A 56165-nucleotide genomic window follows, 5' to 3' on the forward strand; every position below is an offset into this window, starting at 1 on the left:
GCGGGTGGCCGACGTCGTCTTGCGTGCGCCGGAGGAGGCCGTGCGTGTCGCGGAGGACGTCTTCTTGCGTGTGCCACCCGAAGCCGAACGACCCGCTCCGGAGGCGGACCGGCCTGCGGACTTCGCGGGCGCCTTGGCCGTGGACTTCGACGAGGACTTCGCCGCCGTCCTGCGGCGCGGGGCCGGCTTCTCCTCGGCGGGCTCCTCCTGGTCGTCGTCCCGCGCGTCCCGGTCGTCGTACTCCTCGTCGTCCTGTTCCTCGTCCCGGCCGTCGGCGCCGTCCGGGTCCCCGAGCGCGAGGGTGCGACGGTGGAGGGAGTCGGCGAGGCCGCCGGCCCGCTGGGTCAGGGCGTTGGTGGCGGCCGTCTTCGTGGCGCCCAGCACTTCCTTGCGCACCTGCTCGTTGAGTGTCCCGAGAACCGGCGAGTCGGCCAGCATCCTGCCGAGCTGCTTGGGGTCCAGATTCAGCTTCTTCCCGGCCAGGAACATTCCGAAGCCGATCGCCATCTTGGCCTTTTTCGTGCGGCCCAGAAAATATCCACCCACGAGGGCCGCAGCTATCTTCGCATTGCCTGTCATCTCTCGAACACCTCAATCTCCCGTCTCAGGAGTTGTTCTTCAGACGCTCCTGGTATGCCTCGCATATTTCGAGGCGGTCCAACAAGTCGTCCTCGCGCCGGTCGAATTCGTCCTCGTCAATGGCACCGCTCAGCAGTTCCTGCTCGAGTTCCGCCAGTTGCCCGCGCACGAGCTCGGGGTCGTAGTAGTCGCGCTCGGCCGCGAGCACGACCTGGTCGAGCACCCAGGCCGTGCCCCGCACGGGAGCGAGAGGCAGTGTGAGAATCTGCGAGATGAGACCCATGACAAGGGCTCCTCCCCTTCACGAGGGGCCCGCCGCTCAGACGAAGCTGTAGGGCGGCAGCGGACCGTTCAGCCGGAACTGGAATTCGTCGCCCCGGCGCTCGGCCTCGTCGTGCACCGCCTGCGAGAAGGCGGCCGCTTCCTCCCGCTTGACGAGGTAGGACACGTTCAGGAAGTGCTTGGCGGTCGGCTCGGCCTCGGCGGTGCGCTCCGCCGCGGGGACGAGGGCGGAGGCGATCTCGCGCCCCACCGCCTCCTGGCGGGACTGCACTTCCTTCGCGACGAGTTCGCCGAGGGCCATCATCTTGTCCTGAGCACCCGGATTGCGGCGTGTGTACTCGGTGAGCTCCCGCGCCTCCTCCGAGTCGTGGAGGATCTCCCTCAGCTGCCCTTCCTCGTCACGGGCCACCTTCAGGTTGTACTCCAGACGCCCGTCGAGTTCGGCGAGACGAGCCGTGTAGCGTTCCTTCTCCCGTTCGAGAGCGTCCAGGACCTGGCCGTCGTCCGGCCCCACGAGCCCGAACCGCATGGGCAGCGCGGCACCTTCTGCCATCAGCCGCTCCAGCACGCTCTGGTGGGCGACGAGATCGCGGCGCTTGGCGCGCAGGCCGGGTGGCGTGTCGCTGACAACGGCTCCCAGATCCCGCGTCTTCACGGTCCGCAGCTCCGACGGCGGGTCTCCGACACCGGAGAGGCCTTCCAGCCGCAGCGGATGGTCGGCCGCGGTGATGGCGTAGATATACGTGGCCATGAACTATTCCTCCCGTCGCTGACCGGTACGGCGGCTGCTGCCGGAAGCAGCGGTCTTGCGTGCCGGCCTCTTCGCCGTTTCCTTTTCCTTCTCGTCCGAGTCGTCGCGCCCGCTCTGGAAGGACTCGGTGAAGGCTTCCACCGCGCCCGTCAGGGCGCCTTTCGACTTCCCTTTGGCACCGCTCTCCACCGTGTCCCCGACGATGTCCGTCAGCTGGGCCGGGGCCTTACGGCCCGACTCCAGGTCCAGCCGGTTGCATGCCTCGGCGAACCGCAAGTACGTATCCACACTCGCGACCACCACACGGACGTCGATCTTGAGGATCTCGATTCCTACGAGCGAAACACGAACGAAGGCATCGATGACGAGCCCCCTGTCGAGAATGAGCTCCAGGACGTCGTAGAGATTTCCGGATCCGCCTCCACTGTTGGAGGCGTTGCTCTGCTGTACGAGACTCATGGTCGGTCTTCCTTCCAATGAGTGATGTCACGTGCGCCGTTCTTCTCCGGGGACCGATTCAGCGATCGACCTGTCCTCGTGAATACCGGCGAACCCTTTCGTAGCCCATGAGTTGGCCCTGACCGTCGAGAGTGACGCGATAGGAGGCCATGACGCTGGTGGTGTCAGGGATCTTCTCGATCTCGACAACCTCCACATCAGCCGTCCAGCCGTCCTCCGTCGCCTTCATCGCGGAGACGGAAGCGGGCTCGCACTGAAGCAACTCGGCGAGCTGGCCGGCTGCATTGCGTATCGCCGTGGAAAGGCCGACGCGCTCCGGGCCGCTGCTACCGCTTTTGTCGTTGGTACTTTCAGTCGTCGCCATGCGTCCGCCTGCCGTGTCTTCGGGACTGCCGTCGGAGTTCTCCGGTCAGCCATTTGTTCGGGGCTGAACTGCGCGTGCCCGTCGAGCCCGAACGTATGCATCCCGGAAACGCGCGTCACGGTCGGCGCAGGCGGGAACGGCCTGACAGCCCGACGGCACCGCTACGCCCGACACACCCGCAACATCCGCTGCATCGGACGGCCGGTCGCGTCGGACGGTCCGTTCACATCACATGGTTACGGTTATTCAGGATGTTCAGGTCATATCGGACGGCTGCGGTCAGGTGAACAGGGCCTCCGCGAGGGCGATGCCCGCGAAGGCGGCACCGAGGCCGGCCACGATCGAGGCGGTCACATTGGCCACGGCGAAGTACCTGGGCTCCGCTCTCGGCCAGGCGCAACGTCTCGTACGAGAACGTCGAGTACGTCGTCAGCGCCCCGCACAGCCCGACACCCAGCAGGAGTTGCAGGGAGTGCCCGGCTGCCCCGGCCGCCACGGCGCCGGTCAGCAGGCCGAGGCTCAGGGAGCCGACGACGTTGACGGTGAAGGTGCCCCAGGGGAAGACCGTGTCGTGCCGGGTCTGCACGGCCCGGTCGGTCAGATAGCGCAGCACGGCGCCCACCGCACCACCCGCGACCACCAGGAGGAGGTCACTCACGGCGCCGTCCCACCGGAGCCGGTGAAGCGGACGGCCCGCACGGGCTCCAACGTCACCGGACCCTTGATCCCCAGGTCCTCCAGCTCCGGGACAAAGGCGTGGATGCGCTCCTCGGTGTCCACGACGACGACCATGACCGGCAGGTCGTCGGCCAGGGACACCAGCCGGGTGGTGTGTACGGTGCGGCTCGAGCCGAAGCCCTCCACGCCGCGGAGGACGGAGGCACCGCTCAGCCCGGCGGCGTGAGCGCGGTGCACGATCTCGCTGTACAGCGGCCGGTGGTGCCAGCGGTCGGTGTCGGCCACCAGCGCGGTCAGCCGCAGCGCGGGGACGGTGGTCCAGCTCATCGCTCACTCCACTTCGCCAGGAAACGGCGCGCGACCCACGCGCCGGTGCTCACCGCGGACAGTGCGGCGGCAAGGGTTGCTGCCAGGTAGGTGAGGGCCAGGCCCGCGTGCCCGTCGCCGACCAGTCGCTCGATGTCCACGCTGTAGGTGGAGAACGTGGTGAAACCACCCAGCACGCCGGTGCCGAAGAACGGCCGCAGCAGCCGGTGTACCGGGAACACCTCGGTCACCGCGACCAGGAAGACCCCGATCACCAGGCATCCCACCGCGTTGACCGTCATGGTCGTCCAGGGGAACGCGCCCGCGTCCGTCGGCCATAGCCGGGCCGCCTCGAAGCGGGCGACGGCACCGAGTGCGCCGCCCACCGCGATAACGGCGAGCACGTCGAGGTGCGGACGCAACGGACCGTGGCGCCGGGCCGTGGCCCCGGGAACGGCGTCGGGTCCGGTCGGCTGCGCCACCCTCGGCAGGTCGGTCTCTTCCGGAGGCATACCCTCTCCTACACGTGGTTCCACTTCCGCGTAAGCGGAGGCGGCCTGTCACGAGTAGGGGCCGTCGGCAGTGGATGCCACGGTCCGGGTACGGCGGGCCCCACCGCCGCGCGGCACCATGGATACCGCAGGGCGTCCAGCATAGCGGGCCGCGCCATCCGGACGGGGCCGTGCCGGTTCGGCGCCGGGCCCCGTGTCGGGACGCCCATGGTCACGCGCTGGGGTTCGCGGTGTTCGGATCACTCTTTTCGGCCCACGACCGGCGCGGGGTACGGCAGATACCCGCGCAGGGCGTGGTCGATCGGGCCGGCAGCATCGGCGCCGGGGCCCGCGAGCCATTCCCGCCAGGGAGTCGTCGCTGCCCCGTCGGTCTCCTGGCTCACCCGCCCAGGTGTCCGTCGGCGTTCCCATGGCCGCGCGCGCAGCGCCCGGTGACGGGGCTCATCCGGCGCTGCCGAATTTCCAGGCTTCGACGTCACGGTAGTGGATCGGCCCCGGGCGGCGCCCGGTGTTGCTGCCGACCAGGTGCAGACGCTCCGCCTCCCAGGTACGGCCGGTGAACGCGGACAGTCCTGCGGCGGCCTGTACCACGCTGGAAGCGTCGCCGCGCCGGGAGCGGGCGAGCGTCAGGTGGGGGTTCAGCGGCCTGTCCATGAAGGTGACTCCGTGCTCCCGGACCAGCGCACGCACGTCCCCGGCGAGCGACCGCAGTCCGTCGAGGTCCCCGCCGATCCCGCTCCACAGCACGCGCTCGTCGAAGTGCCCGCCGCCACTCAGGGCCAGACGCAGAGGACGGCGCCGTGCCGCGAGTTCCGCCAGCGGCGGCCGCAGGAGCGAAACGGCTGACGTAGGCAGCTCCCCGAGGAACGCCAGGGTGAGGTGCCAGTCCTCGATGCGGTTCCACCGCATGCCCGGATAGGCGTCATAGGCAGGCCGCAGCGCCCGCGCCAACTCCTCCTTCGCGTCGTCGGGCGGAGCAAGGGCTATGAAGACGCGGACGGTCGCGGCCTGGATCTGCTCGTGCACAGAGGACTTCCTACACCACCGACGTCAACTGCTGCTGTGGCCCTCCAGGTCAGCGGTGGTTACCGGAACCGTCGCTGCGCCCTCCCGCTCCATGCCGTCGCCGACCCGCCGGCGCATCTCCCGCGCCGCGACTTGGTCGGGCGTTCGGAGCGGCCTGCGGCCTCTCGCCAGCTCGGGCAGGTCGGCATCGGGATCGAAAGCCGTGGTGGAGGCGGGCGATCGAGCGCGGCAGTCCGATCCCGGCTGCCTTCGTCAGGGGGCAGGACGTGACCATCCCTGCGACATACGGAGGTATTCCCGTGTCACCCACCAGTTGTTTCTCTTGTTTCTCATGGATCTCGAAGTGGTCCAGTCAGCCGTCAGGAATTCTCCGCTGCTGCGGCGTTCCAATCCTGAATCTGCTGCAGCCCACGCAGAACGATTTTCGGCTTCACCGGATCATTGCCGGCATTGTGCACCAGGACTGGCGTGTCACCCGCCGGCAGATAGTACGTATGCAGGCCATCGACCGTGAGGTTGTACGTGCGGGCGTGCTGGGTGAACGCGCGGTTGGCCGTGACGACGGTGTCGCCCTCGTCGGTGAGCAGGGTCATGCCCGAGGTTGCCCGGACTGTCGGTGTGGTGCGGTGTGCAGCGGCCTGTGAGCACCACGGCATACCGCTTGTGGCTTCCCGGCCCTTCGCGACCTTCTGACAGACCGGTGCCTCCCGGCGCCTTCGGGCGGCATGGGCGCCCAGGCGCAACATCTCTCGCATGTGTCGCTGTCGACGCCGAAACGTTTGCGGGAACCTACGTACGAAATGTCGCACGTCGTACCGATCAGGGCCGAGTCACACCACACTTGCTGCCGGAGTGGGGGTGGGCCGGCGCGAGCCGAACACTCACGCCGACGCCGAAGCCGTGGATCGGCGAGCAGATTTTCGGCGCCGTACTGCCGCGCCGCTGCCTTGCCCACGACTAGGGCGTGTTTCGAAAGTCCCGCCTGCCCGGGGGCGTCTGGCACGCACGCTCGCCGCGTTGTCGGGATCACCCCGATACACCCGGTATCGAGGCGACCCTCCGCCTTGAGATCGCACGCACCAGACGCCCCCGGGCCTGCCCTTCGGGCAGACGACGCTACTTTCGAAACACGCCCTAGGAGACCCGCCCACCGGCGCGACATCGTGGATCCGCTGATCGATGGCTGCCGTATGACCTGCCGGCTCACCGGCCGCGACGCGCAGGCCTGAGGGGACCCACCGCCCTTGGGGGCCAAGGCGCCGACATGCGGGCGACGCGTCCGTGAGCTCCTCGCCCAGATCGACGAACGGCAGGTCGCAGGCCGCGAGGAAGGGGCCCGCCGGCCAAGCAGATCACCCAGCTGACCGAGCAGCTCACGGCGCTCGCCAATCTGTCCACGAACAGTTCCTCCCCCTTTGGCCTTGGCAAGCTGTCAGGCGGACCGGAAACACTCCGGAACTGCGCGATACAGCTCGCCGGTCCGACGGTTGCACGGGGAAGAGGAGCTGAGTAAGAGGCGTCACGCTCGTCCTGGCCCCCGGCCCTACGACGTCCGCCGATGGCGGCGCCGAGGGTTCACCGTCCGACTCACCCGATCCCGAAAGTTTCGAACGAAGAACAAAAACTTTTGCTGCGGGAGTATTGACGATGCACCGTCAGCACCTCAATCATTCCTGTCTGAGAAACCGGCCGCAGTTCGATACTTCGAACCGCACCGGCCTTGAGATACCCGTGCCGCACGGTAGATCCACGCACAACTGCACTGCAGATCCGCGCACCAGAACACCCGTGCCACCCGTTTCGTTCCGGTGAGGTTCGCACCAGCGCATTTTGGCTCTTCACGCAGTCCGGCCCGCCCCGCCCGCCCGCACGTCTGCCGAATGGGAGCGGACGACGTAATCCCCTGCGTTTCAGTCCTTCCGTGATTTCCACCTTGGAGGTACAGCCATGGAGTCGTATGCCCTTCCCGGGCCCGCTATCCGCCGTAAGATCCGCAGCCTGCTGTTGGTGCTGGTCGTCGGCGTCCTCGGTGCGGTCGCCGCACTGGTCGCACCCCCGGCCGCACACGCCGCCGAGAGCACGCTCGGCGCCGCAGCGGCGCAGAGCGGCCGCTACTTCGGCACCGCCGTCGCCTCGGGCAGGTTGGGCGACTCGACATACACGACGATCGCGGGCCGTGAGTTCAACTTCGTGACGGCCGAGAACGAGATGAAGATCGACGCCACCGAACCGCAGCGGGGCCAGTTCAGCTTCACCGGCGCTGACCGCGTCTACAACTGGGCGGTGCAGAACGGCAAGCAGGTGCGCGGCCACACCCTGGCCTGGCACTCCCAGCAGCCCGGCTGGATGCAGAGTCTCAGCGGCAGCACACTGCGCCAGGCGATGATCGACCACATCAACGGCGTGATGGCCCACTACAAGGGCAAGATCGCCCAGTGGGACGTCGTGAACGAAGCCTTCGCCGACGGCAGTTCGGGAGCCCGGCGGGACTCCAACCTGCAACGCACCGGCAACGACTGGATCGAGGTCGCCTTCCGCGCCGCGCGCGCCGCCGACCCGGCGGCCAAGCTCTGCTACAACGACTACAACGTCGAGGACTGGACCTGGGCCAAGACCCAGGCCATGTACTCCATGGTCCGGGACTTCAAGCAGCGCGGCGTGCCGATCGACTGCGTCGGCTTCCAGTCGCACTTCAACAGCGGCAGCCCTTACAACAGCAACTTCCGCACCACCCTGCAGAACTTCGCCGCACTCGGCGTCGACGTGGCCATCACCGAGCTCGACATCCAGGGCGCCCCGGCCTCGACCTACGCCAACGTGACCAACGACTGCCTGGCCGTCCCGCGCTGCCTCGGCATCACCGTCTGGGGCGTGCGCGACACCGACTCCTGGCGATCGGAGCAGACGCCGCTGCTGTTCAACGGTGACGGCAGCAAGAAGCCCGCCTACACCGCCGTCCTCAACGCACTCAACGGCGGCTCCACCACGCCCCCTGCGGATTCCGGACAGATCAAGGGCGTCGCTTCGGGCCGCTGCCTGGACGCGCCCGGCACCAGCACCACCGACGGCACCCAGCTCCAGCTGTGGGACTGCCACAGCGGCACCAACCAGCAGTGGACTTACACCGACGCCGGCGAGCTCAGGGTCTACGGCAACAAGTGCCTGGACGCCGCCGGCACCGGCAACGGCTCCAAAGTCCAGATCTACAGCTGCTGGGGGGGCGACACCCAGAAATGGCGCCTCAACTCCGACGGATCCATCGTCGGCGTCCAGTCCGGCCTCTGCCTCGACGCCGTCGCAGGCGGCACCGCCAACGGAACCCTGATCCAGCTCTACTCCTGCTCGAACGGCAGCAACCAGCGCTGGACCCGTACCTGATGGGACCTGCCACAAACGAAAGGGCGAACCGATGACGGCCTACGGTGCCGCTTCTGCCGCCCCTCCAGGAAAACATCGTTGATGGTCCGGGGTCGCCGCCGTGGTGGCGGCGACCCTCGCGATCGGCATGCTCGCCGCGGTGAATCCGGCGCCCGCCGAGGCGGCGACGGTGGACAACGGATACAACCAGCAGTTCCGCTCCGCCGACCCCGACGCGGGCGACGCCCGGCTGATCAACCGAGCCCGGGCCACTGGGGCCACCTCTTGGTAGGACGCCTCCGGGCGCTCGTCAGAACCGCCTGCACCGGGCTCGTTCCCCGCACGGCGGGGCCCCGCGGCCCTGTGAAGGTCTGCATGCCAAGAAGGCCGCGGCAACCGCAGGACAGGGGGCCGGTCAGGAAGGAAGCGGGCGGGGCCGCGGCACCGCCGACCGTCCCCCTCGGGAGGGCCCGTCGACAGCCGCCCACAGACGGTCCCTCTCCTCGCCCGGCACGTCACCCACCCTCCGGGCGAGCTGCTCGAAATCTCTCCTGCCCTCCGTCAGCGCTCGCCCGCAAGGTCGACTTCTTCGCGGTGCACCGGTGCCGCATCCGTCACCTTCGGACGACGCCACGGACGTGCCACGGGCGCCGACACCGCACGCCACCAAGGGTCCGCGGGGAGCTCCCCTGCCGGTTCGAAGGGCTCACCCGGCCGGGGAAACGCCACCGCCTGCCCCGCCTCCTCGGCGGCGTCCATCATCCACTCACCGGGCTCGGCCCACGGGTGCGGAGCGAGGTTGAAGGTGCCCCAGTGGATCGGCAGCAGAGCACCGGACGGCCGACCGCCCTGGAGGTCGAGATGTGCTCGCACACCCTCCGCGGGCGTCATGTGGATGTCGGGCCAGTACTCCGAGTAGGCACCGACCTGGATCATCGTCGCGTCGAACGGGCCGTGCTCCGCTCCGATCTTCTGGAAACCGGAGAAGTAGCCTGTGTCCCCGCTGTGGTAGACGCGGTGCTCCGGGCCGGCCACGGCCCACGACGCCCAGAGCGTGTGCTGCTGGTTGCGCAGTCCCCGGCCGCAGAAGTGGCGCGCAGGGGTGGCGGTCAGGCTGAGGCCCGCGACGTGCGCGGTCTCGTTCCAGTCGAGCTCGTGGACGCGGTCGTGAGGAACCCCCCACGCCTCCAGATGGGCACCGACCCCGAGCGGTACCGCGAAGACCGTGTCCGTGCTGGTCAGGGCCTTGATCGTGGGCAGATCGAGGTGGTCGTAGTGGTCGTGGGAGATCACGACGACGTCGACGGACCCCAGAGCGGCCGACGGCAGCGGCACGGGGTGCAGCCTCTTCGGGCCGGCGAAGGCGAACGGCGAGCAGCGGTCGCCCCAGACCGGATCGAACAGGACCCGGCTGCCGTCGATCTCGGCGAGCACCGTCGAGTGGCCCATCCAGGTCAGCCGCAGGCCGGTGGTGGGCGGCTTCGCGAGGTCGGCGAGTGTGGTGGCGTGGACGGGCACCGTGCCGGTCGGGGACCTGCGGGCCCGCTCCTCCCGGCGGAAGTAGACCTGGGCGAATTCGAGCATGGAGCCGGAGGGCCTGGTGCGGGCACCCTCCGGGTTCTGGAACACCCCGTCGGCGAAGTTGGGTGAGCGGCGTATGCGCTCCATCCGCGCGCCGTCCGGGTCCGCGCCGAAGGCGTCGGGGCGCAGCGCGCGGAGTCTGGTGCGGAGCGAAGGATGAGGTGCGGCGCCGGTCACAAACGTCTCCTGAACAGTGGGTGTCGTCTCATTATGGTCGGCGGACCCGGCTCATGCGCGGGCCTGGCCGTACACGTGCTCGATGTGCAGGGTCAGGACCACTCTGCGGTCCTCGACCATCACCCGTCGGTATTCGTCCCAGTCCGGGTGCTCGCCCCGTACGTCCCGGTAGAGGGCAACCAGTTGTTCCACCGTCGCGTCGTGAGGGTCGGCGGCGGGGGGAGTCAGCTCGGCCCTGGCGTCGACGACCGTCCAGGCCCATCGGTCGTCGCTGGTGACGTGGTAACCGGCGCGTGGGTCACGGCGGAGGTTGCGGGTCTTGGCCCGGCCCTCCGTGACGGACACGCGGATCGCCCTTTCGTCGGGGTAGTAGGCGTGGTTCACGTTGGACAGCTGGGGCCTGCCGTCCCGCTTGAGGGTGACCAGTACTCCGCCGTCGTACGCGCCGAGGAGTCCCAGCAGTGCTTCGTCCCCGGATTCGATGTCCGTCATGCCGACTCCAACGTCCCTGCGGGTCGCGGGATTCCGCGTCCGGCGGCCGGTGGCGTCACCACGGGCCGGAGGCGCCGCCCGTGCCGCCTGCCCGCCCGTGCGGAGGGGGCCTGGCCGGTACGGGTGCGGCCGGTGCGCGGACCGGCACATTGGTTAGGGTGAGCCCGTGGCGAGAGTGCGGCTGAGTGTGGCGGAGCGACGTGAGGAGCTCCTGCGCGCTGCCGTCGAGCAGATCGAGGTGCGGGGTGTGGCCGCGGTACGGATCGCCGATGTGGCTTCCGTCCTCGGGGTGAGCAACGCGCTGGTGCTCTACCACTTCTCGTCCAAGGAGAAGCTCGTGGCGGCCGCCTTCTCGTACGCGGCGGAGGCCGACCTGGCCCACCTGCGCAAGCTGCTGACGCGCCGCACCACGGCGGTCCGGCGACTCAGGGCCGCCGTGCGCTGGTACGCCCCCAGCGGCCAGGCCAAGGGCTGGCGACTCTGGATCGAGGGCTGGGCGGCCTCCCTGCGCGACCCGGCGCTGCGCGAGGTGGCCGGTGACCTCGACCAGCAGTGGAAGGCGGAGCTGGCCGAGGTCATCGAGGAGGGTGCCGCGGCGGGTGAGTTCCACTGCGACGACCCCGTGTCCGTGGCCTGGCGGCTCACCGCCCTCCTGGACGGCCTGGCCGTCCAGATGACGTCGTACGGCGGGACCCTCTCCCAGGCCACGATGGTGCGGTGGACCGAGGAGGCGCTCGCCCGGGAACTCGGCCTGGAGCACTCGGTCACCACGGGCTGAGCGCTGACACGCGGCGACCGGGGCGGTACGGCCCCAGCAGCCCTGACGCCGCCGTGTGCCGTGACGGCCCGCCCGGTCAGGTCTGGCGCAGCGGGGCGTAGGCGGCGCCGTCGAGTCCGAAGGTCCAGGCGACGCCCTCCTTCGCTGTCCGGATCCTGGGTGGGACGCGCAGCCAGTAGGTGCGGTGGGTCCCGTCCGGCTCGGGGGTCGAGTTGACGACTTCCACCATCACCACGTCCTCGTCGCCCTCCAACGCGATCCGCCACAGGACACCGGTCTCGTCGCGGTGCACGGGCTCCGCGCCCGATTCGGCCAGGTAGCGGTCGTAGCCGTAGTACTCCAGCATCACGCGGCGCAGCTCCGCGTTCTCCTCGGCGCGTATTCCCTCGGGGGTCAGGTCCGGCAGCCCGTCGAGGAACTCGGGCGGGACGGGCATTCCCCGCCAGGCGTGCAGCGCGAAGCCGTCGCGGTAGGACAGGGCCGGGCCGTCGCCCCGGTCGAGCCGGCCCGCCTCGTCGCGGTGGAGGGCGACGGGCCGTTCGCTGATCACCACGGCGCGCTCGTAGGGCCACCACCATCCGGCGTTCCTGGCGACCTCGGCCAGCCCCGTCAGCCGCTCGCCCCGGCCGTCGAAGGCGGCGAGCCAGGCCGCGTCGTGCTGGCCGAGGACCGCGTCGAGCAGCACCATCCGCACGTCGGACTCGTCCTCCGGCACTGTGGCGAGTTCCGCGACGACGCCCGTCCGTATCCGGTCGGCCAGTCCGGCTGTGGTCTCCCAGAGCCGGGCGCCGGTGGCCGACCACAGCGCGGACCAACCGGCCGGGCCCAACTCGTCGTACACGCGGCGGCGTTCCTCCGCCCAAGGACGGGTGCGCACGTCCTCGCGCACCGAACGCCCGGCGTCGGTCAGCTTCTCCACCGCCTCGACCGCCGACCTGGGCGAGTCCGCCCAGACGATGCGCTCCGGTTCGGCGAGCCCGGCGATGCGGTAGGCGAGCCGCACCCCGTCCTCGGCGGCGCCCCGGTCGCCCTCGCCCGTCGCCGCCGCCACGGCCCGCCATCTGTCCACGTACTGCATCGGTCTCCCCGTCCCCTGTCGGTCCTGCCGTCCGTGCGCGCGTCGCCGCGTCGTCACGTTGCCGCGTCCTCGCGTCGCCCCTTCGTGCGAGCGCGCTCCGTCACCGCTCACCGCGGGGAGCTCAGTCCGCGACGACGCGCACCGCGCCCGGGGCGTACTCCCGCTGGCGCACCACGCGGAACCAGCCCTTCGGCAGCGCGATCGCGGCGTGCTCCTCGTGCACCACGCGCCCCCCTTCGGGGAGATGGAGCAGCATCGGGTCGAACGGCCCTGCCTCGCGCATCAACCGTCCCGGTCCCTGTACGGCGTGCGCGTGCCCGGTGACCTCACCCAGCGCCAGGACCAGCCGTCCCCGTCCGTCGCGCGGTTCACCCGGTACGTCGAGGAACCGTGCGGGAACCTCCGACTCGTCCAGCGCCACGATCAGCACATCGCCCTGCCGGTACACAGACGTCTCCCCTCCGCGGCGGCACCCACCGTGCCGGCCACCGTGGAAAACGCTACGACGAGGGACTGACAACCGGTCGCGCCCGGTCGCCGAGGGCCCGCCCACGCGGTTGTCAGTGGCACTTGATACACCTTGCGGACATCAACCGCCCTCAGTTTCAGGAGCTCAGTGCCATGTCCGGTGTGGAACATCTGCACGAGTTGCTCGGCCTTCCGGTCGTCGATTTCCAGCAGGAGGCCGACGGGGCCGCCCGCCCGGCGGCCGATGCTGCGGCCTGGCGCATCAGCGTCGATCCGTACGACTCGGAGAGGGACGGCACGTGGGAGGAGCAGTTCACGGCCTTCCTCGACACCGTCGACCCGTCGCGGGTCAAGGCGCTGATCATCGGTCAGTGGGGAGAGGTGTACGAGGAGGATTCCGCCTGCCCCATCGGTCTCGTCGCTGCCGCGGCCGGCCGGCTGACCTCTCTCGAGGCGGTCTTCGTCGGGGACCTGGTGATGGAGGAGGCCGAGATCTCGTGGATCGAGCAGTCGGACGTCACGGCCCTCCTCGCCGCCTACCCGGCCCTGACGTACCTCGGCGTGCGGGGCGGCACGGGCCTGGCGTTCCCTCCGACACGGCACGCGTCCCTGCGGGCCCTCTCCATGGAGACCGGCGGTCTGCCCGCCGAGGTGGTGCGCGGGGTCCTGGACAGTGAACTGCCCGCTTTGGAGCGCCTCGACCTGTGGCTGGGCGTCTCCTCCTACGGCGGTGACGTGACGCTGCCGGATCTGGGGCCGCTTCTCAACGGCACCCGTTTCCCCCGGCTGCACCACCTCGGTCTGCGCAACAGCGAGCTGCAGAACGAGATCGCGGCCGCGATCGGCTCCGCGCCGGTCGTCGCGCGGCTCCGCACACTCGACCTGTCGTTCGGCACCCTCGGCGACGAGGGGGCGGCGGCCCTGCTCGAGGGCCAGCCACTCACCCACCTCACCGCGCTCGACCTGCGTCATCACTTCCTGACCGAGCCGATGGAACGCCGGATCGCGGAGGCCCTGGAACCCCACGGCGTGCGGGTCGACCTGTCCGAGCGGTGCACGCCGTGGGGCGACCGCGGGGTCGAGGGACGCTACACCGCGGTTGGGGAGTGAGGCGGCCATGACCGAGATCGAGCACCTCGACGTCGACCACCCGCACGTCTTCCACGGCCTGCCGGTGCTGACCCTGCCGCCCGCCGACGCACCGCCGGCGGCCTCCTTGCCGGCAGCCGGCGCCGTCGCCTGGCGGCTGGAGTGCCCACCCGACGGCTCCGCGTTCCCGGAGCTCTGGCAGCACTTCGCCGGCTCCGTCGACACGAGTCGGGTCCGCGCGCTGCTGATCGGCCCGTGGTGGGAGAGCGATTACACGTCCTTCGCCCCCGTGGTGGAGCTCCTCGCCTCCGAGGCCTCCCGCCTCCCGGAGCTGCGCGCCCTCTTCCTCGCCGATGTCACCGGCGAGGAGTGCGAGGTCTCCTGGCTGCAGATGTGCGACATCACCCCGGTACTCGAAGCCTTCCCCCTGCTGGAGGAGCTGGTCGTCCGGGGCGGGGGCGCCGCCGCTTCCGGCGAGGATGAACTACGGCTGCGGCCGGTCCGTCATCACGCCCTGAAGTCACTGCGGTTCGAGTCCGGCGGGCTGCCGGGACATGTCGTCCGCGCGGTGGGCGAGGCCGAGCTGCCCGCTCTGGAGCGCCTGGAGCTGTGGTTCGGCACGCAGTGGTACGGGGGCGACGCCACCGTCGAGGACATACGGCCCCTGCTGTCGGGCGGCACCTTTCCGCGCCTGCGCCACCTCGGCCTGCAGAACAGCGAGATCCAGGACGAGATCGCGGCCGCGCTCGGTTCCGCCCCGGTCGTCGCCCAGCTGGAGGCGCTCGCGCTGTCGATGGGGACGCTCAGTGACGCGGGCGCCAGGGCACTCCTCGACGGCCAGCCGCTGACCCACCTCGTCTCACTGGATCTCCACCACCACTACCTCACCGACCCTCTGGTGTCCCGGATCCAGGAGGTGTGCGCCCGGGCGGGCGTGCATGTCGACCTCGGCGAGGCGGACCACTGGGACCCCGAGGACGACGAGCCCCGCTATGTCGCCGTCAGCGAATAGCACGCCGCCGCTCGCGGTCGTCGGCAATCCCGGCAACCGCAGGGTGGCGCTCTTCCAGGAGGCGGTGCGCGCCGCCGGGCTTCCCCGGGCGCGCACCGTGTCCTGGCGTCAGGTGTTGCGGGGCGAGGCCGCCTTCCTGCCCGGTGAGAGGGTCCGTATCGACTCGCCCGGCGAGGACGCCGAGGTCGAGCGGCTGTTGCGCGGGGTGGACGACCCGGCCAGGGTCGAGGGCTCCGCCCTCTGGTACACCCGGTTCACCTCTGCCGTCCGGGATGTGGGCCGGGCGGCCGCTGCGGCCGGGGCGGTCCTGCTGAGCGATCCCCACGACATCGCGGTGCTCTTCGACAAACGGCTCTGCCACGGTGTCATGGACGCCGCCGGAGTACCCGTGCCGGACTCGGCCACGTCCGGGCCGGCCACGGCCCCGGTCCGGGACTGGACGGGCGTGCGCAGGCTGATGGCCGAGCACCGTATGCCGAGGGCTTTCGTCAAGCTCGCCCACGGCTCCTCCGCCTCCGGAGTGCTGGCCGTGGAAACGGCCGGCCCCGGCCGGGTGCGCGCGACGACATCCGTGGAGCGGGACGAGGCGGGCCGTCTCTTCAACTCACTGCGGGTGCGCACCTACCGGACGGAACGCGAGGTGGCGGCGGTCGTCGACGCGCTCGCACCGGACGGCCTGCACGTGGAGCGCTGGCTGCCGAAGGCCTCGGTCCGGGGCGGCCGGGTGGCCGACCTCCGGGTCGTGGTGATCGCGGGCCGCGCGACCCACGCGGTCGTGCGGACCAGCCGCTCCCCCATGACCAACCTGCACCTCGGCGGCGCCCGCGGCGATCTGCACGAGGTCCGGGCAGCCGTCGAGGGGGCAGGAGGCAGCTGGCACGAAGCCCTGGCGGTGTGCGAGCGGGCTGCCGCCTGCTTCCCTGACACCCTGTGCGTGGGTGTCGATCTGCTGCCCGCCACCGGTTGGCGGCGCTTCGCCGTCGGCGAGGTCAACGCGTTCGGAGACCTCCTGCCGCGCCTGACCGGCCTGCCGGGCAGTGGCGCCGAGGGCATGGACACCTACCGGGCGCAGGTGGCCGCGGTGCCGGCGAAACGGAGCCCCGCCGGGGAACGGCCTGCCGGGAGACGACCTGCCGAAGAACGACGAGCGAACGACCCAGCGAAGAACTACCGAGCGAGGAACGACCGTGACACCCCAGCCGCCTGACTCCGCCTGCGGTGTCACCGATGCCCGTGACCCCGATATGAACGCCGTCGTGGGGAGCCACGACCTGCTGATGGTCACCCTCGACACCCTGCGGTACGACGTGGCCGAGGAGTTGGCCGCCGCCGGGCGCATACCCCGTCTCGCCCGTCACCTGCCCGGGGGCGTCTGGGAGAAGAGGCATGCACCGGGCAGCTTCACCTACGCCTCCCACCAGGCGATGTTCGCCGGTTTCCTGCCCACGCCCGCCACCCCCGGACCGCACCCCCGGCTCTTCGCGGCGCGCTTCGCGGGAAGTGAGTCCACGGCGGACGGCACGTTCGTCCACGACGCGCCCGATCTGCTCGCCGGACTCGCGGACGCCGGTTACCGCACGGTGTGCATCGGCGGCGTCGGCTTCTTCGACCGGCGCCCGCCGCTCGGCTCGGTGCTGCCCGGCATGTTCCAGGAAAGCCACTGGGAGCCCGGATTCGGCGTCGCCTCCCCCGCCTCCTTCGAGAACCAGGTGTCGCGCGCCGAGCAGATCGTCGCGGAACTTCCGCGGGAACAGCGACTGTTCCTCTTCGTCAACGTCTCGGCCCTGCACCAGCCCAACTGGTTCCACCTGCCCGGCGCCACCGCCGAGCACGGCGATTCCCGGGCCACCCACGCCGCGGCACTGGAGTACGTCGACCGGCACATCGACCGCCTCTTCGCCGCCGCGAGCAGCCGCCGCAGGTGCTTCGCCATCGTCTGCTCCGACCACGGCACGGCGTACGGCGAGGACGGATACACCGGTCACCGGATCGGTCACGAAGCCGTGTGGACCGTGCCCTACGCCCACTTCATCCTCGACCCGGGGGCAAGCCGATGACCGGCGTGACCAGTACGACAACAGCCACGACCGGAACAGACCCGGCAACCACCACAGCGGGCACCACCGGCACCACGGCGGCCACCACCGGCACCAGGCCCTATCAGAGCTACGTCTACGCCTACCCGCACAAGACCGCCTACCGCCCGCTCGGCGACCACCCGGCAGGACGGCCTCTGCTGAGCCGGCTGTGGGCCGGCGAACGGAAGGACGCCCTCTCCCTCTATCTCCACATACCGTTCTGCGAGGTCCGCTGCGGCTTCTGCAACCTCTTCACCCGGATCGGCGCCCCCGACGAGCTGACCACGCGTTATCTCGACGCACTGGACCGGCAAGCCACCGCCGTCCGCGACGCTCTCGGCGACGACGAGCCGGTGCGGTTCGCCGCGGCCGCCTTCGGCGGCGGAACCCCCACCTTCCTCACCGCCGGCGAGCTGGAACGCCTCTGCGACATCGCGGAGAAGCGGATGGGTGCCGACCTGCGGTCCGTGCCCCTGTCCGTCGAGACCTCGCCCTCCACCGCGACGGCCGACCGGCTGACGGTTCTGGCCGATCGCGGCACCACCCGGATCAGCATCGGGGTCCAGAGCTTCGTCGACGACGAGGCCCGAGCGGCGGTCCGCCCACAGCACCGCTCCGAGGTGGAGGCGGCCCTGGGCCGGATCCGCGACGCCCGCATCCCGGTGCTCAACATCGACCTGATCTACGGCATCGACGGGCAGACGGAGGAGAGCTGGCACACCTCTCTGGAGGCGGCACTCGCCTGGCGCCCAGAGGAGCTGTACCTCTACCCCCTGTACGTACGCCCGCTGACCGGTCTCGGGCGGCTCGGCGACGCGGCAAGGACGACAGGCGCACCGGACAGTGCGGACTCCGCCTGGGACGGGCAGCGGCTGCGGCTCTACCGCGCGGGCCGCGACCATCTGCTGGCCCGGGGCTACGAGCAGGTCTCGATGCGCATGTTCCGCCGCGTGGACGCCCCGCCCGCGGGCCCCGGCGACCACGCGTGCCAGACCGACGGCATGATCGGGCTGGGCTGCGGTGCCCGTTCGTACACCTCCTCGCTCCACTACTCCTTCGACTACGCCGTGGAGATGCGGGAGATCCGGGGCATCATCGACGGCTTCACCGCGACGCAGGACTTCTCCCGCGCGGAGGTCGGCAGGTACGTCGACGAGGACGAGGCGCGCAGACGCCATCTCCTCCAGTCACTCCTCCAGGCCGACGGCCTGGCGCCCGCCGAGTACCGCGCGAGGTTCGGTACGGACCCCGGCAGCGACTTCCCCGCGGAACTCGCCCTGTTCGCCGGGCGTGGCTGGCTGGACGACTCCGCGGGCCCCGGCCTGCTGCGGCTCTCGCCCGAGGGCCTGGCCCATTCCGACGCGCTGGGCCCGGAGTTGTTCTCCCCCGCCGTACGGGCCGCCATGGCCGCGTACGAACGAAAGTGAACGGCCCGGTGAGCGTGCACCGATGAGGGGACACGAGCCGATGACACGAGCCGATGGGCGGACACCGATGAGCGGGGACGGACGACCGTGGACCTGACGATCCTCTACCGGGGCCCGCTGGCCTCGTGCGACTACGACTGCCCTTACTGCCCGTTCGCCAAACGGCGCGACAGCACGGAGCAGCTCCGCGCCGATCGCGCGGCTCTCGAGCGGTTCACGGCGTGGGCCGCCACACAGACCGGTGACCGGTTGTCGGTGCTGTTCACCCCGTGGGGCGAGGGGCTGGTCCGCTCCTGGTACCGCAGGGCGATCGTCGAGCTGTCGCACCTCCCGCACGTGGGCCGGATCGCCATCCAGACCAACCTCGGCGGCCGCACGAACTGGCTGGCCGACGCCGACCGGGACAAGGTCGCCCTCTGGTGTACGTACCACCCGGGCCAGACCCCGTACGAACGGTTCCTCGGCGCGTGCAGGGAGCTGACGGATCTCGGGGTGCGTCACAGCGTCGGCGTCGTCGGCCTCGACGGCCATCTGGACGAGGCCCGGCGGCTGCGCGCGGCGCTGCCCTCCGAGGTCTACCTCTGGGTCAACGCCGCGGAGGGCCACACCTACACGGACGAGGAGGCGGGCCGCTGGACGGCCCTCGACCCGCTGTTCCCCTACAGCAGGTTTCCGCACGCATCGGCCGGACTGCCCTGCCGGACGGGCGAGTCGGTCGTCTCCGTGGACGGCGACGGCACGGTGCGCCGCTGCCACTTCGTCCGTGCCGAACTGGGCAACCTTTACGACGGCAGCTACCGTCGCGCCCTCGGCCCGCGGGGGCTGCCCGCTCGAGGTGTGCGACTGCCACATCGGCTATGTCCACCTGGAGACGCTGCCGTTGTACGACGTCTTCGCGGGCGGCGTGCTGGAGCGGATACCGGCCGGGCTGTCACGGGCACCCGTCCGTCCGTCCCGGACACCGGCCGGTCCGACGCGGACAGCCGTTCCGGACGGGCTCGTCCCGCCGGTCCCGCCCCGGCACGTCCTCCCCGTCATCACTCCGTAGGCAGGCCTCACCCGGCGCGGAACGCTCGAAGCGCCCAGGACACTCAGAGCGGCAGCAGGTCGGGGCGCTTGGCCTCGACGTGGTCCCCGGACGACTCGCCGCGAAGGCGCCGTCCGATCCACGGGACGAGGTACTCACGCGCCCAGTGGATGTCGTCACGACGCACCTCGAACGTCCCGCGCTGCGCCTGTGGCGGCCACACCTGGTCCGGATCGGCCGGCACTTCGATACCCAGGACCTGGGCGGCACGCAGCGCGACCCGGGTGTGCCCCTCGGCCGAGAGGTGCAACCGGTCGTCGTCCCAGGCGCGCCTGTCCTGGACGGACCGCAGCGACCACAGGTCGAGGACCGGGCAGTCGTAGCGGTCGGCGATGGACCGGACGTGGGCGGTGTACGTGGCGATCTTGCCGCGCAGGTGGCGGAGCACCGGGATACCGCGTGTGTCGAAACCGGTGGTGACCATGACCGTGCCGACCACCTGCGTCAGGTCCGCGACCGCGCGCTCGAAGCGTTCGGCCACGTCGTCGGGGTCGGAGCCCGGCCGGAGGATGTCGTTGCCACCCGCGCAGAAGCTGACCAGGTCGGGGGCCAGCTCCTTGGCGCGGGGCACCTGTTCCTCGACTATCTGGTCGAGGAGGCGTCCGCGTACGGCGAGATTGGCGTACCGGAAGTGCCCGTGCGGGTCGTCCACCGGCTCGGCCGCTGCATCAGGAATTGGGAGCTGGTCCGCGAGGAGGACCGCGAGCCGGTCCGCCCAGCCGACCAGTCTCCCGTCGGGGCCGGGGTCTCCGACGCCCTCGGTGAAGCTGTCACCAATCGCTGCGTACGACCCGATGATGCCTCGTAGTTTGTTTCTCGAATCGTCTGCCACAAGGGCACATCCTGCACCTTCGAATGTGACCTACGCGACCGTAATACGGGGTTGACGGGTGGTGAGATAAACCACCCGGTCAGGTTTTGGTAAAGCCGGAATAAGGAGAGGGGCGGTGCACCGCCGCGCACCGCCCCTCTCCCGGGCACTCTGCTGAAGCCGAACCGGACCGCCCTGTCCCGCGGCTGCGTCAGACGGAGACGCCGTGCGAGCGCAGGTAGGCGATCGGGTCGACGTCCGAGCCGTAGCTCGGGCCGGTGCGGACCTCGAAGTGGAGGTGCGGGCCAGTGGAGTTGCCGGTGGAGCCGGACAGGCCGATCTCCTGGCCGCCGGTGACGGTCTGGCCGGCCGAGACCTCGAGCGAGGACAGGTGGGCGTACTGGGAGTACATGCCGTCGCTGTGCTGGATGACGATCTCGTTGCCGTACGCGCCGCTCCATCCGGCGGAGACGACGGTGCCCGGGCCGATGGACCGGACGCTCGTACCGGAGGCCGCCTGGAAGTCGGAGCCGGTGTGGTAGCCGCTGGACCAGCTGGAACCGGCGGCGCGGTACTGGGTGGTGACGTTGGCGTCGGCCACCGGGGTGGTGTAGCCGGAGCTGTTGCTCTCGGACGTACCGGCGGACGCGGCGGTGTCGGTCACCTCGGTGGTCTTCTCGGCCGGAGCTGCGGCCTTGGGGGCGGCGGCCTTCGGGGCGGCGGCCTCGGCCTTCGAGGGGGTGGCCTTCGAGGGCGCGGCCTTCGTGGCGGGGGCGGACGCCTTGGCGCCGAGGGTCAGCTTCATACCCGGGAAGATCAGGCTCGGGTTGTCACCGACGACCTCGCGGTTGTCCTTGTACAGCTTCTGCCAGCCGCCCTTGACCTTCTGGTCTGCGGCGATCTTCGACAGGTAGTCGCCGGAGACCACGGAGTAGGTCGTGGGGGCGCTCTGCTTCTTCGCCACCGACGCGGCCGGTGCGGCCTGCGTCGCGGCGGCGGCCGGCTTGGCGGCCGGGGCGGCCTGCTCCGCCGCGTGGGCGCCGGTGGCGCCGATCAGCGGAAGGGCGAGGACGGCGCCGCCGGTCCCCGCGGCGAGAACGCCACGGGAGATCGGTCCGGTCTTCGTACGGCGGTGCTTACCCTTTGCGGGCATGGTGCGTTCCTCTCCGGCGCCTGCGAGGTGAGCTGTCGGGTTCGGACTGGAGATGCCCGGCCGCGGCGGACGCGACTTGACCCCGAGCCGTCCGGATCTTCCGGTCGGCGGCTTACCTGGTTCCCCCGCTCCTGCCACACGTGGGTGGGTGCGGATTCCGGGCGGCGGCAGGATTAGGCGTTCCGTCCGGATTGACGGTGACCGTAAGCGAGTCGGGACGCGGGGAACAAGCCACCGGGCGCGGACCGGAATGGGCGCTTCATTTCCGGTCCCGAATTCCGGTCACACTGCGTGGATTACGGATCTTGGCTTTCCGCGCGACGCCGGGAATACCCATCGGCGCTTCCGCCACACACCGTCACGGATATGATCCCGCTCACCTGTGGCCACCCATCTCCCCCATAAGACCGGCATGTTCGGCTAAATGCACCAATACGGACACCTCGACCCGCACTCCGGACAGGCCGGGGTGCGACGACGCCGGTCGGCCGCGGGCACGACAAGTGCTCGGTGCACCCATGTCGTATCGTCGCGAGCGTGCCCTTCGCCGGCGAGCGGCGCCGGCGCCAGACACTCCAGGAGTCCTTGTGACGCAGCTGCCAGAGGTTCCGTCGACGACCATCGACATCGAGCTCACCGGTGTCCGTAACTTCCGCGACGTGGGAGGGCTCCCGACCGTCGACGGCCGCAGGGTGCGCCAGGGGCGCCTCTACCGCAGCGGCCACCTGGCACACGCCACCGAGTCGGACGCCGCCTTCCTCGCCGGTCTCGGGCTGCACACCGTCTTCGACTTCCGCAACGCCGCCGACCACAAGCTGGACGGCCATGACGTGGAGCTGCCAGGCATCCGGAATGTCAGCATTCCGCTCTCCGACCCGGCCGACGGAGCCGAGTTCTGGCGCCTGGTGAGGGACGGCAACATCGAGCAGCTTCGCTCGATCCTCGCCGACGGCAAGGGGACGGAACGGATGATCGCCTCCTACCGGGCCATCATCACGGACCGCACGGCGGAGCACAGCCGCGTGCTGCACGCGCTGGCCGAGGACAGCGTCCCGGCGCTCATGCACTGCGCCGCGGGCAAGGACCGGGCCGGACTCTCGATCGCGGTCTCGCTGCTGGCCGTCGGCGTCGAGAAGGAAGCCATCGAGGCCGACTACCTCAAGTCCAACGACGCGCACCGCCGCTACAGGATCAGGCGGAGCGACACGTCGTCGGCGGGGATGTCGGACGAGGTGATGGAGCTCCTGAACCCGCTCTTCGGCGCGCGCCCTGAATACCTCGCCGCCGCCTTCGCCACCATCGAGGAGACCTGGGGCAGCACGGACCGCTACCTCCTGGACGGCCTGAAGCTCTCCCCGGAGACGCGGGAGAAGCTGCGCGAGCGTCTCGTCGAGGACGCGTAGCGTCCACGTCCGACCCCGCCCGCCGTCAGCCCTTTCCCGCCACGGTGAACAGCAGGAAGAGGAAGGCCGCGACGACGTGCCCGGCCACCAGGTAGGCGAAGAGCCGGATGATGACACCCCGGGGCATCTTGCGCTCCTGGGTGTCCTGGCCCTTCGGCCGGCGTGGGGTGAGCGGGTCGTAGTCCTCTGAATCAGACATGACAGTCCTTCCTCTCGGCCGCCTGGCCGGGAGAGCGAGTGGGCGGTGCCCGGCAGGGGTCAGAAGCGATGGGTTCCGCTGCCCAGGCACAGCTCCGCGGCGGGGCTCTGCAGCAGCGTGTGGACGAAGAGCAACTGGACGCCCGCACGGTCGAGCGCGGCGATCCGGTGCGGAGTGAGCGAGTCGAAGTGCGCGCTGTCGCCGGGGTCGAGGTCGTGCACGGTCTCCCCGAGCACGACCCTCAGCCTGCCGTCGAGGACGTACAGCCACTCCTCGCCCGGGTGGACGCGGACGAGGTCGCCCTGGGCGCCGTACGGGACGCGGACCCGCAGTGCCTGCATGGCGCGACCCGAACCGCCCGCCTGCCGGTACAGCCAGCCGTCGGCCTCGGCGCCCGCGCCCCCGAGTGGACCGCCCCGGACGATCGCGTCACGTTCGGGCGGCATCTCGCCGAGGAGCTCGGAGACCGTCGTACCGTAGATTCTGGCGAGGCCGAGCAGCATGGGCAGCGAAGGCTGCCGGTTGCCGGTCTCCAGGCGGGAGAGGTGGGCCGGGGAGAGCCCGGCACGCCGGGCGGCGCCCTCCAGGGTGAGACCCCGGTTGCGGCGCAGGTCGCGCAGGCGTGGCGCGATGCCGGGCAGTTCGTCGGCCACTCCTGTGTCAGCAGGATTCATGCCTCCATTGGGCCAGCACCTTTCCTCTGAGGCAAATTTCTTGCCTGCGAGGCAAAGCGCGGGAGCGGTGTGGCGTCCAAGGGGCGCGGGGTCCGGCGAAGATCCGTGGGAAGCGGTCCTCAGCGGTTGCCGACGGCCTGTTTCACCAGTGTCCTGCCGAAGTCCCACATCAGTCCGCCGCCGTTGTGCGCGTCGTCCATCACGGCCGTGAAGGCGGTCACGAAGCGGTCCACCTCGGGCTCCCCGATGACCAGCGGAGGGATCAGTTTGATCACCTCCAGATGATCGCCGGAGACCTGCGTGAGGATGCGGTGCTTCTGCAGCAGCGGCACGACGACCATCTGCGCGAAGAGCCCCTTCCGTGCCGCTTGCAGCATCGCCCACCGGCTGCGGAGTTTCAGCGAGGACGGCCGTCCGAACTCGATGCCGATCATCAGCCCGCGCCCCCGCACCTCGTGCAGCAGCTCGTAGCGGCCGACGAGCTCGGCGAGCCGCTCCCGCAGCAGGTCGCCGGTGCGGCGGGCGTTCGCGACGGTTCCCTCGTCGTCCATCACCGACAGCACCGCGAGCCCGGCCGCCATGGCCTGGGCGTTGGCCCCGAAGCTCGCGGAGTGGACGAGGACCCGGTCCATGGAGGAGTAGACGCGCTTGAAGATCCAGTCCTTGCCGAGGGTCGCCCCGACCGGCACGTATCCGCCGGAGAGCGCCTTGGCGACACAGAGCAGATCGGGCTCCACCCCCTCCTCGTGCTGGTACGCGTAGAAGTCGCCGGTCCTGCCGAGGCCCGTCTGGACCTCGTCCGCGATGAGCACCGCCTTGTGGCGGTGCAGCAGTTCCTGCGCGGCCCGCAGGAAGCCGGGCGGCGAGGCGTGGACGCCCTTGCCCTGGATGGGCTCGACGACGAGCCCCGCCACGTCACCGTGCTTCAGTTCGCGCCGCAGGGCGTCGAGGTCGCCGAGCCGGATCGCCGTGTCGGGCAGCAGGGGTGCGAACCCGTCCCGGAACCCCGCCTCGCCGTTGACGGAGAGCGAGCCGGTCGTCAGCCCGTGGAAGGCGTGGGTGCAGTAGAGGATGCGCGGCTTGCCGGTGGCGTACCGGGCGAATTTCAGCGCGGTCTCGACCGCCTCGGTGCCGCTGTTGCCGAAGAACACCCGGTCCAGGTGCGGACTGTGCTCCAGCAGCTTCTCGGCCAGCAGTCCGGGCAGCGGCTGGCAGTCGAAGCGGGTCAGGTCGGCGAGCGAGGCGTCGAGGACGTCGTGGAGCGCCCTGCGCACGACGGGATGGTGCCTGCCGAGCCCCATCACCCCGAAGCCGGCGAGCATGTCGAGGTAGTCGTTGCCTTCCGCGTCCCAGAAGTACGCGCCCTCGGCCCGCTCGTAGACCTTGTCGAAGCCGATGGTGCGGAGCATGCGCGGCAGCTGGTGGTTGAGGTGGCGGGTGTGCAGGTCGTAGCGTTCCGCGCCGCGCTCGGCGAGGAGCCGCGTCAGGTCGAAGCCCTCCGGACGGTCGTTGCTCATGCTCCGCTTCCCTTCCGCACGTCCCGCTCCCCCGCTGCCCCGAGACGGGCCAGCGACTCCCCGATCCGTCCGGCGATCTCCACCGGCGTGAGCCCGATGTCGGCGAGGACCTCGGCGCGACCGGCATGCGCGAGGAACTGCTCGGGGATGCCGAACGTCCGCAACGGTACGTCGACCTCCGCGTCCCGCAGCGCCTGACCGATCGCCGAACCGACGCCGCCCGCACGGCTGTTGTCCTCCACCACCGCGACCAGCCGGTGCTCCGCGGCGAGGGCGGGCAGGTGCGCGTCGACGGGTCTGACCCAGCGCGGATCGACGACGGTGCAGCGGACGCCGGCTCCGGCGAGCAGGTCGGCGGCCTGCAGGCAGAGGGAGGCCATCACCCCGACCGCCACGAACAGCACGTCGGGGTCCGCCGACCTGTGCAGGACGTCCATGCCGCCGATCCGGCCGACGGCCGCGACCGGCTCCCCCACCGACTCCTTGGGGAAGCGGATCACCGTCGGGGCGTCGTCGACCTCCACGGCCTCACGCAGCTCCTCGCGCAGCCGGTCGGCGTCGCGCGGGGCGGCGATCCGGAGACCGGGGACGACCTGGAGCAGGGACATGTCCCACACGCCGTTGTGCGAGGGGCCGTCGACCCCCGTGACACCGGCCCGGTCCAGGACGAACGTCACGCCGCACCGGTGCAGGGCGACATCCATCAGCAACTGGTCGAACGCCCGGTTGAGGAAGGTCGCGTAGACGGCGACGACCGGGTGCAGTCCGCCGGTGGCGAGCCCGGCCGCGGAGACGGCCGCGTGCTGCTCGGCGATCCCGACGTCCCAGACCCGGTCGGGGAACCGCTCGGCGAACCGGGTCAGCCCGACGGGGTGCAGCATCGCCGCGGTGATCGCGACGACGTCGGGGCGCTCCTCACCGATCGCCGCGATCTCGTCGCCGAACACCGAGGTCCAGGAGGGTGCCGCGGGTACCACGAGCGGTTCGCAGGTCAGCGGGTCCATCGCGCCCACGGTGTGGAAGCGGTCGGCATCGTCCGCCAGGGCGGGCGGGTAGCCCCGCCCCTTCTCGGTGATGCAGTGCACCAGGACCGGACCGTGGAAGCGTTTCGCCCGGTGCAGGGCGGACTCGACCGCGGCCGTGTCGTGCCCGTCGACCGGACCGACGTACTTGAGCCCCAGGTCCTCGAACAGGCCCTGCGGCGCGAAGGTGTCCTTGAACCCCTTCTTGGCCCCGTGCAGTGACCCGTACAGCGGCTGACCGATGACGGGTGTCTGCTGGAGGACGCCTTTGCCCCAGGACAGGAAGCGCTCGTACCCGTCCGTGGTACGCAGGGTGGCGAGGTGGTTCGCGAGGCCGCCGATGGTCGGGGCGTACGAGCGCTCGTTGTCGTTCACCACGATGATCAGCGGGCGGTTCCTGGCGGCGGCGATGTTGTTCAGCGCCTCCCAGGCCATCCCGCCCGTCAGCGCCCCGTCGCCGATGACGGCGACGACGTGGTGGGGCCGGCCCAGTAGCTCGCCGGCCTTGGCGAGTCCGTCGGCCCAGCCCAGCACGGTCGAGGCGTGGGAGTTCTCGATGACGTCGTGCTCCGACTCCTCGCGCGAGGGGTAGCCGGAGAGGCCGCCCTTGCTGCGCAGCTTGGAGAAGTCCTGGCGTCCGGTCAGGAGCTTGTGGACGTAGCTCTGGTGTCCGGTGTCCCACAGGATGCGGTCCGCGGGCGAGTCGAAGGCCCGGTGCAGAGCGACGGTGAGTTCGACCACCCCGAGGTTGGGGCCGAGGTGGCCCCCCGTTCTCGTCACGGCCCCGACGAGGAACGTCCTGATCTCGTCGGCGAGTTCGCCCAGCTCCGGTCGGCTCAGCCCCTTGAGATCCTTCGGCCCCTTGATGGTTTCCAGTATGGTCACGCCTCGGGCCCCCTCTCTGGTCCTGTCTTCGGCTCACGGTCACGGCCGGGCCCCGGAAGGGGCTCCTGCCTCCTTCGTGCCGTCGGCGCTCTTCATGGCTTCCTCGACGAGGGCCTCCACGATCTTCGGCTCCGGGCCGGTCCTGACGGTCTCGCCCTTCACGAAGATCTGCCCCTTGCCGTTGCCCGGGGCCACACCCGGATCCGCCTCACCGGGACCGACGACCGCACAGCCCGCCGAGGCGACCCGCGGCGGTACCTCCACGACACGATCTCCGGACGCCGCTGCTCCGGATGCGGCGCCCGCAGAATCCGCGGCCCGACCGTGGCCTCCTCCGCCGGCGGAGCCGACGGCGAGACCCGGATCGTGTGCGAGGTCGCCACCGACAGCGGCGCGCAGGACGCCACCGCCGAGGTGATCGCCCCCTGGGACGCCGGACCCGGCCCGGACGCGCCGCGAGGGGCGGCGCACCGCGAGCGGCCGGGCCGGCGGCCCGGGGAGGCCCGGTGCGACCGGTCCTCCGCGGGTCACGACGTCACCGGTTCCCTCCGATGGTCTCCCGTGCGGCGCGCAGGGACTCCTTCAGCGACCCCATGGTGGCGAGGACTGCGGTGGGCTCGTATCCGCAGTGCGCCATGCAGTTGGCACAGCGCGGGTCCTTGCCACGGCCGTACTTGTCCCAGTCGGTCTCCTCGATGAGCTCGCGGTACGTGGGGACGTAACCGTCGCTCATCAGGTAGCAGGGCCGCTGCCAGCCGAAGAGGGAGTAGTTCGGGATGGCCCAGGCGGTGCACGGGAAGTCCGCCTTGCCCTCCAGGAAGTCCAGGAAGAGCGGGGAGTGGTTGAGCCGCCAGCGGGCCCGGTTGCCGCCCGCGAACGACTTCTTGAAGAGTTCGCGGGTCTGCTCGACGCCCAGGAAGTGCTCCTGGTCGGGTGCCTTCTCGTAGGCGTAGGCGGGCGAGATCATCATCTCGTCGACCTGGAGCTCGTCGTTGAGGTAGTTGAGGACCTCGATGACGGTCTGCGGGGTGTCCGTGTTGAAGAAGGTGGAGTTGGTCGTGACGCGGAACCCACGCCGCTTGGCCTCCTTCATCGCCTCCACCGCCTCGTCGAAGACGCCCTCCTTGGCGACCGACTCGTCGTGCCGCTCGCGCAGTCCGTCGATGTGCACCGCGAAGGCGAAGTAGGGCGAAGGGGTGAACTTCTCGAGCTTCTTGCGCATCAGCATGGCGTTGGTGCACAGGAACACGTATTTCTTCTTCGCCACCAACTGACGCACGATCTCGTCGATCTGAGGGTGCATCAGGGGCTCGCCGCCGGCGATGGACACCATCGGGGCACCTGATTCGAGCACTGCCCCGACCGCCTGCGCGACCGGCATGCGCTGCTTGAGCACCCCGGCCGGGTGCTGGATCTTCCCACATCCCTCGCACGCCAGGTTGCAGGCGAACAGGGGTTCCAGCTCGACAATCAGCGGGAACTTGTCCCGCTTGCGGATCTTCTGTTCGATGAGATACGTCGCAACCTTGATGGACTGACGGAGCGGCATGGCCATCTGGGCTCACCTCCTGGGGAGCAGCAAAGATCGGTGCCATTCATGGAAAGCGGGAAGCACGGCACGGAGAACGCGGAATGCCGATATTCCACCGCGGACCGTGCCGATGCGGACGAGCTCATGCTCTGGAGCGTCCACGACCACCCGTACGGCCGCAACCGGGCGTGGCCCGGTCCGTACGGCGGTGCGAAGTGTGGCGGCGGACTCCATGTCCACCGCGACGGCCCCGGTCGCCCGCAGCCCGGCACGCTCGGCTCCGCGGACGACATGGTCCGAGCCGGCGAGCGGACCGGTGTGGACGGTACTTCCGGGCACCACCCTGGTCAGTGCGTCGACCAGCAGGCCGGCCCCGGTGCAGGCCGTGGTGCCCGCGGCGTCCCGCGTCTCCTCGGCCACCACCAGGTCACCGGGGTGCATGCCCGGGGCCAGCCCGGCACAGAAGCCGGAGGCGATGACCGCGGCGCCCCCCGTCCCCTGCCTTCCCAGTGCGTCGCGGACCGCCTTCTCGGCCGCCCTGGGACCCATCCCGGTCCTCACGACGGTCACGGGGCCCGGGCCGCCGCCGGCCCTGCCGGTGCGCAGGGCCAGTCGCTCGATACCGAGTGCGCAGGCGATCAGGAGCGGCAGGGCGGGACCGGGCGGCTCCTGGGCATCGCCCATCGCTTCAGGCCCCCTTTCCGCTGCCCGCACCGTCGCGGGCAGCGAACGGGTCGCCGTACACGTACCGGCCGAGGGCGGTGAGGGGGAACACCTGCCGGTAGAGGTGGTAGTTGATGGAGAAGTCCCACGGGAAGCCCGTGCCGGTGAAGTACGGCTCGTCCCAGGAACCGTCGGCCTGCTGGGTGCCGGCCAGCCAGGCGATGCCCCGTTCCACGGCCCTGCCCTCGCGTTCCCCGGCCGCGAGCAGCGCGAGGAGCGCCCACGCGGTCTGCGAGGCGGTCGAGGCGCCGTGCCCGATCCACTTCTCCTCCCGGTAGGAGCGCAGGTCCTCGCCCCAGCCTCCGTCGTCGTTCTGCACGGACTCCAGCCAGCCGACGGCCCGGCGGACCGAGGGGTGCGCGGCGGGCAGTCCCGCGGCGACGAGAGCGGGCACCACGGAGCCCGTCCCGTAGATGTAGTTGACGCCCCAGCGGCCGAACCACGCCCCGCAAGCCTCCTGTTCGGCGAGGAGCCACTCGATGCCGCGGCGGGTACGGGGGTGATCGGCTCGTCCCTCGACGGCGAGCATCTCCACCACGTGGCCGGTGACGTCCGCGGAGGGCGGGTCGATGACCTCACCGAAGTCGCAGAACGGGAGCCGGTTGGGGAAGGGGCTCGTGTTGTCCGCGTCGAAGGCGCCCCAGGCCCCGTTGCGCGACTGCATGCCGAGGTTCCAGCGCACCCCTCGCTCGATGGCGGCCTCGAGCCTGTCGGGGTCCGGGTGGCGGACGCGGCGCAGCGCCAGCACGACTTCGGCGGTGTCGTCGATGTCGGGGTAGTTGTCGTTGTGGAACTCGAACGCCCAGCCACCCGGCGCCAGTCGAGGTCGGCGTACGGACCAGTCACCCGGCCGTACGATTTCCTCACCGAGCATCCAGTCCGCCGCCTTCACGAGCGCCGGGTGCTCGGGGCTCACCCCGGCGTCGGCGAGCGCGATGGTGGCGAGGCAGGTGTCCCAGACCGGGGACTGGCAGGCCTCGACCATGCGAGCGCCGTCCTCACGCCAGACGGTGAACCGGTCGAGCGAGGCGAGCCCCGCCCGCATCACCGGGTGGCCGAGGTCGTAGCCGAGCAGGTGCAGGGCGATGACGGAGTACACGGCGGGTGGCTGGATCCCGCCCCAGCAGCCGTCGTTCTCCTGGCGCTCGATGATCCAGCGGGCGGCGGCGTTCATGGCGCTGCGGCGCAGCCTGCGCGGAGCGACCCTGTGGTAGGCGTGCAGCGCCTTGTCGAGCCGCTGGAAGAGGCCGTCCCAACTGGCCGCGGGCGCCATGGGTCCGGGCGGGTTGGGGCGGGCCGGGTCGGTGTGCAGCTCGTCGAGGGTGAACGGCGCGGGGCGTACGGGCCGCTTCGCGGAGACGATGGTGAGCGGCACGATGGTCTGGCGGGCCCAGCAGCCGAAGTCGTAGATGTTGAGCGGGACCCACGTGGGGAAGAACATGAGCTCGGGCGGGAGTTGCGGCAGGTCGTCCCACTTCCACCAACCGAAGAGCGCGAGCCAGATCCGGGTGAAGACCCGGGACGCCGCGATGCCGCCCTGTTCCCTGACCCAGCGGGCCGCCCGGATCATGTGCGGGTCGTCCGGCCGGTCGCCGGCCAGCCGGAGGGCGACGTACCCCTCGATGGTGGCGGAGAGGTCGGGGGGTCCGCCGTGGAAGGTGGCCCAGGTGCCGTCGCCGAGTTGTTCGCCGCGGATGAAGCGGGCTGCCGCCTGCACCGTGTCCGGGTCCTGGATCCCGAGGAACTGGCGGAGCAGCAGGTCCTCGGCGTCCATGGTGATGTTGGTGGCGAGGTCTCCCTTCCACCAGCCTTGCTCGTCCTGCCTGCCGAGGAGGTGCTGCACCGAGCGTTCCGCGGCGCGCCGCGCGGCGGCGAAGGCCTCTTCCGCCGCGGTGGTGGTGGTCGTTGCTTCGGTCGGTTGGCTGGCCGAGGCTGCGCGGAGGTTCGCGGCTCCGGTGCTTCCGTCGGTCGTCGCTGTCATGGCTTCCCCTTCGTGCAGTGTGGTCCTCTGCTGTGCTGGGGTCTCCGTCGGCGGACGCCCGGTGTGGGCGCCCGCCGGCGACTGCGAGTCATATCTGAATGGTGATCATCTCTTTCGTACGACGACGAAGTCGGCGAGCGCGGTGAGCTGCGCCCGCACGTGTTCCGGCATGTCGACGCCGTCCAGCGCCCGGATGGCTACCGTGTGCTGACGGCGGGCTTCCTGGGCGGTCCACTCGCGGCCACCCGCCTCCTCGATGAGTGCCGCACGCGCGGCGAACTCCTCTTCGGAGAAGCTGGCGAAGTCGTTGCTCTTCGCGTCGGCGGCCAGCAGGTCACCGAGCCGGGCGGACGCCGGTCCGCCCGCGGCGAGCGCGGCCACGACGGGCAGGGACTTCTTGCGCTGACGCAGGTCGCTCCAGGTCTGCTTGCCCGTGGACTCCGGGTCGCCCCAGATGCCGAGCAGGTCGTCGACGGCCTGGAAGGCGAGGCCGAGGTGGTAGCCGTACGCCTCGAGGGTGTCGGCGGTGCGGTCGTCGGCACCGCCGAGCACGGCGCCGATGGACACGGCACAGGCGAGCAGGGCGCCCGTCTTGTTGCCCTCCATCTCCAGGCACTCCTCGACGGTGACCCGCTCGCGGTGCTCGTAGGAGATGTCCTGGGCCTGCCCGTCGATGAGCTTGCGGGTGGCCGTGGTCAGCCGGCGGGCCGCGCGGCCGGCCTCCGCGGTGCCGAGCTCCAGCAGGACCTCGTTGGCCAGCGCGAAGAGCGCGTCGCCGACGAGGATGGCCTGGGCCGGGCCGTGCACCTTCCATACGGTGTCACGGTGGCGGCGCTGTTCGTCGCCGTCCATGAGGTCGTCGTGCAGCAGCGAGAAGTTGTGCACGAGTTCGACCGCGACGGCGCCGGGGATGCCGGCCTCGGCCGGGGCGCCCGCCGCCTCCGCGGACAGCAGGGACAGCGCCGGGCGGACGGCCTTGCCGCCGTCGCCGTCGGCGGGCCGGCCCTGGGCGTCGATCCAGCCGAAGTGGTAGGCCGCGACGGTGTCCATGGGCGGCGCCAGCCGATCCACAGCAGCTCGCAGCACCGGCGCTGACAGGGCCCTTCCGCGCTCCAGAAGCGCGGTGACATCCGTGGTGTCCGCCACGGTGCCGTAAGCCGGTTTCGCCGGGGTCACAGACTCTCCTCTTGTTCCGGTGGTACTGCTCATGCCGCCTCCTGCAGCGGATGTACGGGGGCCCGGCCGAGGGCGCGGAGCGCGGCGTCCGCGGCGCTGAGGCCGCTGCGGACGGCGCCTTCCATCGTGGCGGGCCAGCCGGTGGCGGTCCACGCGCCCGCCAGGTGGATTCCGGGGGCGCGGGTGTGCGTGTCCGGCCTCAGTCGCCCCACTCCTGGCACGGGCGCGAAGGTCGCGGTGCGCTCGCGGGTCACGAAGAAGTCGCGGATCCCGGCGCCGCGCGCGGCCGGGAGGAGCCGCTCCAACTCGGGCAGGTAGCGGCCGCGCAGTTCCGCGACGGGCAGGTCGATCTCGTCCTGCGCCGCGGACTGGGAGACCGCGAGGTACTGACCGGCGCCCTGGAGACCGGAGGGCCCGGTGCGGTCGAAGACCCACTGGACGGGTGAGCCCAGAGCGGCGAAGAACGGTTTGCGCAGGACCTTGCGGTCGTAGACGACGTGCACGTTGAGGATCGGCGCGTCCTTGATGTCGAGCAGGCGGTCGGGGTCGTCGAGCGCTCCGTCGGGCAGCAGCCGGTGGGTCTCGCCCTGCGGGACCGCGAGGACGACGGTGTCCGCGTCGATCAGCTCGCTGCCCGTGTCGACGGCCCAGCGGCCTTCGCCGGCGCGGGTGACCGAGCTGACCCGGGTCCGCAGGCAGGTGCGTACGCCCGCCGATTCCAGCGCCTTGCGGGCGCGTGTGTCGTGCAGGTCGCCGAGCGGGACGGCGGCCCAGCCGATGTCGGCGGCGCCGGGTTCGGAGAGCAGACCCGTCTTGAAGACCATGGCGGCGAGTGCCATGGAGGCGTTCGGCGCCGTGGCGTTGAGCGTGGCGACGCCGACGAGGTCCCAGAGCGCCTCGATCGTGCGCCGCGACTGCCCGTGCCGGCGGAGCCAGGTCGCGAAGTCGATGCCGTCGAGTGCGGGGTCGGCCGGATCGAGGCGGCCCAGGGCCAGCGCGGCGCGTGCGACGCCCGCCTTCTCCGCGAGCGAGAGGTGCGGGTAGCCGGCGAGCCCGCCCGCGAGGTGCAACGGCACGGGCAGCCCGGTGCGGCGCAGCCGGCCGAGCCTCGGCCCGGCGGGCCGGGCGACGTCGAGCACGGGCACGTCGAGGCGGTCCTGGAGCGGCGCCAGGTGGGCGCCCTCGATCCGGTCGAGGAACCAGCGGTAGCCGGTGCAGCAGCGCAGGTACACGTGCTGGCCGTTGTCGACGGACAGGTCGCCGCGGCAGAAGGAGAAGGCGAGTCCGCCGAGGCGGGGCCTGCCTTCGAGCAGGGTCACGTCGATCCCGGCGTCGGCCAGACGCAGGGCGGTCGTGACCCCGGCGAGTCCGCCGCCGACGACCACCGCGCGGTGGGGGTGCGGTTGCCGGCCGGTCATGGGTTCCCCTCTCGCCGTTCCGTCGCAGTCAGGGACGCGGCGCGCGGGCGGGGGGTTGCCCGCCTCGCGCGCCCGGAGCCGGTCCGACGATTCATCAGACCCGCCCCCTGGCCGTCCGGCGCGAGATGTACCGCGCGTCGAGTCCCGACAGGCCGCGTATGGCAACGTACGCCTTCTCGTGGCCGGGCAGCGAGACCCTGCCGCGCAGGACCGCCTCGGGGTCGCGTTCGATCCGGTCCAGGAGCCGGCGGTAGATGCCGGCCATGGCGGCCACGCAGGCACCACTGCGCCGGTCCAGCATGGGCAGCAGCCGGTAGCCCTCGGCGAACAGGGCGCGGGCACGCCGCACCTCGAAGTGCACCAGCCCGGCGAAGTCGGATCCGGGCGGCGGGGTGGCCCGCCGGAATCCGCCGGCGCAGCCGAACTTGGCGAGGTCGTCGGCGGGCAGGTACGTACGCCCGTTGCCCGCGTCCTCGCGGACGTCGCGCAGGATGTTGGTGAGCTGGAGGGCGAGGCCGAGGGTGTCGGCGTACTCCGCGGCCCGGTCGGCGCCCGGCGCACCCGGTTCCGTGCCGAAGACGCCCAGGCTGAGCCGCCCGATCGCACCCGCGACGCACCGGCAGTAGGTCTTGAGGTCCTCCCAGGTCTCGTAGTGCTCGCCGCGGACGTCCATCAGCACGCCGTCGATGAGCTCGTCGAGTCCGCCCAGCGGCAGCGGGAACCTGCGCGCGGCGTCGGCGAGCGCGACGGCCACCGGATCGGTGTCGTCCTCGTCGACCTCGCCCTCCCGGATCCGGCCGAGCAGTTCACGGGTGCTCGCCAGCCGGGTGCGCTTGGTCGCCGGGTCCAGCTCGCCGTCGCCGATGTCGTCGACCCGACGGGAGAAGGCGTACAGGGCCGACATGGCCTGCCTCTTCTCGTACGGCAGCAGCCTGATGCCGTACGCGAAGTTCCTGGCCTGCTGTCCGGTGACGGCCTCGCAGTAGCTGTATGCGGCCTGTACCGGTGCCGACATGTACGTCGTCTGTCCCTCCACGGTCCGGCTCACCCCTCTCTGTGCGCTCTTCGCAGGACGGTTCCCACGGCGCGCAGCAGACTGGGCGTGGTGGGTCCGGGTGGTCCGGGGAGTACGTCGAAACCGGCGCCCGCGATCGCGGTGAGGGCGGCCCGCCCGCCGCCGACGAAGCCGGCGAGGAGCAGCCTGAGCCTGCCGTGGACGCTGCCCACCAGGGGGATGCCCTCGTCCAGCAGGTCGTGGGCGCGCTGGGCCTCGAAGGCGATCAGGGCGCGCACGGACGCGCCTGCGGACGGTACGCACAGGTCCGGTTCGGCGACATGGAAGCGGGCCATGTCGGCGGCGGGCAGATAGATCCGGTCGCGGCGGAGGTCCTCGGCGACGTCCTGGAGGTGCTCGACGATCTGCAGGGCGGTGCAGACGGCGTCGGAGCGGCGGATCCTCTCGGGACTGGCCGTGCCGGTGATCTGCAGGACGAGCCGGCCGACGGGGTTGGCGGAGAGCTCGCAGTAGGCCAGGAGTTCCTCGTACGTCGCGTAGCGGCGGAGTTTCTGGTCCTGGCGGTTGGCCTCGATGAGGCCGAGGAAGGGTTCGGGGGTGAGCGCGCGGCGTCGCACGGTGGGACGCAGGGCGCGCATAAGGGGGTGCCGCGGGCCGTCGCCACGGGCGGCGAAGACGCGGTGCAGGTCGGCCTCGAGGGCGTCCAGCATGGCCGGGCGGTCCTCGGTCTGTGCGGCTTCCAGGCCGAGGTGGCGGGCGTCGGCGCCGCCGGGTGCCAGGTCGCCGTCGCCGATGTCGTCGACCAGCCGGGCGAAGCCGTAGACCGCCATCAGGTCGTCGCGCCAGGCACGGGGCAGGAAGAAGGGAGCCACGGGGAAGTTCTCGTCCGCGGCCTTGTCGAGCGTGCCGGTGGCGGCGCCGGTACGCGCCTGGTGGGCAGGGGTCACTGCGTACCGCCCGACGCGGGGACGGCGAAACCACGTCGGAGCTGGAGATTTCCCATCATTGCCGTCATATCTCCCGTTCTACACTGCTGACCCAAAACATCCCTTTTCGGACACGCCGCTCGTCTTCCCGAGTGCGACAGGCACACAACGGGCGGGGCGCCGGGGGACGTATCGACCCACATTGCCGCGAATCAGCACCGGTACAGCTTACGTTGTACAGCTCACAGGGCCACTCCGGGGTCCAGCGCGCCCTGGTTGAACACGCTGATCCCCGCCAACCTTCCCCGGGTCACCACTGATTGACGTCATCCGACGGGAGGAGATGGCTTCTCCGGTCTCCTACCGCGCCTGCCGTACTCCACGGCCCCTCACATCGCCGTGGCCCCCGCCGCAGTGCTCCGGCGGGGGCCACGGGAAAGCGACGGCCTACTTCCCGGTCTCCCGCTCGTAGGCCTTGAGCACCTCTTCGGTGGGACCGTCCATCAGGAGCTCGCCCTTCTCCAGCCACAGCACGCGGTCGCAGGTCTCCCTGATCGTCGTGTTGTTGTGGCTGACGAGGAAGACGGTGCCCGCCTCCTTGCGCAGCTCACGGATCCGCTCCTCGGAGCGGACCCGGAACTTGCGGTCACCGGTGGCGAGCGCCTCGTCGATCATGAGGACGTCGTGGTTCTTGGCCGCCGCGATCGAGAAGCGCAGCCGCGCCGCCATGCCGGAGGAGTACGTGCGCATCGGCAGCGTGATGAAGTCGCCCTTCTCGTTGATCCCCGAGAAGTCCACGATGTCCTGGTAGCGCGCGCGGATCTCCTCGCGGCTCATCCCCATGGCGAGGCCGCCGAGCACCACGTTGCGCTCACCGGTCAGATCGCTCATCAGTGCGGCGTTGACGCCCAGCAGCGACGGCTGGCCGTCCGTGTAGACCCTGCCCGACTCCGTCGGCAGCAGTCCGGCGATGGCCCGCAGCAGCGTGGACTTGCCGGAGCCGTTGGTGCCGATGAGACCGATCGCCTGGCCCCGGTAGGCGGTGAAGGAGACCCCCCGCACCGCGTGCACCTTGCGGACGCCGCGCGGCTCGCCCTTGCCACGCCGCACCATCCGGCTCAGCGCCGCCGTGGCGCTGCCCTTGCCCCCGCCCGTGCCGTTGACCCGGTACACGATGTGCACCTCGTCCGCGATCACGGTGGGGATGTGTCCCTGGGACGTTTCCTCAGCCACGGCCGTACCGTTCCTCTGCCTTCCAGAAGTACACGAAGCCCAGGACGCCCACCACGAGCGACCAGGCGATGCCGACGGCCCAGACGTGCTGCGGCAGGTTCTCGGAGCCGTAGCCGTCGATCAGCGCGAAGCGGACCAGGTCCATGTAGATGGCCGCCGGGTTGTACTGCAGCACGTCGGCGATCCACTGCGGCTTGTCCGCCAGCATCACCGGGATGGAGAACATGACGCCCGAGGCGTACATCCAGGTGCGCATGACGAACGGCATCAGCTGCGCGAGGTCCGGGGTCTTGCTGCCCAGCCGGGCCATGATCAGCGCCAGGCCGCTGTTGAAGAGGAACTGCAGCGCCAGTGCAGGCACGACCAGCAGCCAGGAGAGCGCCGGGTAGCTGCCGAAGCCCACCGCGACCGCGACCAGGACGATCATCGAGAACAGAAGCTGCTGGAGCTGCTGCAGCGAGAACGAGATCGGCAGGGAGGCGCGGGGGAAGTGCAGGGCGCGGACCAGGCCCAGGTTGTTGGAGATGGACCGCACCCCCGCCATGACCGAGTTCTGGGTGAAGGTGAAGACGAAGACGCCCGTCACCAGGAACGGGATGAAGACCTCCTGGGACATCCCCTTCTTGGTGCCGAGGATGATCCCGAAGATCAGGAAGTACACCAGGGCGTTCAGCAGTGGTGTGGCCACCTGCCACAGCTGGCCGAGCTTGGCCTGGCTGTACTGGGCGGTCAGCTTGGCCCTGGAGAACGCCAGGATGAAGTGGCGGCGGCCCCAGAGCTGCCGGATGTACGCGAACAGCCCGGGCCGGGCACCGCTGACCGTCAGGCCGTACTTGGCGGCCAGCCGGGAGGCGCTCAGTCCCTCGTCGGCGGACGGCGGGGGGCTCAGCGCAAGCCCGCCGTTGTGGGTCGTGTCACTCACAAGTCAGAACTCTCGTCTTCACAATGCGCAGCCGGGCACGGCCGAGGGCGGACAGGTTCCCCGTACGGATGAATACGGCTCATGGTCTCAGAGGGAAGCCTCTCAGATCACGGGTGGTCGGCCCAGTCTGGTCAGCCGCCACACCGTACGCCACCTCATCGGACGCCGGGGCCCGCAGGGCTTCGCCCACCCCTCCCGGAACCCCCCGAACCAGGCCTTCAGCGCGGGCAGGGACGGCTTGCGCACCAGTGTGAGCAGCATCCACACCCCGAGGTAGACGGGGACCAGCGGCACGGGAAGGTTCCGGCGGGCGAGCCAGACCCGGTTGCGGGCGACCATGCGGTGGTAGACCGCGTGCCGCGAGGGAGCGGTGGTGGGGTGGTTGAGCACCATGTCCGCGCGGTAGTCGATCATCCAGCCGGCGTCCAGGGCTCGCCAGGCGAGGTCGGTCTCCTCGTGCGCGTAGAAGAAGTCCGCGGGGAGCGGGCCGACCTCGGCGATCACCTGGGTGCGCACCGCGTTGGCGCCACCGAGGAACGTCGTCACCCGGGAGGAGCGCATCGGGTCGGAGGCCCGCAGCCGCGGCACGTGCCGGCGCTGGGTGGCTCCGGTGTCCGGGTCGGCGATGCGGAAGGTGATGATGCCGAGCTTCGGGTCGGCGCCGAACGCCTGCCGGCAGAGCTCGGCGGTGTCGGAGTTCGGCAGCAGCCCGTCGTCGTCGAGGAAGAGCAGGGCGTCCACGTCGGCGCCGGAGGGGCCGAAGGCCTCGATACCGACGTTGCGGCCGCCGGGGATGCCCAGGTTCTCGGGCAGTTCCACCGTCCGCACGCCCGCGGGGACGTCGGGAACCGGGGCGCCGTTGCCGACGACGACGACCTCGATCCGGTCGCCCTCCTGCCCCGCGACCGAGTCGAGGAGGGCACGCAGCTCGTCGGGCCGGTTGCCCATGGTGATGATGACAGCGCCGAGTTTCATGACATGACTCACTTCAGCCTGCTGGACGCCAGGATCGACACCAGGTGCAGGACGGTCTGGAGCAGGGCGATGCCGGCCAGTACCGCGACGGCGAGACGGCTGAAGAACAGGTCGTCCCTGACCACGTCGACGACGGCGGCCACCAGGACGACCAGCGACGCCTCGATGCCGAGGATCAGCCGGTGGAACTTGAGCGCGCCGGCGGCCCGGCGGGCGAACGCCATGCCGGAGGAGCGCGGCTCGGACGCGGCCTCCTTGACCGGCGGCAGCCCGCCCTGGTGCCGGGCGACCCCGACGAGGTCGGTCTCGGCCTTGACCAGGATGGCGCCGAGCGCGGCGAGCGTGCCCAGGAAGGCCCACAGCCAGTCGATGCGTCCCGGTCCCCACAGGTCGGCGGCACGCAGGCCGAAGCCGACCAGTACCGCCGCGTCGCACAGATAGGCGGCCACCCGGTCCAGGTACACCCCGCCCATCGAGAACTGCTTCTTCCAGCGGGCCACTTCACCGTCGACGCAGTCGAGCAGCAGGTAGAGCTGGACCATGAGGACGCCGAGCAGCGCACCGGGGATCCCCGGGACGAGCAGGGCGGGCGCGGCGAGCGCGCCCGCGACGGTCATCACATAAGTCAGCTGGTTGGGGGTGACCTTGGTGTTCACCAGGTGGCGGTCGACGCGCAGCGAGATCTCGCGCATGTAGAGCCGACCCGCCCAGTGCTCGCCGCTGCGCCGGTCCTTCACGCCCGCAGGGTGCACGACCGGGCGGAGTTCAGCTATGGATGGCTTGTGCATAGTCGGCGTACGCGTCCCTGATCTGGTCGGTGGACAGGTTGAGGTGTTCCAGGATCGTGAAGCGTCCCGGGCGCGTCTGCGGGGCGTACTCGACGGCCCGCACGAACTCGTCGGTGGTGAAGCCGATCTCGTCGGCCAGGACGGGCAGTCCGTGGCGTCGCAGTACGGACGCCATGTGGAGCGCGTCCGCGCGCGCGCCGCGCAGGTGCATGGCGAAGCAGGCGCCGAGGCCGACCTGTTCGCCGTGGCTGGCCGCGCGCTTCGGGTACAGCAGGTCGAAGGCGTGGTTGATCTCGTGGCAGGCGCCCGAGGCGGGCCTGGAGTCCCCGGCGACCGACATGGAGATGCCCGTCAGGACGAGCCCCTCGGCCAGCACCTTGAGGAAGGCGTCGTCACCGACCCCGCCGGGGTGGCGCAGCACGGCCTCGCCGGCCTGCCGGGCCATGGCCGCCGCGAGTCCGTCGATCTCCTCGCCCCGCTCGTCGTGCGCGAGCTCCCAGTCGGCGACGCAGGAGATGTTGGAGACCGCGTCCCCGACGCCCGAACGCACGTACCGTGCGGGCGCCTCGCGGATCACGTCGAGGTCGATGACGACCGCGATCGGGGTGGGGACCCCGTAGGAGCCGCGTCCGTTGTCGTTGTCCAGCGTCGCGACCGGGGAGCAGAGCCCGTCGTGGGAGAGGTTCGTCGCGACGGCGACCATGGGCATGCCCACGCGCGCGGCGGCGTACTTCGCCACGTCGATGATCTTGCCGCCGCCGAGGCCGACGAGGGCGTCGTACCGGTTCCCCTTGATGCCGTCGGCCAGGCGCACCGCGGAGTCGATCGTGCCGTCGGTGACGGAGTACCAGTCGGCTCCCGGCAGCACGGGGGCGAGCCGCTCGCGCAGGGCGCGCCCGGAACCCTCGCTGATCGCGATGGCGAGCTTGCCCGAGGAGGAGATCCGCTGGTCGGCGAGGAGACCGGCCAGGTCGTCCATGGCGCCGCGCCGGATGTCGACGACGACGGGGGACGGGATGAGGCGGGTCAGTACCGGCACGCGATCTCCCTGCCGCGGGCGAGGTCGTCGTGGTTGTCGATCTCGACCCAGGTCACGTCGCCGATGGGGGCCACGTCGACGGTGAAGCCACGGTTCACGAGCTCCTGGTAACCGTCCTCGTAGTACAGGTCGGGGTCCCGCTCGAAGGTGGTCCTCAGCGCGTCGGCGAGTTCCTCGGCCGCCTCGGGCTCGATCAGCGTGACGCCGATGTACTCGCCGGTCGCGGTGGCCGGGTCCATCAGCTTGGTGATGCGCCGCACACCCTTGTCACCGTCGGTGATGACCTTCATCTCCTCGTCGGCGAGGTTCTTCACCGTGTCGAGGGCGAGGATGATCTTCTGGCCCTTGCCGCGGGCGTCCAGGAGGGTCTTCTCGACGGAGACGGGGTGCACGGTGTCGCCGTTGGCGAGGATGACGCCCTGCTTCAGGACCTCACGCGCGCACCACAGGGAGTAGGCGTTGTTCCACTCCTCGGCCTTGTCGTTGTCGATGAGCGTCAGCTCCACGCCGTACGTCGCCTCGAACTCCGCCTTGCGGGCGTAGACGGCCTCCTTGCGGTAGCCCACGACGACCGCGACCTCGGTGAGCCCGACCTCGGCGAAGTTGGCCAGCGTCAGGTCCAGGACCGTCTTCTCGCCGTCCACCGGCACCAGGGCCTTGGGGAGCGTGTCCGTGTAAGGACGCAGACGGCGTCCGGCACCGGCAGCCAGTACGAGGCCGATCATGCGAGTTCTCCTTCGTCGTGAACAGCGGGCGCCGAGGAGGACACCCAGAAGCGGATGGACTCCACGAGCACCACCAGAGCCACGGCCACCGCGAGCGCGGTGAGAGCCGTGGTGAGCTCCGGGCTCCGGATCAGCACGGCGGCGAGTACGGCCACGACGAGCGTCCGGCCCTCGTGTCCGCCGATGGTGCGCACCAGCCACTGGGGCGGCGCACCGGTGCCGCCCCGGATGCGGTAGACCGTGTCGTAGTGATGGTAGGCGACCGCCGAGACCAGGCCGAATGCCGCGGGAACGGCGTGCGGCACCTCACTGCGGGCCGCCAGGACGAGGACCGTGCAGTACTCGGCGGCCCGGAAGAACGGGGGCACGAGCCAGTCGAGCGCGCCCTTGAGCGGGCGGGAGACCGCGAGGCCGGCCAGGACGGTGTACACGGCTGCCGCGCCCACGACGAGCCATCCGCCGTACGGGGTGAACAGTGCCGCGGCGACCATCAGCAGGCTCGCGAGCAGTGCCGTCAGCGGGGCCGTGAAGCCGCCGCCGGGGCGGCGGACCACAGCGGCGACGGCCTGCGCGAGCGGTCCGGAGTCGGCGAGGTCGGCCAGCGCCCGGGCCGCGCGGTCGGTGCGCCGCGCCTTGCGGGTGAGTGAGCGCAGCAGCCGCCCGGCCGTGGTGTAGCAGGCCGCCAGCGAGCAGCCGATGAGCAGGGCGCAGAAGACGACGCGGGGTGTGGTGGCCGCGGTCAGTACGGCGATCATGGCCCAGCGTTCACCGATGGGCAGCACTATCATCCGGCGCAGCCAGACCGTCCAGCCGACGCTGTCGAGCTTGTCGGAGAGCGCGGCGGTGGGGCTCGTGTTGGAGACCGCGTCGTGATTGGCCTCGTTGAAGGAGAAGTCGACGACGTGGCGGCAGGCCTGGAGCACCATCGCGCCCAGCGCGAGGGTCCACACGTCGTCGCTGCCGCCGCGGGCCGCACCGAGGGCGAGGCCCGCGTAGTACGCGTACTCCTTGGCCCGGTCGAAGGTGGCGTCCAGCCAGGCGCCCATCGTGGAGTACTGCAGGGAGTACCGGGCGAGCTGCCCGTCGGTGCAGTCCAGGACGAAGGAGAGGAGCAGGAGCACACCGGCCGCGACGTAGCCGCCGCGGGTGCCGGTCGCCGCGCTGCCGGCCGCGACGAGGGCGGTGATCAGCGAGGCGGTGGTGACCTGGTTGGGGGTGAGACCCCGGCGGGCGCACCAGCGGGCGATGTAGCGGGAGTACGGGCTGATGAAGTAGGTGGTGAAGAAACCGTCGTGGGCCTTCACGGCGCTGCGCAGCCGTACGGCCTCGTCGTCCACGGCGTCCACGGCGGCCCGTGCGGCGTCGCGGCCCTCGGGGTCGGTGGGTACCGCGGCGGTGAGCGAACCGAGTTCGGGGCGCTGCACCGCGGTGCCCTCGGCGTCCAGGGCCACGGCCAGCCGGCCGGGCACCGTGCGGTCCTCGGCGACGGGCTCCGCGCCCGGCGGCGCGACGGGGCTTCCGGCACCGACGGCGACGACGGCCCGTCGCAGGGCGCGCAGCAGCGCGCCCCGGGCCTCGGGCTGTGCTGTGAGGGCGCCGGGTAGGGCGGCGGCGGCGAAGCGGGGGTCGGTCAGTCCGAGCCGGAGGGCGTGGACGTGCCCGACGAACCGCGGGTCGACGAGCGCGACGCGCTGGTCGAGGGGGACCGCAGCGAGCAGCTCGGCGGCCTCGGTGGCGTCGGCGGCGGCGGTCACGTCGAAACCGAGCGACCGCAGATCGTCCTCGAGCGACGATCCGGGTACCGGCGCACCGGTGAGGATGGCGGTCGACAGACGAACTCACTCCTTGGGTGCTGACGGAACGGCGCGCGACGGTAGCGGTCCGGAGGCGGACCGGGCGGCGCATCGGCTGAGGCTATCGGATGAACGGAAGACCGAGTTCACCACCCGTTTGTGCTCCGTTCGGGCGAAGCGATCATCATGCGGCGCCGTTCGCGATCATCATCGTCGATCAACGCCTCGCCCCACAAACCGCGTCCGGTGAGCGCATAGGGTGACGGGTATGACGTGGTTGATCACAGGCGGAGCGGGTTATATCGGGGCACATGTGGCGAAGGCCATGACGGGCGCCGGGGAGCGGGTCGTCGTGCTCGACGACCTGTCCACGGGCATCGAGGAGCGGCTGCCGGCGGACGTCCCGCTGGTGCGCGGCTCGGCCTCCGACCGCGGGCTGCTCGACCGGGTCCTGGCGGAGCACGCGGTGACGGGTGTGGTGCATCTCGCGGCGAAGAAGCAGGTCGGCGAGTCCGTCGAGAAGCCGCTGCTGTACTACCGGGAGAACGTGAGCGGGCTCGGCGTCCTGCTGGAGGCCGTGGTCGCGGCCGGTGTGAAGCGGTTCGTCCTCTCCTCGTCGGCCGCGGTGTACGGGGTGCCGGACGCGGAACTCATCGACGAGGCCACTCCGTGCGCGCCGATCAACCCGTACGGCGAGACCAAGCTGGCCGGGGAGTTGCTGGTGCGGGCGACGGGGCGGGCGCACGGCCTCACCACGGCCTGCCTGCGGTACTTCAACGTGGCCGGGACCGCCGAGCCCGAGTTGTCCGACACGGGCGTCCACAACGTCGTGCCGATGTTCTTCGACCGGCTGACGCGCGGCGAGGCGCCCCGGATCTTCGGTGACGACTACCCGACGCCCGACGGGACCTGCGTCCGCGACTACATCCACGTCGCCGATCTCGCCGACGCACATCTTGCCGTGGCCCGGGAGCTGACGGGGCGGGCGCCGGGCGAGGACCTGACGCTGAACATCGGCCGGGGTGAGGGGGTCTCCGTGCGCGAGCTCGCCGCTCTGGTGGGGGAGATCACCGGACTGCCCGCAGAGCCCGTGATCGAGCCGCGCAGGCCCGGGGACGCGGCCAAGGCCGTGGCGTCGTCCGCACGGATGGCCGAGGAGCTGGGCTGGACGGCCCGGCTCGGCGTGCGGGACATGGTCGAGTCGGCGTGGGAGGGCTGGCGCCTGCACCACCCCGAGGCGCGCGCCCGCTGAGCGGCGTCCCGGCGCCCAGACTGTGACCTGCATACGTTTCCCCAGGTCAGAACAGATGACAACGGTGTTCAGTGCCGTGTTGCCCGATACCCCCCGCCCGTAGTTGACTGGCACGGTCGGGCGATCTGCGCCCGACGCGGCGACGCGTTGCGGAGGCGTTCTCATGGGGGTCGGCCACGATCACGGGCACACGCACGCAGGACCGCCGCCGACGGGAACGGCCGCCGCCGCGTACCGGGGCCGGCTCCGGGTCGCCCTGGGCATCACGCTCGGCGTCACGGTCATGGAGATCGTCGGCGGGCTGCTCGCCGACTCCCTGGCCCTGATCGCGGACGCGGCCCACATGGCGACCGACGCGCTGGGCCTCGGCATGGCGCTGCTCGCCATCCATTTCGCCAACAGACCCTCGGGCCCCAACCGCACCTTCGGCTTCGCCCGTGCGGAGATCCTCGCGGCACTGGCCAACTGTCTGCTGCTCCTGGGCGTCGGCGGCTACCTGGTCTTCGAGGCCGTCGACCGTTTCGTCACCCCGGCCGAGACCCGGGGCGGCCTGGCCATCGTGTTCGCCGCCGTGGGTCTGGTCGCCAACGTCGTCTCCCTGTCCCTGCTGATGCGCGGGCAGCGCGACAGCCTCAACGTGCGGGGCGCCTACCTCGAGGTCGTCGCGGACACCCTCGGTTCCGTGACCGTGCTGGTGGCGGCGGGCATCATCATGGCCACGGGCTGGCAGGCCGCCGATCCGATCGCCTCGCTCCTCATCGGCCTCATGATCGTGCCCCGTACGGTCAGGCTCCTGCGGGAGACGCTCGACGTGTTGCTCGAGGCGGCGCCCGAGGGGGTCGACATGGACGAGGTACGCGCCCACATCACGGCCCTGCCGGGCGTGCTCGACGTCCACGACCTGCACGCCTGGACGATCACCTCGGGGATGCCGGTGCTGTCCGCGCACGTGGTCGTGCAGCAGGAGATGCTGGACTCGATCGGGCACGAGAAGCTGCTGCACGAGCTGCAGGGCTGCCTGGGCCATCACTTCGACGTCGAGCACTGCACCTTCCAGCTGGAGCCGAGCGGGCACGCCGCGCACGAGGCACGGCTCTGCCACTGAGCCGGCGGGCCGGCCGGTGCTAGGGTCCTCGCCGTAGATCCGTGCACGAGCCCGTGCCGGTGCGCGGTGGAACCCGTACCCGGTCCGAGAAGAGGAGCTGAGGGTGATGACTGTCGCCACGACCGCTGCCCCGCGCAGCAAGCGGCCCTTCCTCGTCCTCCGGGTTCCCGGCTAGCCACTCGGCCGCTCTCACGTCGCGGCGTCGGCCCGGGGCCCTCTCACCCAAAGGGTTTCCCACGTTGTCCGACCACATGATCGACGCGTTCTTCGCACTGCACCACGCTCTGCCCAGGCAGAGCCCGGGCTCCGACGCCACCACGCGGCGGCTGCTCGCTCTCGCCGGCCCTCAGCCGGCCCGTCCGCGCGTCCTCGACCTGGGCTGCGGCCCGGGACGGGCCGCCCTGTTGCTCGCCGCGGAGGCGGGCGCCGAGGTGACGGCGGTGGACCTGCACCAGCCGTTCCTCGACGAGCTGCGGGAGGCCGCCGACGCCCGCGGGCTCGGCGACCGCGTCCGCACCGTCAGGGCCGACATGGCCGATCTCACCGGCCCCCTGTTCGCCGAGGCCTCCTTCGACCTGGTCTGGGCCGAGGGCTCGGCGTACATCATCGGGTTCGACACCGCGTTGCGTGACTGGCAGCGGTTCCTCGTTCCCGGCGGCTCCATGGTGATCACCGAGTGCGTCTGGACCACCGATGCCCCGTCCGCCGGGGCCCGCTCCTTCTGGGACCGGCACGCAGCGCTGCGTCCGGTCGTGGACAACGCCGCGGCCGCCGTGGCCGCGGGCTGCCATGTCCTGGGCGTGCTGATCCAGCCCGACAGCGACTGGGACGAGTACTACCTCCCGCTCTCCGAAAGGGTCGCGGCGGCCGACCCGGCGGCTCCGGGGATGGAGGCGGCGCTCGCGGCCACGCGTGAGGAGCTGGCGGTACGCCGTGAGTACGGGGCGGAGTACGGCTACGCCGGATTCGTACTGCGGCCGGTGGACCCCGGCTGGCGGACCCGACCGGAGAGGGCCGCCGACCGCGAGGCGGTGCGGGACGTCGTCGCCTCGGCGTTCCCGACGCACGCCGAGACCGCCCTCGTGGACGCGCTGCGCGCCGACGACGGCGCCTGGCTGCCCGGCCTGTCGTACGTGGCCGAGGCCCCGGACGGCTCCGTCGCCGCCCATGCCCTGCTGACCCGCTGCCGGGTCGGGGACGCGCCGGCGCTCGCACTGGCGCCGGTGGCGACGGCCCCCGGTCATCAGGGCCGGGGCGCGGGCCGTGCGGTGGTGCGGGCCGTGCTGGACGCGGCCCGGGTGCGGGGTGAGTCGCTCGTCCTGGTCCTCGGGCATCCGGGGTACTACCCGGCCTTCGGCTTCGTACCGGCGTCGCGCTTCGGTATCGTGCCCGGCTTCGAGGTTCCCGACGAGGCGATGATGGCGCTGGTGCTGGACGATTCCGTTCCGGTGCCGACGGGCATGATCCGGTATCCGGCGGCCTTCGGAGTCTGACGCGGTGTCCGCCCCGCCGCGCCCCGTGGTGCGGCGGGGCGGACATGCCAGCACCCGTAGTGCGGACAAGCGGCTTTTGTACGGCAGACTTGACCGCACTCGAGGGGGTCCGGCGCACGAGGCCGGGAACCGAAGCGAAGGATGGGTATGCCGACCACACCAGCCACCGCGGCGCACAGCTCGTCGAACGGCACAGCAGAAGCGATCATGCTCGAACTGGTCGACGAGGACGGCACCACCGTCGGTACCGCGGAGAAGCTCGCTGCCCACCAGGCGCCGGGCCAGCTGCACCGGGCCTTCTCCGTCTTCCTCTTCGACGAGCGGGGGCGCCTGCTGCTGCAGCGCCGCGCACTGGGCAAGTACCACTCCCCCGGTGTCTGGTCGAACACCTGCTGCGGTCATCCGTACCCGGGCGAGGCGCCCTTCGCTGCGGCGGCCCGGCGTACGTACGAGGAGCTGGGGATCTCGCCCTCGCTGCTCGCCGAGGCCGGCACGGTCCGCTACAACCACCCCGATCCGGTCTCGGGGCTGGTCGAGCAGGAGTTCAACCATCTGTTCGTCGGGATGGCGCAGGAGCAGCTGCGGCCGGACGCGGAGGAGGTCGGTGAGACGGCATTCGTCACCGCCGGCGAGCTGGCCGATCGCCATGCCGTCGCACCGTTCTCGGCGTGGTTCATGACGGTGCTGGACGCGGCGCGGCCGGCGATCAGGGAGCTGACGGGACCCTCGGCGGGCTGGTGACACCGCGCGGCGGACGCCGGGCGGTCAGAGCTGCGACGTCAGGGGCAGCGCCGCCCAGATGATCTTTCCGCCGCCGGCCGTGTGCTCCACGTCACAGGTGCCGCCCGCCTCGGCGGTGATCTCCCGGACGAGCAGTAGCCCGCGGCCGCCCGTCTGCCCGTAGTCCGTGACCAGCGCCGTGGGGCGGTAGGGGTGGTTGTCCTCGACGCAGACCCTGATCCACTCCGCCCCGATCGCCACCTCGACGGCGAGCTCGGGCGACAGCAGCGCCGCGTGCTTGACCGCGTTGGTGACCAGCTCGGACACGATCAGGAGCACGCCCTGGAGGATGTCGTCGTCGACGGGTACGCCCTGCCGGTGCAGCAGGTCACGTACCGCGTGCCGGGCCTGCGGCACCGAGGCGTCGACGGCGGGGGCGGTGAACCGCCACACACCCTCGTACGGCACTGGATGGGCCGGAACACTCCCGCGGCTCTCCATGGACCGACACCCGCTCTCGACTCGCACATCGCTGACCATCGGGTAACGAGTGTCGGGAACAGCGTGGTCCAGCCCTCGCCCATGACCACAAGTGGTCAGTTATAGAGGGAAAATGACTGGATGGGTATGACAGCGTCAGGTGATTGGACTACTTCTCGTCCGCTTCGGGCGTCATCCGGTCCGCCACCAGGCTGACGATGCGGCGGCCGCCGATCCCGGTGGCGATCAGCCCGAGCCCGTCGAACAGCAGGGCCGGCGAAGGGAAGCAGCCGAGCGCTCAGAGGCTGCTGTGCGGCCGGTGGACGAGCACCGGCCGCCCCGGCAGCAGCCCGAAGGCCCCTGCAGCAGCGTCCGGCCGGACCCGCGGTCCCCGTACGACGACGCTGCCGGCCGGCCGGAACGGATAGCATCCGGCGCATGGACCCCCTGTCACGGGCGGAGCCGGCGTCCCGGACGGAACCGCGGCTGGAGCACACGGTCGCGGACGGCGTCGCCACCGTCGTCATCAGCAACCCGGCCAAGCGCAACGCGATGACCGCCGGCATGTGGCGGGCGCTGCCCGGCCTCCTGGACCGGCTGGCCGCCGACCGCTCGGTACGGATGCTGGTGCTCACCGGCGCCGGGGACACCTTCTGCGCCGGCGCGGACATCGCCTCGCTCCGGGACCCCGGCGGCCGGCCGCAGGAGCTCGCCGTCCGGGCCGAGGAGGCCTTGGCGGCGTTCGCACTGCCGACCCTCGCCGCCGTGCGCGGGTACTGCGTCGGCGGCGGCAGCCAGCTCGCTGCCGCCTGTGACCTCCGCTTCGCCGAGGAGGGCGCCTCGTTCGGGGTCACCCCGGCCAAGCTGGGGATCGTCTACCCCTCGTCCTCCACCCGTCGGCTGGTCTCGCTGGTCGGGCCGGCGACGGCGAAGTACCTGCTCTTCTCGGGGGAGCTGATCGGGACGGAGCGCGCCCTGCGCACCGGGCTGGTGGACGAGGTGCTGCCGGCGGGCGGGCTCGACGACCGGGTGCGGGCGTTCGCGCGGGTACTCGCCGTGCGCTCCCGGCTGACCCAGGCAGCGGCCAAGGAGTTCGCCGACGGCCGTGAGGACCGGGACGGCCACTGGGCGCGGCAGGCGCGGGGCAGCGGCGACACCGCGGAGGGTGCCGCCGCCTTCCTGGAGCGCCGGGCGCCCCGCTTCACCTGGGCGGCCCCGCCCGCCGGTGACTCCCCTACCGCAGGATGAAGCGGCTCCTGGCACGCCATTCCTCGACGAGTGCCGCCGGCGCCTTCTCGGGCGATCCGGCGTCGTAAGGCGGCTGCGGGTCGTACTCGGTCAGCAGCTGGACGGACTGGGGTGCCGGGGCTGCCGGGCACGAGGAGCGTGCCGAACTCCGCGGCGTCCTCCAGAGCGCCGTCGGGGACCAGCGTCAGACCGCTCGACGTGCGGACGGGCGAACCGTCCAGCGAGGCGGTGCGCAGCTCGTAGGAGACCCCCGGGAATTGGGAGGCACCCGCGAAGACCTCCACGGGACCGCTCACATCGAGGCTCTGGACGCCCTCGAAGAGGACGACGAGTACGGATCGCTGCTTCATGTCCGCCATCCTGGGCGGAGGCCGCGGATGGCCGCAATGACGAGTTCCCCACCTTTCCTGCCACGGCAACGGACGAGGCCCCCCTCACGGCGCCCCAGGTCACCGGACGTACTAACCAGTCGGTAACGTGCGCGCATGAGCACTCTCCCGCCGCGCGCCGGCCGCCGTTGCCACAACGCACTCAACCCGCTGCACTCGACCGTCTACTTCTCCCCCGACCTGGCCGAGGAGCTCGGCAAGCTCGGCATCGAGGACCCGAGCGCCGCCTACTTCGCCGCACGCGGCGCCGCTCTGGGAGCCGTCGGCCCGGGCGCGGTCACGGCGGCCTTCTACAACTTCAACCACGAGCTGGTGGCGCGCCATCTGCCCGCGGTCTGGTCGATCGCCTCGCCCGCTGCGGTGCTTGAGGCGCGGCTGCGGGCCGCCGACTCGACCCTGCGCCGGGTGCTCGGCGAGGAGACCGTCGCCTCGTCCGGGATGGCCGAGGCGGCGGAGCTGGCCCTGCGGGCGACGGAGGCCTGCACGCGGCACGCCCGCCCGCTGTACGCCGCCCACGCCGATCTGCCCGTGCCGCAGCAGCCGCACCTGGCGTACTGGCACGCGACCACGCTGCTCCGCGAACACCGCGGCGACGCCCACCTCGCCGCGCTGGTCACCGCGGAGCTCGACCCGCTCGAGGCCCTGGTCAGCCACACCGCGACCGGCAAGGGCATGTCGCCCCGGTGGATCCTCGCCACCCGCGGGTGGCGGCGCGCGGACTGGGACGCGGCCGTGGAACGGCTGCGCGGGCGCGGCCTGCTGGACGCCGACGGCGAGTTGACGGACGCGGGCACCGCGCTCAGGGCGGACCTGGAGGAGACGACGGACCGGATGGACGCCGCGCCGTACGAGCACCTGGGGGCGGACGGGGTGGCACGCCTCACGGAACTGGGGCGCGGCTTCCTGTTCGCGGCGGCCTCGGCCGGCGCGTATCCCGAGGACCTGGTCGGCAAGGGCTGATCGCCGGCACGTTTACGGCGCCCGACAGCGAGTACGCGACGTGGTACACCCACGAACGAAGGAGGCACACCGTGTTCCGTGCGATCGCGAATGCTCTGAGTACCGTCGGTTCGGCCGTGGCCACCGTGGTGACCCTGCCCTTCCGGCTCCTGGCCGGCCTGTTCGGCGGCGCCTCCCGCGGCGGCAGGACCCGGCGCGCGTAGAGGGACGCGGCGGGGCCGTGTCCGACGACGTCACGCGACACGGCCCCCGGCCACCCGGCACAATGCAGGCGAAGGGGACCACCACAGATGTGGACCACCCCAGTGGCACAGCCAGCAGAGCCAGTACGAGAAGGCGAGTCGGGAAAACCGTGACGACGTCCATCGAAGGCAGGATCGCCGAGGAACTCGGCGTACGCGAGCGTCAGGTGAGGGCAGCCGTCGAGCTGCTCGACGGTGGGTCGACCGTGCCGTTCATCGCGCGCTACCGCAAGGAAGCGACCGAGATGCTCGACGATGCGCAGTTGCGCACGCTCGAGGAACGGCTGCGGTACCTGCGTGAGCTCGAGGACCGCCGTGCGGCGGTCCTGGAGTCCGTACGCGAGCAGGGCAAGCTCGACGCGGCGCTGGAGGCGCGGATCCGGGCGGCCGACACCAAGGCGCGGCTCGAGGACATCTACCTGCCGTTCAAACCGAAACGCCGGACGAAGGCGCAGATCGCGCGCGAGGCCGGCCTCGAACCACTGGCCGACGCGTTGCTGGGCGACCCGTCCACCGACCCGGTCACCGCAGCGGGCTCGTTCGTCGACGAGGCCAAGGGCGTGGCCGACCCGGCGGCGGCGCTGGAAGGCGCCCGCGCCATCCTGACCGAGCGCTTCTCCGAGGACGCCGATCTGACCGGTGAGCTGCGCGAACGCATGTGGTCGCGCGGCCGGGTCGTCGCGAAGGTCCGGGAGGGCAAGGAGGAGGCGGGCGCCAAGTTCGCCGACTACTTCGACTTCTCGGAGCCGTTCACCGCTCTGCCCTCCCACCGCGTCCTGGCGATGCTCCGGGGCGAGAAGGAGGACGTCCTCGATCTGGTCCTGGAGCCCGAGGACCCCGCGGACGCCGACCTGCCCGGGCCGTCGGCGTACGAGAACATGATCGCCCGCCGGTTCGGCGTCGCCGACCGCGGACGGCCAGGTGACAAATGGCTCGGCGACACGGTGCGCTGGGCCTGGCGGACCAGGATCCTCGTGCACCTCGGAATCGATCTTCGGCTGCGACTGCGTACGGCGGCGGAGGACGAGGCCGTGCGCGTCTTCGCCTCGAACCTGCGCGATCTGCTGCTGGCCGCTCCTGCGGGGACGCGGGCGACGCTGGGGCTCGACCCCGGCTTCCGCACGGGCGTGAAGGTGGCCGTCGTGGACGCGACCGGCAAGGTGGTCGCGACGGACGTCATCCACCCGCACGTGCCGGCGAACAAGTGGGACCAGTCGCTGGCGACGCTGGAGCGGCTGGCGCGGGAACACCACGTCGACCTGATCGCCATCGGCAACGGCACGGCCTCCCGTGAGACCGACAAGCTCGCCGGCGAGCTGTGCGACCGGCACCCGGAGCTGAAGCTCACCAAGGTGATGGTGTCGGAGGCGGGCGCCTCCGTGTACTCGGCCTCGGCCTTCGCCTCGCAGGAACTCCCGGACATGGACGTGTCGTTGCGCGGGGCGGTCTCGATCGCGCGGCGACTGCAGGATCCGCTGGCCGAGCTCGTGAAGATCGACCCCAAGTCGATCGGCGTCGGCCAGTACCAGCACGACCTGTCCGAGGTGAAGCTGTCGCGCTCGCTGGACGCCGTGGTCGAGGACTGCGTCAACGGTGTCGGCGTCGACGTCAACACCGCATCGGCGCCGCTGCTCTCGCGGGTCTCCGGCATCGGTTCGGGGCTGGCCGAGAACATCGTGGCGCACCGGGACGCCCATGGACCGTTCCGCTCCCGCCGGGCGCTGAAGGACGTGGCACGCCTGGGACCGAAGGCCTACGAGCAGTGCGCCGGCTTCCTGCGGATCCGGGAGGGCGACGACCCGCTGGACGGGTCGAGCGTGCACCCGGAGGCCTACCCGGTGGTGCGGACGATGGTCAAGCGGACGGGCGGTGACGTCGCCTCCCTGATCGGCAACACAGGCGTCCTGCGGTCCCTGCGGCCGGACGACTTCGTGGACGAGAAGTTCGGCCTTCCGACGGTCACCGACATCCTGCGGGAGCTGGAGAAGCCGGGCCGCGACCCGCGCCCCGCCTTCCGGACGGCCACGTTCAGGGAAGGGGTCGAGAAGATCGGCGACCTCGCTCCGGACATGGTGCTCGAGGGAGTCGTGACGAACGTCGCGGCCTTCGGCGCCTTCGTCGACATCGGCGTCCATCAGGACGGCCTGGTGCACGTGTCGGCCATGTCGCGGACGTTCGTCAAGGACCCGCGGGACGTCGTGAAGCCGGGCGACGTCGTGAAGGTGAAGGTCATGGAGGTCGACATCCCGCGCAAGCGCATCTCGCTGACGCTGCGGCTGGACGACGAGGCCGCCGCCGGCCAGGGCGGCGGCCAGGGGCCACGGCGTGAGAGGAGCGGTCAGGGCGGCGCCGAGCGCCCGCCGCGTCAGCGCCAGGGTCAGGGTCAGGGTCAGGGCGGCGGTCAGGGGATCCGCCAGGCCGGCGGCCAGGGCCGTGACCGGCGCGGGGGCGGCGGCCAGGGCGGCGCCCCACGCCCGGCGGCCGCGCCGGCCAACAGTGCGATGGCGGACGCGTTGCGGCGGGCCGGTCTGGGAAGCTCCGAGCCGGGCGGCCGCAAGCGCTGAGCCGGGACCCCGGACGACGGGCGGGCAGGAGACTTCTCCTGCCCGCCCGTCGTCGTCTCCGACAGCACACGCCCCGGGGTCCCCGACCGCCCGTCCACGACTGTCTCTGATCGTTCGTACCACCGTATTGACCGCCCTGGGCGGGTGTCGTACGGTCACGGCGGTTCATGTACACGAACTCGGTTCATTCTACGGAATGTTGTTCCGGAACCGGGGATGGTCCTCACCACCGCGCCAACCACCGACAGGTGCCTGCGGAGGATACCGCAGGCGGTGAAAGGAATACCTAGTGCGCACAGAGAATCAGCAGGTCAGAAGATGGGGCGGCCGTGCGGCCGCCGCACTGGCCGCCGTCGTATCGCTCCTCGTCGCCGGCCTCACCGCGCTGGTCGCGACCGGCACGGCCTCGGCGGCTCCGGCCGCAGGCTCGTACAGACTGGCGAACGCCGCGAGCGGACTGTGTCTGGAGGTGCCCGGCTCCGGCACCTCCGCCGGCGTCCAGCTCAGCCAGAGCGCGTGCGACGGCGGCGCCGACCAGACCTGGAGGCTCACCGCCTCGGGCGGCGGCTACACGCTGACCGCCTCGCACAGCGCCAAGTGCGCCGGGATACGGGGCGCCTCGACCAGCGCGGGCAAGGCGGTGGAGCAGCAGGACTGCAGCGGTGCCGCGACCCAGGTCTGGACGCTGACGGCGGTCAGCGGCGCCACGTACCGGGTCGTCAACAGCAACGGCGGCAAGTGCCTGAACGTGAAGGACGGTTCGACGGCATCCGGTGCCCTGGTCCAGCAGAACTCCTGCGACTCGGTGACGAGCAAGAACTGGACCTTCACCGCGTCGGGCACGGTCCCCACGGACCCGCCCACCGACCCGACCGATCCGCCCACCGACCCTACGGACCCGCCCACCGACCGGCCGTCATGGCCGACGGCGAACGGCAGCCAGGCGGTGTCCTCCACCATCAAGGTCTCCGGCACCTACGACGGGGGCATGAAGCGCCTCTACGGCAGCGGTGATCTGGGCAGCGACGGGCAGGACGAGGATCAGCCGGCCCTAATCGAGCTGGCGGACGGTGCCACTCTGCAAAACGTCGTCCTCGGTGCTCCGGCCGCGGACGGTGTGCACTGCTCGGGCGCGTGCACGATCAAGAACGTCTGGTGGGAGGACGTGGGCGAGGACGCCGCGACCTTCCGCGGCAGCTCGTCGTCCACGGTCCGTACGGTCGACGGCGGCGGCGCCAGGCTGGCGGAGGACAAGGTGTTCCAGCACAACGGTGCCGGAACTCTGATCGTCAAGAACTTCCAGGTCCAGGACTTCGGGAAGCTGGTCCGCTCCTGCGGCAACTGCTCCTCGCAGTACGCCCGGCACATCCAGCTCCAGAACATCTGGGTGACCACCCCCGGCGACACCCTGGTCGGCATCAACACCAACTACGGTGACACCGCGCGGTTCTCGGACATCGCGGTCTACGGTGACGGCGACCGCGACCTCGACATCTGCACCAAGTACAAGGGCACGACGAGCGGCGAGCCCAGCAAGATCGGGACCGGTGCGGACGGCACGAACTGCATCTACTCCTCGTCCGACATCAGCTACGTCGACTGAGGCATCCCCCGCGGACCGGCCCCGCTCCTCCCGCGCGTCGGGACGGGCGGGGCCTCGGCGTCGCCCCGTCCCCAAGGACATCGGCGTCGGTCCGTCCCGGTGGCTTCGGCGTCAGTCCGTCTCGGTGACCTTGCCGTCGGCGACCTCGACGCGGCGGGTCGTGTGGACGGCGTCGAGCATGCGCCGGTCGTGCGTGACCAGCAGCAGCGTCCCGGTGTACGCGTCGAGCGCCGCTTCCAGCTGTTCGATCGCGGGCAGGTCGAGATGGTTCGTCGGCTCGTCGAGGACCAGCAGATTGACTCCTCTGCCCTGCAGGAGAGCGAGGCCCGCCCGGGTGCGTTCGCCCGGGGAGAGGGTCGTGGCGGGACGCAGTACATGCTCGGCCCGAAGACCGAATTTGGCGAGCAGGGTGCGCACCTCGGCCGGTTCGGTGTCGGGAACGGCCGCGCAGAAGGCGTCCAGCAGGCTCTCCGTGCCGTGGAACAGCTCGCGGGCCTGGTCGACCTCGCCCACCACGACGCCGGAGCCGAGCGAGGCGTGACCGGCGTCGAGGGGAAGACGTCCGAGGAGAGCGGCCAGGAGCGTGGACTTGCCCGACCCGTTGGCCCCGGTGATGGCG

At 71.1% G+C, this 56165-nt stretch carries 53 protein-coding genes, 8 pseudogenes and 1 riboswitch (2 of these 62 running past the window's edge); of the genes and pseudogenes, 20 read left to right on the forward strand and 41 right to left on the reverse strand.

What is annotated here, in order from left to right; all coding sequences use genetic code 11:
* The 11 genes and pseudogenes from QFZ58_RS05605 to QFZ58_RS34420 all read right to left on the reverse strand — a co-directional run.
* On the reverse strand, window positions 1–579 hold the 5' portion of the coding sequence (locus QFZ58_RS05605) for a hypothetical protein (RefSeq protein WP_307123786.1). 27 nt of this gene lie to the left of the window's left edge; the window shows 579 of its 606 coding nt (coding positions 1–579); the start codon lies at window positions 577–579; the stop codon falls past the left edge of the window.
* A 25-nt stretch (window positions 580–604) separates the two neighbouring features.
* A complete protein-coding gene (locus QFZ58_RS05610) occupies window positions 605–862 on the reverse strand; it encodes a gas vesicle protein GvpG (RefSeq protein WP_307123787.1) in 258 nt (85 codons plus the stop codon).
* A gap of 36 nt (window positions 863–898) precedes the next feature.
* Complete coding sequence (locus tag QFZ58_RS05615) at window positions 899–1612, reverse strand: GvpL/GvpF family gas vesicle protein (protein ID WP_307123788.1); 714 nt, start codon at window positions 1610–1612, stop codon at window positions 899–901.
* Window positions 1613–1615: 3 nt separating this feature from the next.
* Window positions 1616–2071 carry a gas vesicle structural protein GvpA gene (locus QFZ58_RS05620; protein ID WP_307123789.1) on the reverse strand — a complete coding sequence of 152 codons (456 nt, stop codon included), beginning with the start codon at window positions 2069–2071 and terminating at the stop codon, window positions 1616–1618.
* Window positions 2072–2129: 58 nt separating this feature from the next.
* Window positions 2130–2435: a gas vesicle protein gene (locus QFZ58_RS05625; protein ID WP_307123790.1), complete on the reverse strand. Its 306-nt coding sequence runs from the start codon at window positions 2433–2435 to the stop codon at window positions 2130–2132.
* A 279-nt stretch (window positions 2436–2714) separates the two neighbouring features.
* Window positions 2715–3093, reverse strand: a pseudogene (gene crcB, locus QFZ58_RS05630) (fluoride efflux transporter CrcB).
* On the reverse strand, window positions 3090–3440 hold the full coding sequence (locus QFZ58_RS05635) for a DUF190 domain-containing protein (RefSeq protein ID WP_307123791.1): 351 nt from the start codon (window positions 3438–3440) through the stop codon (window positions 3090–3092). Before QFZ58_RS05635 ends, crcB (QFZ58_RS05630) begins: the two are co-directional and overlap by 4 nt.
* Window positions 3437–3931 carry a fluoride efflux transporter CrcB gene (gene crcB, locus QFZ58_RS05640; protein ID WP_307123792.1) on the reverse strand — a complete coding sequence of 165 codons (495 nt, stop codon included), beginning with the start codon at window positions 3929–3931 and terminating at the stop codon, window positions 3437–3439. The genes QFZ58_RS05635 and crcB (QFZ58_RS05640) overlap by 4 nt, the downstream gene beginning before the upstream one ends.
* A gap of 239 nt (window positions 3932–4170) precedes the next feature.
* The gene (locus tag QFZ58_RS05645; RefSeq protein WP_307123793.1) at window positions 4171–4314 is read right to left on the reverse strand and encodes a hypothetical protein; all 144 of its coding nucleotides are present in this window, start codon (window positions 4312–4314) and stop codon (window positions 4171–4173) included.
* A gap of 58 nt (window positions 4315–4372) precedes the next feature.
* The gene (gene thpR / locus QFZ58_RS05650) at window positions 4373–4957 is read right to left on the reverse strand and encodes an RNA 2',3'-cyclic phosphodiesterase (protein ID WP_307123794.1); all 585 of its coding nucleotides are present in this window, start codon (window positions 4955–4957) and stop codon (window positions 4373–4375) included.
* Window positions 4958–5400: 443 nt separating this feature from the next.
* A pseudogene (locus QFZ58_RS34420) lies at window positions 5401–5556 on the reverse strand (polymorphic toxin-type HINT domain-containing protein); the annotation flags it as partial.
* Between the two features lie 1348 nt (window positions 5557–6904).
* Here QFZ58_RS34420 and QFZ58_RS05660 point away from each other — a divergent pair.
* Both QFZ58_RS05660 and QFZ58_RS05665 read left to right on the forward strand, forming a co-directional pair.
* A complete protein-coding gene (locus QFZ58_RS05660) occupies window positions 6905–8335 on the forward strand; it encodes an endo-1,4-beta-xylanase (RefSeq protein ID WP_307123796.1) in 1431 nt (476 codons plus the stop codon).
* Window positions 8336–8435: 100 nt separating this feature from the next.
* Window positions 8436–8606 (forward strand): hypothetical protein, encoded by a 171-nt coding sequence (locus QFZ58_RS05665; protein ID WP_307123797.1) that lies wholly within the window; start codon window positions 8436–8438, stop codon window positions 8604–8606.
* 269 nt (window positions 8607–8875) lie between these two features.
* Here the strand turns inward: QFZ58_RS05665 and QFZ58_RS05670 are convergent, their stop codons facing one another.
* Complete coding sequence (locus tag QFZ58_RS05670; protein WP_307123798.1) at window positions 8876–10072, reverse strand: MBL fold metallo-hydrolase; 1197 nt, start codon at window positions 10070–10072, stop codon at window positions 8876–8878.
* 51 nt (window positions 10073–10123) lie between these two features.
* Entirely contained in the window at window positions 10124–10564 is a 441-nt protein-coding gene (locus tag QFZ58_RS05675) for a PPOX class F420-dependent oxidoreductase (RefSeq protein ID WP_307123799.1), read from the reverse strand.
* Window positions 10565–10730: 166 nt separating this feature from the next.
* Between QFZ58_RS05675 and QFZ58_RS05680 the strand changes: the two genes are divergently transcribed.
* Window positions 10731–11342, forward strand: a complete 612-nt coding sequence (locus tag QFZ58_RS05680) for a TetR/AcrR family transcriptional regulator (protein WP_307123800.1) — start codon at window positions 10731–10733, stop codon at window positions 11340–11342.
* A gap of 76 nt (window positions 11343–11418) precedes the next feature.
* Here the strand turns inward: QFZ58_RS05680 and QFZ58_RS05685 are convergent, their stop codons facing one another.
* Window positions 11419–12420, reverse strand: coding sequence for a DUF6745 domain-containing protein (locus QFZ58_RS05685; RefSeq protein WP_307123801.1), 1002 nt, complete (start codon window positions 12418–12420; stop codon window positions 11419–11421).
* A gap of 121 nt (window positions 12421–12541) precedes the next feature.
* Window positions 12542–12868, reverse strand: coding sequence for a hypothetical protein (locus tag QFZ58_RS05690; protein ID WP_307123802.1), 327 nt, complete (start codon window positions 12866–12868; stop codon window positions 12542–12544).
* Window positions 12869–13041: 173 nt separating this feature from the next.
* Here QFZ58_RS05690 and QFZ58_RS05695 point away from each other — a divergent pair, with 173 nt between their 5' ends.
* The 6 genes and pseudogenes from QFZ58_RS05695 to QFZ58_RS05720 all read left to right on the forward strand — a co-directional run bounded on the left by QFZ58_RS05695 (window position 13042) and on the right by QFZ58_RS05720 (window position 19542).
* On the forward strand, window positions 13042–13998 hold the full coding sequence (locus tag QFZ58_RS05695; RefSeq protein ID WP_307123803.1) for an STM4015 family protein: 957 nt from the start codon (window positions 13042–13044) through the stop codon (window positions 13996–13998).
* Window positions 13999–14005: 7 nt separating this feature from the next.
* Entirely contained in the window at window positions 14006–14989 is a 984-nt protein-coding gene (locus QFZ58_RS05700) for an STM4015 family protein (protein WP_307123804.1), read from the forward strand.
* Window positions 14970–16196 carry an STM4014 family protein gene (locus tag QFZ58_RS05705; RefSeq protein WP_307123805.1) on the forward strand — a complete coding sequence of 409 codons (1227 nt, stop codon included), beginning with the start codon at window positions 14970–14972 and terminating at the stop codon, window positions 16194–16196. Before QFZ58_RS05700 ends, QFZ58_RS05705 begins: the two co-directional genes overlap by 20 nt.
* A 37-nt stretch (window positions 16197–16233) precedes the next feature.
* Window positions 16234–17046, forward strand: coding sequence for an STM4013/SEN3800 family hydrolase (locus QFZ58_RS05710; RefSeq protein WP_307128780.1), 813 nt, complete (start codon window positions 16234–16236; stop codon window positions 17044–17046).
* 5 nt (window positions 17047–17051) lie between these two features.
* Window positions 17052–18494, forward strand: a complete 1443-nt coding sequence (locus tag QFZ58_RS05715) for an STM4012 family radical SAM protein (RefSeq protein WP_307123806.1) — start codon at window positions 17052–17054, stop codon at window positions 18492–18494.
* A gap of 87 nt (window positions 18495–18581) precedes the next feature.
* Window positions 18582–19542, forward strand: a pseudogene (locus QFZ58_RS05720) (STM4011 family radical SAM protein).
* A 43-nt stretch (window positions 19543–19585) separates the two neighbouring features.
* Here the strand turns inward: QFZ58_RS05720 and QFZ58_RS05725 are convergent.
* Complete coding sequence (locus QFZ58_RS05725; protein WP_307123807.1) at window positions 19586–20413, reverse strand: SGNH/GDSL hydrolase family protein; 828 nt, start codon at window positions 20411–20413, stop codon at window positions 19586–19588.
* A 190-nt stretch (window positions 20414–20603) separates the two neighbouring features.
* Window positions 20604–21545, reverse strand: a complete 942-nt coding sequence (locus QFZ58_RS05730) for a LysM peptidoglycan-binding domain-containing M23 family metallopeptidase (protein ID WP_307123808.1) — start codon at window positions 21543–21545, stop codon at window positions 20604–20606.
* Window positions 21546–21549: 4 nt separating this feature from the next.
* Window positions 21550–21702, reverse strand: a riboswitch (cyclic di-AMP (ydaO/yuaA leader).
* 430 nt (window positions 21703–22132) lie between these two features.
* On the opposite strand from QFZ58_RS05730, the gene QFZ58_RS05735 reads away from it, so the two are divergent.
* Complete coding sequence (locus QFZ58_RS05735; protein ID WP_307123809.1) at window positions 22133–22948, forward strand: tyrosine-protein phosphatase; 816 nt, start codon at window positions 22133–22135, stop codon at window positions 22946–22948.
* 25 nt (window positions 22949–22973) lie between these two features.
* On the opposite strand, the gene QFZ58_RS05740 is transcribed toward QFZ58_RS05735, so the two are convergent.
* The 19 genes and pseudogenes from QFZ58_RS05740 to QFZ58_RS05830 form a co-directional block, all read right to left on the reverse strand.
* Complete coding sequence (locus QFZ58_RS05740) at window positions 22974–23147, reverse strand: DUF6126 family protein (RefSeq protein ID WP_307123810.1); 174 nt, start codon at window positions 23145–23147, stop codon at window positions 22974–22976.
* A gap of 59 nt (window positions 23148–23206) precedes the next feature.
* Entirely contained in the window at window positions 23207–23821 is a 615-nt protein-coding gene (locus tag QFZ58_RS05745) for a helix-turn-helix domain-containing protein (RefSeq protein ID WP_307123811.1), read from the reverse strand.
* A gap of 119 nt (window positions 23822–23940) precedes the next feature.
* Window positions 23941–25338, reverse strand: a complete 1398-nt coding sequence (locus QFZ58_RS05750) for an aspartate aminotransferase family protein (protein ID WP_307123812.1) — start codon at window positions 25336–25338, stop codon at window positions 23941–23943.
* The gene (gene dxs, locus QFZ58_RS05755) at window positions 25335–27245 is read right to left on the reverse strand and encodes a 1-deoxy-D-xylulose-5-phosphate synthase (protein WP_307123813.1); all 1911 of its coding nucleotides are present in this window, start codon (window positions 27243–27245) and stop codon (window positions 25335–25337) included. The genes QFZ58_RS05750 and dxs overlap by 4 nt, the downstream gene beginning before the upstream one ends.
* A gap of 51 nt (window positions 27246–27296) precedes the next feature.
* Window positions 27297–27700: pseudogene (locus tag QFZ58_RS05760) on the reverse strand (4-hydroxy-3-methylbut-2-en-1-yl diphosphate synthase); the annotation flags it as partial.
* 80 nt (window positions 27701–27780) lie between these two features.
* Entirely contained in the window at window positions 27781–28800 is a 1020-nt protein-coding gene (hpnH, locus tag QFZ58_RS05765) for an adenosyl-hopene transferase HpnH (RefSeq protein WP_307123814.1), read from the reverse strand.
* Between the two features lie 6 nt (window positions 28801–28806).
* A complete protein-coding gene (locus QFZ58_RS05770; RefSeq protein ID WP_307123815.1) occupies window positions 28807–29460 on the reverse strand; it encodes a 1-hydroxy-2-methyl-2-butenyl 4-diphosphate reductase in 654 nt (217 codons plus the stop codon).
* Window positions 29461–29464: 4 nt separating this feature from the next.
* Window positions 29465–31480 (reverse strand): squalene--hopene cyclase, encoded by a 2016-nt coding sequence (gene shc, locus QFZ58_RS05775; protein WP_307123816.1) that lies wholly within the window; start codon window positions 31478–31480, stop codon window positions 29465–29467.
* Window positions 31481–31585: 105 nt separating this feature from the next.
* The gene (locus QFZ58_RS05780) at window positions 31586–32689 is read right to left on the reverse strand and encodes a polyprenyl synthetase family protein (RefSeq protein ID WP_307123817.1); all 1104 of its coding nucleotides are present in this window, start codon (window positions 32687–32689) and stop codon (window positions 31586–31588) included.
* Complete coding sequence (gene hpnE / locus QFZ58_RS05785) at window positions 32686–34074, reverse strand: hydroxysqualene dehydroxylase HpnE (protein ID WP_307123818.1); 1389 nt, start codon at window positions 34072–34074, stop codon at window positions 32686–32688. Before hpnE ends, QFZ58_RS05780 begins: the two co-directional genes overlap by 4 nt.
* 94 nt (window positions 34075–34168) lie before the next feature.
* Complete coding sequence (gene hpnD / locus QFZ58_RS05790; protein ID WP_307123819.1) at window positions 34169–35089, reverse strand: presqualene diphosphate synthase HpnD; 921 nt, start codon at window positions 35087–35089, stop codon at window positions 34169–34171.
* Window positions 35090–35118: 29 nt separating this feature from the next.
* A complete protein-coding gene (hpnC, locus tag QFZ58_RS05795) occupies window positions 35119–36036 on the reverse strand; it encodes a squalene synthase HpnC (protein WP_307123820.1) in 918 nt (305 codons plus the stop codon).
* Window positions 36037–36462: 426 nt separating this feature from the next.
* The gene (locus QFZ58_RS05800) at window positions 36463–37248 is read right to left on the reverse strand and encodes an ABC transporter ATP-binding protein (protein WP_307123821.1); all 786 of its coding nucleotides are present in this window, start codon (window positions 37246–37248) and stop codon (window positions 36463–36465) included.
* Window positions 37241–38170 carry an ABC transporter permease gene (locus QFZ58_RS05805; RefSeq protein WP_307123822.1) on the reverse strand — a complete coding sequence of 310 codons (930 nt, stop codon included), beginning with the start codon at window positions 38168–38170 and terminating at the stop codon, window positions 37241–37243. The genes QFZ58_RS05800 and QFZ58_RS05805 overlap by 8 nt, the downstream gene beginning before the upstream one ends.
* Before the next feature lie 102 nt (window positions 38171–38272).
* The gene (locus tag QFZ58_RS05810; RefSeq protein ID WP_307123823.1) at window positions 38273–39145 is read right to left on the reverse strand and encodes a glycosyltransferase family 2 protein; all 873 of its coding nucleotides are present in this window, start codon (window positions 39143–39145) and stop codon (window positions 38273–38275) included.
* A gap of 8 nt (window positions 39146–39153) precedes the next feature.
* A complete protein-coding gene (locus tag QFZ58_RS05815) occupies window positions 39154–39933 on the reverse strand; it encodes a CDP-alcohol phosphatidyltransferase family protein (protein ID WP_307123824.1) in 780 nt (259 codons plus the stop codon).
* Window positions 39911–40972, reverse strand: coding sequence for an iron-containing alcohol dehydrogenase family protein (locus QFZ58_RS05820; RefSeq protein ID WP_307123825.1), 1062 nt, complete (start codon window positions 40970–40972; stop codon window positions 39911–39913). The genes QFZ58_RS05815 and QFZ58_RS05820 overlap by 23 nt, the downstream gene beginning before the upstream one ends.
* On the reverse strand, window positions 40960–41697 hold the full coding sequence (locus QFZ58_RS05825; RefSeq protein WP_307123826.1) for a phosphocholine cytidylyltransferase family protein: 738 nt from the start codon (window positions 41695–41697) through the stop codon (window positions 40960–40962). Before QFZ58_RS05825 ends, QFZ58_RS05820 begins: the two co-directional genes overlap by 13 nt.
* The gene (locus QFZ58_RS05830) at window positions 41694–43451 is read right to left on the reverse strand and encodes a DUF5941 domain-containing protein (RefSeq protein ID WP_307123827.1); all 1758 of its coding nucleotides are present in this window, start codon (window positions 43449–43451) and stop codon (window positions 41694–41696) included. The genes QFZ58_RS05825 and QFZ58_RS05830 overlap by 4 nt, the downstream gene beginning before the upstream one ends.
* 307 nt (window positions 43452–43758) lie before the next feature.
* Here QFZ58_RS05830 and galE point away from each other — a divergent pair, with 307 nt between their 5' ends.
* From galE to idi, 4 genes are all read left to right on the forward strand, one after another.
* On the forward strand, window positions 43759–44742 hold the full coding sequence (gene galE, locus QFZ58_RS05835; RefSeq protein WP_307123828.1) for a UDP-glucose 4-epimerase GalE: 984 nt from the start codon (window positions 43759–43761) through the stop codon (window positions 44740–44742).
* Window positions 44743–44905: 163 nt separating this feature from the next.
* On the forward strand, window positions 44906–45847 hold the full coding sequence (locus tag QFZ58_RS05840; protein WP_307123829.1) for a cation diffusion facilitator family transporter: 942 nt from the start codon (window positions 44906–44908) through the stop codon (window positions 45845–45847).
* A gap of 251 nt (window positions 45848–46098) precedes the next feature.
* Window positions 46099–47340 (forward strand): bifunctional class I SAM-dependent methyltransferase/N-acetyltransferase, encoded by a 1242-nt coding sequence (locus QFZ58_RS05845; protein ID WP_307128781.1) that lies wholly within the window; start codon window positions 46099–46101, stop codon window positions 47338–47340.
* Window positions 47341–47487: 147 nt separating this feature from the next.
* Entirely contained in the window at window positions 47488–48081 is a 594-nt protein-coding gene (gene idi, locus QFZ58_RS05850) for an isopentenyl-diphosphate Delta-isomerase (RefSeq protein WP_307123830.1), read from the forward strand.
* A gap of 24 nt (window positions 48082–48105) precedes the next feature.
* Here idi and QFZ58_RS05855 read toward each other — a convergent pair whose 3' ends face one another.
* Both QFZ58_RS05855 and QFZ58_RS05860 read right to left on the reverse strand, forming a co-directional pair.
* Entirely contained in the window at window positions 48106–48561 is a 456-nt protein-coding gene (locus QFZ58_RS05855; protein ID WP_307123831.1) for an ATP-binding protein, read from the reverse strand.
* A gap of 148 nt (window positions 48562–48709) precedes the next feature.
* Window positions 48710–48961: pseudogene (locus tag QFZ58_RS05860) on the reverse strand (HdeD family acid-resistance protein); the annotation flags it as partial.
* Window positions 48962–48978: 17 nt separating this feature from the next.
* Here QFZ58_RS05860 and QFZ58_RS05865 point away from each other — a divergent pair.
* Window positions 48979–49788 (forward strand): enoyl-CoA hydratase/isomerase family protein, encoded by an 810-nt coding sequence (locus QFZ58_RS05865; protein ID WP_307123832.1) that lies wholly within the window; start codon window positions 48979–48981, stop codon window positions 49786–49788.
* Here QFZ58_RS05865 and QFZ58_RS05870 read toward each other — a convergent pair.
* Window positions 49775–49897: pseudogene (locus QFZ58_RS05870) on the reverse strand (DJ-1/PfpI family protein); the annotation flags it as partial. The gene QFZ58_RS05865 and the pseudogene QFZ58_RS05870 overlap by 14 nt on opposite strands.
* A 1-nt stretch (window position 49898) precedes the next feature.
* Window positions 49899–50138: pseudogene (locus tag QFZ58_RS05875) on the reverse strand (DJ-1/PfpI family protein); the annotation flags it as partial.
* A 135-nt stretch (window positions 50139–50273) separates the two neighbouring features.
* Between QFZ58_RS05875 and QFZ58_RS05880 the strand changes: the two are divergent.
* The 5 genes and pseudogenes from QFZ58_RS05880 to QFZ58_RS34430 all read left to right on the forward strand — a co-directional run bounded on the left by QFZ58_RS05880 (window position 50274) and on the right by QFZ58_RS34430 (window position 55546).
* Entirely contained in the window at window positions 50274–51137 is an 864-nt protein-coding gene (locus QFZ58_RS05880) for a hypothetical protein (RefSeq protein WP_307123833.1), read from the forward strand.
* Window positions 51138–51208: 71 nt separating this feature from the next.
* Complete coding sequence (locus QFZ58_RS05885; RefSeq protein WP_261988152.1) at window positions 51209–51340, forward strand: LPFR motif small protein; 132 nt, start codon at window positions 51209–51211, stop codon at window positions 51338–51340.
* A 149-nt stretch (window positions 51341–51489) separates the two neighbouring features.
* Complete coding sequence (locus tag QFZ58_RS05890) at window positions 51490–53943, forward strand: Tex family protein (protein ID WP_307123834.1); 2454 nt, start codon at window positions 51490–51492, stop codon at window positions 53941–53943.
* Between the two features lie 289 nt (window positions 53944–54232).
* Window positions 54233–54775 (forward strand): annotated as a pseudogene (locus QFZ58_RS34425) (RICIN domain-containing protein); the annotation flags it as partial.
* Window positions 54749–55546 (forward strand): pectate lyase, encoded by a 798-nt coding sequence (locus tag QFZ58_RS34430; protein WP_373428650.1) that lies wholly within the window; start codon window positions 54749–54751, stop codon window positions 55544–55546. The pseudogene QFZ58_RS34425 and the gene QFZ58_RS34430, both read left to right, overlap by 27 nt.
* 111 nt (window positions 55547–55657) lie before the next feature.
* On the opposite strand, the gene QFZ58_RS05900 is transcribed toward QFZ58_RS34430, so the two are convergent.
* On the reverse strand, window positions 55658–56165 hold the 3' portion of the coding sequence (locus QFZ58_RS05900) for an ABC-F family ATP-binding cassette domain-containing protein (protein WP_307123836.1). The gene runs 1133 nt beyond the window's last position; the window shows 508 of its 1641 coding nt (coding positions 1134–1641); its start codon lies off the right edge, out of view; the stop codon is at window positions 55658–55660.

Origin of the sequence: Streptomyces sp. B1I3 (genome assembly GCF_030816615.1) — a bacterium.
Lineage (GTDB): Bacteria > Actinomycetota > Actinomycetes > Streptomycetales > Streptomycetaceae > Streptomyces.

What these genes read in the sequence shown, in the direction of transcription:
- QFZ58_RS05845 (WP_307128781.1), top strand. Translation starts at nt 46,099, where the DNA reads ATGATCGACGCGTTCTTCGCACTGCACCACGCTCTGCCCAGGCAGAGC.
- QFZ58_RS05880 (WP_307123833.1), top strand. Translation starts at nt 50,274, where the DNA reads ATGAGCACTCTCCCGCCGCGCGCCGGCCGCCGTTGCCACAACGCACTC.
- QFZ58_RS05865 (WP_307123832.1), top strand. Translation starts at nt 48,979, where the DNA reads ATGGACCCCCTGTCACGGGCGGAGCCGGCGTCCCGGACGGAACCGCGG.
- QFZ58_RS05660 (WP_307123796.1), top strand. Translation starts at nt 6,905, where the DNA reads ATGGAGTCGTATGCCCTTCCCGGGCCCGCTATCCGCCGTAAGATCCGC.
- hpnD (WP_307123819.1), bottom strand. Translation starts at nt 35,089, where the DNA reads ATGTCGGCACCGGTACAGGCCGCATACAGCTACTGCGAGGCCGTCACC.
- QFZ58_RS05810 (WP_307123823.1), bottom strand. Translation starts at nt 39,145, where the DNA reads ATGAAACTCGGCGCTGTCATCATCACCATGGGCAACCGGCCCGACGAG.
- QFZ58_RS05705 (WP_307123805.1), top strand. Translation starts at nt 14,970, where the DNA reads ATGTCGCCGTCAGCGAATAGCACGCCGCCGCTCGCGGTCGTCGGCAAT.
- QFZ58_RS05855 (WP_307123831.1), bottom strand. Translation starts at nt 48,561, where the DNA reads ATGGAGAGCCGCGGGAGTGTTCCGGCCCATCCAGTGCCGTACGAGGGT.
- QFZ58_RS05730 (WP_307123808.1), bottom strand. Translation starts at nt 21,545, where the DNA reads ATGCCCGCAAAGGGTAAGCACCGCCGTACGAAGACCGGACCGATCTCC.
- QFZ58_RS05745 (WP_307123811.1), bottom strand. Translation starts at nt 23,821, where the DNA reads ATGAATCCTGCTGACACAGGAGTGGCCGACGAACTGCCCGGCATCGCG.
- QFZ58_RS05685 (WP_307123801.1), bottom strand. Translation starts at nt 12,420, where the DNA reads ATGCAGTACGTGGACAGATGGCGGGCCGTGGCGGCGGCGACGGGCGAG.
- idi (WP_307123830.1), top strand. Translation starts at nt 47,488, where the DNA reads ATGCCGACCACACCAGCCACCGCGGCGCACAGCTCGTCGAACGGCACA.
- QFZ58_RS05770 (WP_307123815.1), bottom strand. Translation starts at nt 29,460, where the DNA reads ATGGGCGATGCCCAGGAGCCGCCCGGTCCCGCCCTGCCGCTCCTGATC.
- QFZ58_RS05700 (WP_307123804.1), top strand. Translation starts at nt 14,006, where the DNA reads ATGACCGAGATCGAGCACCTCGACGTCGACCACCCGCACGTCTTCCAC.
- QFZ58_RS05825 (WP_307123826.1), bottom strand. Translation starts at nt 41,697, where the DNA reads ATGATCGGCCTCGTACTGGCTGCCGGTGCCGGACGCCGTCTGCGTCCT.
- QFZ58_RS05780 (WP_307123817.1), bottom strand. Translation starts at nt 32,689, where the DNA reads ATGAGCAGTACCACCGGAACAAGAGGAGAGTCTGTGACCCCGGCGAAA.
- galE (WP_307123828.1), top strand. Translation starts at nt 43,759, where the DNA reads ATGACGTGGTTGATCACAGGCGGAGCGGGTTATATCGGGGCACATGTG.
- QFZ58_RS05625 (WP_307123790.1), bottom strand. Translation starts at nt 2,435, where the DNA reads ATGGCGACGACTGAAAGTACCAACGACAAAAGCGGTAGCAGCGGCCCG.
- QFZ58_RS05610 (WP_307123787.1), bottom strand. Translation starts at nt 862, where the DNA reads ATGGGTCTCATCTCGCAGATTCTCACACTGCCTCTCGCTCCCGTGCGG.
- hpnE (WP_307123818.1), bottom strand. Translation starts at nt 34,074, where the DNA reads ATGACCGGCCGGCAACCGCACCCCCACCGCGCGGTGGTCGTCGGCGGC.
- QFZ58_RS05815 (WP_307123824.1), bottom strand. Translation starts at nt 39,933, where the DNA reads ATGCACAAGCCATCCATAGCTGAACTCCGCCCGGTCGTGCACCCTGCG.
- crcB (WP_307123792.1), bottom strand. Translation starts at nt 3,931, where the DNA reads ATGCCTCCGGAAGAGACCGACCTGCCGAGGGTGGCGCAGCCGACCGGA.
- QFZ58_RS05710 (WP_307128780.1), top strand. Translation starts at nt 16,234, where the DNA reads ATGAACGCCGTCGTGGGGAGCCACGACCTGCTGATGGTCACCCTCGAC.
- QFZ58_RS05675 (WP_307123799.1), bottom strand. Translation starts at nt 10,564, where the DNA reads ATGACGGACATCGAATCCGGGGACGAAGCACTGCTGGGACTCCTCGGC.
- QFZ58_RS05635 (WP_307123791.1), bottom strand. Translation starts at nt 3,440, where the DNA reads ATGAGCTGGACCACCGTCCCCGCGCTGCGGCTGACCGCGCTGGTGGCC.
- QFZ58_RS05615 (WP_307123788.1), bottom strand. Translation starts at nt 1,612, where the DNA reads ATGGCCACGTATATCTACGCCATCACCGCGGCCGACCATCCGCTGCGG.
- QFZ58_RS05620 (WP_307123789.1), bottom strand. Translation starts at nt 2,071, where the DNA reads ATGAGTCTCGTACAGCAGAGCAACGCCTCCAACAGTGGAGGCGGATCC.
- QFZ58_RS05840 (WP_307123829.1), top strand. Translation starts at nt 44,906, where the DNA reads ATGGGGGTCGGCCACGATCACGGGCACACGCACGCAGGACCGCCGCCG.
- QFZ58_RS05740 (WP_307123810.1), bottom strand. Translation starts at nt 23,147, where the DNA reads ATGTCTGATTCAGAGGACTACGACCCGCTCACCCCACGCCGGCCGAAG.
- QFZ58_RS05695 (WP_307123803.1), top strand. Translation starts at nt 13,042, where the DNA reads ATGTCCGGTGTGGAACATCTGCACGAGTTGCTCGGCCTTCCGGTCGTC.
- shc (WP_307123816.1), bottom strand. Translation starts at nt 31,480, where the DNA reads ATGACAGCGACGACCGACGGAAGCACCGGAGCCGCGAACCTCCGCGCA.
- hpnH (WP_307123814.1), bottom strand. Translation starts at nt 28,800, where the DNA reads ATGGCCATGCCGCTCCGTCAGTCCATCAAGGTTGCGACGTATCTCATC.
- QFZ58_RS05750 (WP_307123812.1), bottom strand. Translation starts at nt 25,338, where the DNA reads ATGAGCAACGACCGTCCGGAGGGCTTCGACCTGACGCGGCTCCTCGCC.